The 57,671-nt window shown below is 43.9% G+C and carries 57 protein-coding genes (2 of these 57 cut by a window edge); 19 read left to right on the top strand and 38 right to left on the bottom strand.

All coding sequences use genetic code 11. The features are described 5' to 3' along the window. The 4 genes from AACV20_RS11700 to AACV20_RS11715 all read right to left on the bottom strand — a co-directional run. A protein-coding gene (locus tag AACV20_RS11700) for a chemotaxis protein CheA (protein WP_170907329.1) crosses the window boundary here: on the bottom strand, window positions 1-771 show its beginning. Its footprint begins 1,401 nt before the window's first position; 771 of the gene's 2,172 nt are visible here — the first part of the coding sequence; its start codon is at window positions 769-771; its stop codon lies beyond the left edge, outside the window. Window positions 772-830: 59 nt separating this feature from the next. Next, entirely contained in the window at window positions 831-1,190 is a 360-nt protein-coding gene (locus AACV20_RS11705) for a response regulator (protein ID WP_026027193.1), read from the bottom strand. A 23-nt stretch (window positions 1,191-1,213) separates the two neighbouring features. Then, a complete protein-coding gene (locus AACV20_RS11710; RefSeq protein ID WP_017044940.1) occupies window positions 1,214-1,477 on the bottom strand; it encodes an STAS domain-containing protein in 264 nt (87 codons plus the stop codon). Window positions 1,478-1,784: 307 nt separating this feature from the next. Beyond that, the gene (locus AACV20_RS11715) at window positions 1,785-3,848 is read right to left on the bottom strand and encodes a tRNA(Met) cytidine acetyltransferase TmcA (RefSeq protein ID WP_170907330.1); all 2,064 of its coding nucleotides are present in this window, start codon (window positions 3,846-3,848) and stop codon (window positions 1,785-1,787) included. 173 nt (window positions 3,849-4,021) lie between these two features. On the opposite strand from AACV20_RS11715, the gene AACV20_RS11720 reads away from it, so the two are divergent. Beyond that, on the top strand, window positions 4,022-5,056 hold the full coding sequence (locus AACV20_RS11720; RefSeq protein WP_094124552.1) for an ABC transporter substrate-binding protein: 1,035 nt from the start codon (window positions 4,022-4,024) through the stop codon (window positions 5,054-5,056). Between the two features lie 71 nt (window positions 5,057-5,127). On the opposite strand, the gene AACV20_RS11725 is transcribed toward AACV20_RS11720, so the two are convergent. Together AACV20_RS11725 and AACV20_RS11730 are read right to left on the bottom strand one after the other, a co-directional pair. After that, a complete protein-coding gene (locus AACV20_RS11725) occupies window positions 5,128-6,099 on the bottom strand; it encodes a ParB/RepB/Spo0J family partition protein (protein WP_170907331.1) in 972 nt (323 codons plus the stop codon). A 7-nt stretch (window positions 6,100-6,106) separates the two neighbouring features. Continuing rightward, window positions 6,107-7,324: a ParA family protein gene (locus AACV20_RS11730; RefSeq protein WP_170907332.1), complete on the bottom strand. Its 1,218-nt coding sequence runs from the start codon at window positions 7,322-7,324 to the stop codon at window positions 6,107-6,109. Between the two features lie 1,229 nt (window positions 7,325-8,553). Here AACV20_RS11730 and AACV20_RS11735 point away from each other — a divergent pair. Then, window positions 8,554-10,530, top strand: coding sequence for a replication initiator protein RctB domain-containing protein (locus AACV20_RS11735; RefSeq protein ID WP_170907333.1), 1,977 nt, complete (start codon window positions 8,554-8,556; stop codon window positions 10,528-10,530). Window positions 10,531-10,708: 178 nt separating this feature from the next. Here the strand turns inward: AACV20_RS11735 and AACV20_RS11740 are convergent, their stop codons facing one another. Beyond that, a complete protein-coding gene (locus tag AACV20_RS11740) occupies window positions 10,709-11,164 on the bottom strand; it encodes a transcriptional regulator (protein ID WP_170907334.1) in 456 nt (151 codons plus the stop codon). A gap of 355 nt (window positions 11,165-11,519) precedes the next feature. Between AACV20_RS11740 and AACV20_RS11745 the strand changes: the two genes are divergently transcribed. The 5 genes from AACV20_RS11745 to AACV20_RS11765 all read left to right on the top strand — a co-directional run bounded on the left by AACV20_RS11745 (window position 11,520) and on the right by AACV20_RS11765 (window position 15,621). Then, window positions 11,520-11,717 carry a PA3496 family putative envelope integrity protein gene (locus AACV20_RS11745; protein ID WP_017043498.1) on the top strand — a complete coding sequence of 66 codons (198 nt, stop codon included), beginning with the start codon at window positions 11,520-11,522 and terminating at the stop codon, window positions 11,715-11,717. A 159-nt stretch (window positions 11,718-11,876) separates the two neighbouring features. Next, window positions 11,877-12,086 carry a DUF3283 family protein gene (locus AACV20_RS11750; protein WP_017046863.1) on the top strand — a complete coding sequence of 70 codons (210 nt, stop codon included), beginning with the start codon at window positions 11,877-11,879 and terminating at the stop codon, window positions 12,084-12,086. Between the two features lie 89 nt (window positions 12,087-12,175). Beyond that, on the top strand, window positions 12,176-12,892 hold the full coding sequence (locus AACV20_RS11755) for a YebC/PmpR family DNA-binding transcriptional regulator (RefSeq protein ID WP_017044945.1): 717 nt from the start codon (window positions 12,176-12,178) through the stop codon (window positions 12,890-12,892). A gap of 167 nt (window positions 12,893-13,059) precedes the next feature. Then, window positions 13,060-13,923 (top strand): NAD(P)-dependent oxidoreductase, encoded by an 864-nt coding sequence (locus AACV20_RS11760; protein ID WP_094128625.1) that lies wholly within the window; start codon window positions 13,060-13,062, stop codon window positions 13,921-13,923. Between the two features lie 462 nt (window positions 13,924-14,385). Then, window positions 14,386-15,621: an aromatic amino acid transport family protein gene (locus AACV20_RS11765; RefSeq protein WP_212752596.1), complete on the top strand. Its 1,236-nt coding sequence runs from the start codon at window positions 14,386-14,388 to the stop codon at window positions 15,619-15,621. Between the two features lie 35 nt (window positions 15,622-15,656). Here AACV20_RS11765 and makE read toward each other — a convergent pair whose 3' ends face one another. The 6 genes from makE to AACV20_RS11795 form a co-directional block, all read right to left on the bottom strand. Further along, complete coding sequence (gene makE, locus AACV20_RS11770; RefSeq protein ID WP_094145044.1) at window positions 15,657-16,718, bottom strand: alpha-pore-forming cytotoxin subunit MakE; 1,062 nt, start codon at window positions 16,716-16,718, stop codon at window positions 15,657-15,659. Window positions 16,719-16,768: 50 nt separating this feature from the next. After that, on the bottom strand, window positions 16,769-17,878 hold the full coding sequence (gene makA / locus AACV20_RS11775; protein ID WP_000082912.1) for a cytotoxin MakA: 1,110 nt from the start codon (window positions 17,876-17,878) through the stop codon (window positions 16,769-16,771). A 12-nt stretch (window positions 17,879-17,890) separates the two neighbouring features. Further along, window positions 17,891-18,955 (bottom strand): alpha-pore-forming cytotoxin subunit MakB, encoded by a 1,065-nt coding sequence (gene makB / locus AACV20_RS11780; protein WP_013868235.1) that lies wholly within the window; start codon window positions 18,953-18,955, stop codon window positions 17,891-17,893. A gap of 11 nt (window positions 18,956-18,966) precedes the next feature. Continuing rightward, a complete protein-coding gene (makC, locus tag AACV20_RS11785) occupies window positions 18,967-19,362 on the bottom strand; it encodes an alpha-pore-forming tripartite toxin MakABE regulator MakC (RefSeq protein ID WP_013868236.1) in 396 nt (131 codons plus the stop codon). Window positions 19,363-19,386: 24 nt separating this feature from the next. Beyond that, window positions 19,387-19,767, bottom strand: coding sequence for an alpha-pore-forming tripartite toxin MakABE regulator MakD (gene makD, locus AACV20_RS11790; RefSeq protein ID WP_013868237.1), 381 nt, complete (start codon window positions 19,765-19,767; stop codon window positions 19,387-19,389). Between the two features lie 624 nt (window positions 19,768-20,391). Beyond that, window positions 20,392-21,279 (bottom strand): LysR family transcriptional regulator, encoded by an 888-nt coding sequence (locus AACV20_RS11795; RefSeq protein ID WP_170907336.1) that lies wholly within the window; start codon window positions 21,277-21,279, stop codon window positions 20,392-20,394. A 125-nt stretch (window positions 21,280-21,404) separates the two neighbouring features. On the opposite strand from AACV20_RS11795, the gene AACV20_RS11800 reads away from it, so the two are divergent. The 3 genes from AACV20_RS11800 (at window position 21,405) to AACV20_RS11810 (ending at window position 23,386) form a co-directional block, all read left to right on the top strand. Continuing rightward, window positions 21,405-22,043, top strand: coding sequence for an NAD(P)-dependent oxidoreductase (locus AACV20_RS11800; protein WP_017043238.1), 639 nt, complete (start codon window positions 21,405-21,407; stop codon window positions 22,041-22,043). 115 nt (window positions 22,044-22,158) lie between these two features. Beyond that, the gene (locus AACV20_RS11805; protein WP_013868241.1) at window positions 22,159-22,881 is read left to right on the top strand and encodes a sulfite exporter TauE/SafE family protein; all 723 of its coding nucleotides are present in this window, start codon (window positions 22,159-22,161) and stop codon (window positions 22,879-22,881) included. 73 nt (window positions 22,882-22,954) lie between these two features. After that, window positions 22,955-23,386, top strand: coding sequence for a YccF domain-containing protein (locus AACV20_RS11810; RefSeq protein WP_026027764.1), 432 nt, complete (start codon window positions 22,955-22,957; stop codon window positions 23,384-23,386). A gap of 79 nt (window positions 23,387-23,465) precedes the next feature. Here AACV20_RS11810 and AACV20_RS11815 read toward each other — a convergent pair whose 3' ends face one another. From AACV20_RS11815 to AACV20_RS11835, 5 genes are all read right to left on the bottom strand, one after another. Continuing rightward, complete coding sequence (locus AACV20_RS11815) at window positions 23,466-24,332, bottom strand: glycerol kinase (protein ID WP_170907413.1); 867 nt, start codon at window positions 24,330-24,332, stop codon at window positions 23,466-23,468. 184 nt (window positions 24,333-24,516) lie between these two features. Beyond that, window positions 24,517-24,924, bottom strand: a complete 408-nt coding sequence (locus AACV20_RS11820; protein WP_013868244.1) for a hypothetical protein — start codon at window positions 24,922-24,924, stop codon at window positions 24,517-24,519. Continuing rightward, window positions 24,921-25,412, bottom strand: coding sequence for a methylated-DNA--[protein]-cysteine S-methyltransferase (locus tag AACV20_RS11825; RefSeq protein WP_019283044.1), 492 nt, complete (start codon window positions 25,410-25,412; stop codon window positions 24,921-24,923). The genes AACV20_RS11820 and AACV20_RS11825 overlap by 4 nt, the downstream gene beginning before the upstream one ends. A gap of 1 nt (window position 25,413) precedes the next feature. Continuing rightward, window positions 25,414-26,766, bottom strand: a complete 1,353-nt coding sequence (locus tag AACV20_RS11830) for a DNA-3-methyladenine glycosylase 2 family protein (RefSeq protein ID WP_170907414.1) — start codon at window positions 26,764-26,766, stop codon at window positions 25,414-25,416. Window positions 26,767-26,943: 177 nt separating this feature from the next. Further along, on the bottom strand, window positions 26,944-27,834 hold the full coding sequence (locus tag AACV20_RS11835) for a LysR family transcriptional regulator (protein ID WP_013868248.1): 891 nt from the start codon (window positions 27,832-27,834) through the stop codon (window positions 26,944-26,946). Between the two features lie 148 nt (window positions 27,835-27,982). Here AACV20_RS11835 and AACV20_RS11840 point away from each other — a divergent pair, with 148 nt between their 5' ends. Further along, window positions 27,983-28,342, top strand: coding sequence for a DUF413 domain-containing protein (locus AACV20_RS11840; RefSeq protein ID WP_013868249.1), 360 nt, complete (start codon window positions 27,983-27,985; stop codon window positions 28,340-28,342). 266 nt (window positions 28,343-28,608) lie between these two features. On the opposite strand, the gene AACV20_RS11845 is transcribed toward AACV20_RS11840, so the two are convergent. Beyond that, window positions 28,609-28,860 carry a DUF3081 domain-containing protein gene (locus AACV20_RS11845; protein ID WP_017044957.1) on the bottom strand — a complete coding sequence of 84 codons (252 nt, stop codon included), beginning with the start codon at window positions 28,858-28,860 and terminating at the stop codon, window positions 28,609-28,611. A 311-nt stretch (window positions 28,861-29,171) separates the two neighbouring features. On the opposite strand from AACV20_RS11845, the gene nagB reads away from it, so the two are divergent. Then, window positions 29,172-29,972: a glucosamine-6-phosphate deaminase gene (gene nagB, locus AACV20_RS11850; RefSeq protein WP_013868251.1), complete on the top strand. Its 801-nt coding sequence runs from the start codon at window positions 29,172-29,174 to the stop codon at window positions 29,970-29,972. A 127-nt stretch (window positions 29,973-30,099) separates the two neighbouring features. Here the strand turns inward: nagB and AACV20_RS11855 are convergent, their stop codons facing one another. Together AACV20_RS11855 and AACV20_RS11860 are read right to left on the bottom strand one after the other, a co-directional pair. After that, the gene (locus AACV20_RS11855) at window positions 30,100-30,396 is read right to left on the bottom strand and encodes a bactofilin family protein (protein ID WP_305951630.1); all 297 of its coding nucleotides are present in this window, start codon (window positions 30,394-30,396) and stop codon (window positions 30,100-30,102) included. Between the two features lie 8 nt (window positions 30,397-30,404). Beyond that, window positions 30,405-31,352 (bottom strand): M23 family metallopeptidase, encoded by a 948-nt coding sequence (locus AACV20_RS11860; protein WP_017044959.1) that lies wholly within the window; start codon window positions 31,350-31,352, stop codon window positions 30,405-30,407. A gap of 638 nt (window positions 31,353-31,990) precedes the next feature. Between AACV20_RS11860 and AACV20_RS11865 the strand changes: the two genes are divergently transcribed. The 4 genes from AACV20_RS11865 (at window position 31,991) to AACV20_RS11880 (ending at window position 36,831) form a co-directional block, all read left to right on the top strand. Then, the gene (locus AACV20_RS11865) at window positions 31,991-33,940 is read left to right on the top strand and encodes a PTS mannitol transporter subunit IICBA (protein WP_017046853.1); all 1,950 of its coding nucleotides are present in this window, start codon (window positions 31,991-31,993) and stop codon (window positions 33,938-33,940) included. A 116-nt stretch (window positions 33,941-34,056) separates the two neighbouring features. Continuing rightward, window positions 34,057-35,205 carry a mannitol-1-phosphate 5-dehydrogenase gene (locus tag AACV20_RS11870; protein ID WP_170907337.1) on the top strand — a complete coding sequence of 383 codons (1,149 nt, stop codon included), beginning with the start codon at window positions 34,057-34,059 and terminating at the stop codon, window positions 35,203-35,205. 61 nt (window positions 35,206-35,266) lie between these two features. After that, on the top strand, window positions 35,267-35,797 hold the full coding sequence (locus AACV20_RS11875; RefSeq protein ID WP_170907338.1) for an MltR family transcriptional regulator: 531 nt from the start codon (window positions 35,267-35,269) through the stop codon (window positions 35,795-35,797). Between the two features lie 104 nt (window positions 35,798-35,901). Beyond that, window positions 35,902-36,831: a Gfo/Idh/MocA family protein gene (locus tag AACV20_RS11880; RefSeq protein WP_170907415.1), complete on the top strand. Its 930-nt coding sequence runs from the start codon at window positions 35,902-35,904 to the stop codon at window positions 36,829-36,831. Here AACV20_RS11880 and nhaD read toward each other — a convergent pair. The 3 genes from nhaD to AACV20_RS11895 form a co-directional block, all read right to left on the bottom strand. Next, window positions 36,828-38,276, bottom strand: coding sequence for a sodium:proton antiporter NhaD (gene nhaD, locus AACV20_RS11885; RefSeq protein WP_088733080.1), 1,449 nt, complete (start codon window positions 38,274-38,276; stop codon window positions 36,828-36,830). The genes AACV20_RS11880 and nhaD overlap by 4 nt on opposite strands. Window positions 38,277-38,445: 169 nt before the next feature. Further along, on the bottom strand, window positions 38,446-39,750 hold the full coding sequence (locus AACV20_RS11890) for a dicarboxylate/amino acid:cation symporter (RefSeq protein WP_029189696.1): 1,305 nt from the start codon (window positions 39,748-39,750) through the stop codon (window positions 38,446-38,448). A 482-nt stretch (window positions 39,751-40,232) separates the two neighbouring features. Beyond that, window positions 40,233-40,676 carry a DoxX family protein gene (locus AACV20_RS11895; protein ID WP_013868258.1) on the bottom strand — a complete coding sequence of 148 codons (444 nt, stop codon included), beginning with the start codon at window positions 40,674-40,676 and terminating at the stop codon, window positions 40,233-40,235. Between the two features lie 1,178 nt (window positions 40,677-41,854). On the opposite strand from AACV20_RS11895, the gene AACV20_RS11900 reads away from it, so the two are divergent. After that, window positions 41,855-42,511 (top strand): hypothetical protein, encoded by a 657-nt coding sequence (locus tag AACV20_RS11900; RefSeq protein WP_170907339.1) that lies wholly within the window; start codon window positions 41,855-41,857, stop codon window positions 42,509-42,511. A 55-nt stretch (window positions 42,512-42,566) separates the two neighbouring features. After that, a complete protein-coding gene (locus AACV20_RS11905; RefSeq protein ID WP_170907340.1) occupies window positions 42,567-43,802 on the top strand; it encodes a zinc-dependent metalloprotease family protein in 1,236 nt (411 codons plus the stop codon). Window positions 43,803-43,848: 46 nt separating this feature from the next. On the opposite strand, the gene AACV20_RS11910 is transcribed toward AACV20_RS11905, so the two are convergent. The 3 genes from AACV20_RS11910 to slyA are packed head-to-tail and all read right to left on the bottom strand — an operon-like array spanning window position 43,849 to window position 46,440. After that, a complete protein-coding gene (locus AACV20_RS11910; RefSeq protein ID WP_094147398.1) occupies window positions 43,849-44,883 on the bottom strand; it encodes a DUF2955 domain-containing protein in 1,035 nt (344 codons plus the stop codon). A gap of 12 nt (window positions 44,884-44,895) precedes the next feature. Then, window positions 44,896-45,951: an HlyD family secretion protein gene (locus AACV20_RS11915; RefSeq protein ID WP_170907341.1), complete on the bottom strand. Its 1,056-nt coding sequence runs from the start codon at window positions 45,949-45,951 to the stop codon at window positions 44,896-44,898. Window positions 45,952-45,957: 6 nt separating this feature from the next. Then, the gene (gene slyA / locus AACV20_RS11920) at window positions 45,958-46,440 is read right to left on the bottom strand and encodes a transcriptional regulator SlyA (RefSeq protein WP_019283056.1); all 483 of its coding nucleotides are present in this window, start codon (window positions 46,438-46,440) and stop codon (window positions 45,958-45,960) included. Between the two features lie 113 nt (window positions 46,441-46,553). On the opposite strand from slyA, the gene AACV20_RS11925 reads away from it, so the two are divergent. Then, window positions 46,554-47,582 carry a VirK/YbjX family protein gene (locus tag AACV20_RS11925; protein WP_170907342.1) on the top strand — a complete coding sequence of 343 codons (1,029 nt, stop codon included), beginning with the start codon at window positions 46,554-46,556 and terminating at the stop codon, window positions 47,580-47,582. 33 nt (window positions 47,583-47,615) lie between these two features. On the opposite strand, the gene AACV20_RS11930 is transcribed toward AACV20_RS11925, so the two are convergent. The 11 genes from AACV20_RS11930 to AACV20_RS11980 form a co-directional block, all read right to left on the bottom strand. Then, the gene (locus AACV20_RS11930; protein WP_026028439.1) at window positions 47,616-48,374 is read right to left on the bottom strand and encodes an EAL domain-containing protein; all 759 of its coding nucleotides are present in this window, start codon (window positions 48,372-48,374) and stop codon (window positions 47,616-47,618) included. Window positions 48,375-48,472: 98 nt separating this feature from the next. After that, complete coding sequence (locus AACV20_RS11935; RefSeq protein ID WP_170907343.1) at window positions 48,473-50,026, bottom strand: cryptochrome/photolyase family protein; 1,554 nt, start codon at window positions 50,024-50,026, stop codon at window positions 48,473-48,475. A gap of 154 nt (window positions 50,027-50,180) precedes the next feature. After that, window positions 50,181-50,555: a rhodanese-like domain-containing protein gene (locus AACV20_RS11940; protein ID WP_017049317.1), complete on the bottom strand. Its 375-nt coding sequence runs from the start codon at window positions 50,553-50,555 to the stop codon at window positions 50,181-50,183. Between the two features lie 50 nt (window positions 50,556-50,605). Further along, window positions 50,606-51,703 (bottom strand): ABC transporter permease, encoded by a 1,098-nt coding sequence (locus AACV20_RS11945; protein ID WP_013868268.1) that lies wholly within the window; start codon window positions 51,701-51,703, stop codon window positions 50,606-50,608. After that, window positions 51,700-52,626, bottom strand: coding sequence for an ABC transporter ATP-binding protein (locus AACV20_RS11950; RefSeq protein WP_017044975.1), 927 nt, complete (start codon window positions 52,624-52,626; stop codon window positions 51,700-51,702). Before AACV20_RS11950 ends, AACV20_RS11945 begins: the two co-directional genes overlap by 4 nt. After that, window positions 52,626-53,588 carry an HlyD family secretion protein gene (locus AACV20_RS11955; protein WP_013868270.1) on the bottom strand — a complete coding sequence of 321 codons (963 nt, stop codon included), beginning with the start codon at window positions 53,586-53,588 and terminating at the stop codon, window positions 52,626-52,628. The genes AACV20_RS11950 and AACV20_RS11955 overlap by 1 nt, the downstream gene beginning before the upstream one ends. Before the next feature lie 91 nt (window positions 53,589-53,679). Then, window positions 53,680-54,339: an HAD family hydrolase gene (locus AACV20_RS11960; protein ID WP_019280796.1), complete on the bottom strand. Its 660-nt coding sequence runs from the start codon at window positions 54,337-54,339 to the stop codon at window positions 53,680-53,682. Between the two features lie 4 nt (window positions 54,340-54,343). After that, window positions 54,344-55,393, bottom strand: coding sequence for an ABC transporter ATP-binding protein (locus AACV20_RS11965; protein ID WP_017046834.1), 1,050 nt, complete (start codon window positions 55,391-55,393; stop codon window positions 54,344-54,346). Continuing rightward, window positions 55,390-56,193, bottom strand: a complete 804-nt coding sequence (locus AACV20_RS11970; RefSeq protein WP_010318639.1) for an ABC transporter permease — start codon at window positions 56,191-56,193, stop codon at window positions 55,390-55,392. Before AACV20_RS11970 ends, AACV20_RS11965 begins: the two co-directional genes overlap by 4 nt. After that, a complete protein-coding gene (locus AACV20_RS11975) occupies window positions 56,180-57,079 on the bottom strand; it encodes an ABC transporter permease (RefSeq protein WP_170907416.1) in 900 nt (299 codons plus the stop codon). The genes AACV20_RS11970 and AACV20_RS11975 overlap by 14 nt, the downstream gene beginning before the upstream one ends. Continuing rightward, window positions 57,079-57,671 carry the 3' portion of an alkaline phosphatase family protein gene (locus tag AACV20_RS11980; RefSeq protein WP_170907344.1) on the bottom strand. 211 nt of this gene lie beyond the right edge of the window, so only the last 593 of its 804 coding nucleotides appear in the window; the start codon falls outside the window, past its right edge — the gene reads right to left on this strand; the stop codon is at window positions 57,079-57,081. The genes AACV20_RS11975 and AACV20_RS11980 overlap by 1 nt, the downstream gene beginning before the upstream one ends.

Genomic DNA, 57,671 nt, shown 5'->3' on the forward strand with positions numbered 1-57,671 from the left:
TACTAAAGGTTCAACTACTAAAGGTTCAACAATTAAGTCACATTCATCTTCAACCCATTCAAAAATTTCGCGAATATCACTCTCTTGCACTTGGCTACTGAGAAAAATAGTCCAGCTTAAATAACAAAGCTCAGCCTCTATTTCCACCAATTCGGGAAGGTGCTCAAGCTGAGCTTCCGCCCTGCACTGATCATCCAGTTCATAAAGCTCTCGCAGCAACCGAAGTGGATCATTACCACTGAAATAAAGTTCTCTATGCGGAGTAAAAACGACTTTCCAACCTAAGTTGTTCTCGTTGTCAGAAGCCTTTAAGAGCGATGACGTCTGTTCATCTCCGGCGTCAAGCGGGTGATGGTCTGCTAGCTCATGATCAACCGTTGAATTGTCAGCAAGTAAAGCATGCAGTGACTGGCTGACTCTCTGCTGAAGCTCACTATCAACCTCACCGTGGCTCTCATGCCCCGCGAGCATATTGCGAATGCAATCACCGCTTTTCAGTAAAATGTCCACACTTTGAGCGGTGAGAGTTGATTTTTCGTTACGGACGAGGTCAAGATACGCTTCGACAGAGTGGGTAAATTCACTGATATCCAGTAAACTAAAGGTCGCAGCGCCACCTTTAATCGAATGGGCAGCCCGAAAAATGGTATTAATAGTCTCTTTCTCAACCTGATTAGGGTCAAGATTAAGCAGTACATTTTCAAGCACTTCAAGATTTTCACGACACTCTTCGTAAAACATCTTGCGCAACAATTCCATGTCTAAAGCCATAGCTCTTCCTGCCAGTTAACGTCGTTTAACGAATGAAGCTTTTAATAAAATACGGTGTTCTATATGACCCGTTTTAGTGTTTTCAATAGCGTCTCAGGGTTGAACGGTTTGACCAACCATCCTGTAGCTCCCGCGAGTTTTCCTTCTTGTTTCTTTTCCATACTCGTTTCAGTGGTTAACATCAAAATAGGTATAAACTTATATTGAGCATTACCACGTATTGCTTTAACTAACTCAAAACCCCCCATCACTGGCATGTTGACGTCCGAAATAACAACATCAAATTTGGTTTGTTGTGCCTTACGTAATGCATCACTTCCATCAGTAGCGGTTTCAACGTCATAGCCTGCATCTTTCAATGTATGGCTTAGCATTTGACGAATTGAAACCGAATCATCAACCGCGAGGATCTTTGTCATAGCCCCTTCCTTGCAAAATCTCATTACTCTGCGAACAAGCTTTCTAAAGCCAGTAGCGCAATACCTTCATTGAGCGTGTTTGTTGCGTTAACTAAAGTGATCTCAATTCCAGCTCGCTCTGCTGTCATAAACAAAGAAGCAAGCAGTTGCAGACCGGCAGCATCCACGCTATTAACTCGTGATGCATCTATCGTTAAAGGAGGAGTTAGGCTTAGCCATTGAAGATAATTTGCTTTGGAATCTAGTACCGTTGAAATTTCCAAAGACTCCGCCAACAAAAAATCCATATCTCATCCTTACGTACTATTTATATTCTATTTTTTAGGAGAACACCTGACTTTGAGTGTAGGAGGGAATACTCATTAAGCAAATGATTGAACATGTTAGGAACAAAAATAAAAACCTCACAATAAGGGGACCGTATGGTTAACTCATTAATATAATTTGGATTTTTTATTCTGTGACTAGAACAAAAAAATCCTACTCTTAAGACGTAAGTAGTAGGACTTTTTTGTCATATGACAAGCACAGTACACCTGGAGAAAGTGTCTGCTCTTACATTATTCACGCTTTACAGTGTAAATTGGCTGCAGTTCATTGCGTTGAATGATCAACTTTACAGTGTAAATCATCTAATAGTCGATTAAGGTCATGACGGAGGGTAGCCTCAATCATTTTCCGTCCAGTGAGGTTTAATTGACTGGCACACTCTTGCCAGCTTTTCCTTTGCAATACTTTGACAATAAGTACATCAGATAACAGTGATAGAGCAGCTTTATCCAATGAAGTAATTAGCCGATGAATCCATACACTCACACTCTCATAATCCGCACCGCCTTGTGCGTAACAACGTAGCAATGAATAAGGTAGGAAATTAACTTCATTTGAATCCGCGCATGCGACACGATCTCGGACTAATGACAAGATGGTCCGAACCAAAGCCGGCTCTAAATTTTGCAAAGAATCAGATAGCGAGAAAATGAAATGCTGCTCGAAAATTTGTTCAGCCCGAGTTAACCAATCCAATTTTTTCTCTTGGAGCATGATTAAGGAAAAACAGCCACTTGCGCTGTCTCTGTGGCTCCCTAGTTTTATCGGAACAAATTGGTTCTTAGCCCAAAAAGCCATTAAATCGCTCGTTACGCCAAAACTCGTCGCTAAATAGTCGGCATCATTTTCCAACATGCACGCTTCAATCAAGCGGCTGCCTAACCCTTGATTTTGTAATTCGGGATGAACTGCAATACGCATGATGCGCTGACAAACACTCTGCGCTGCCTGCGTAATACCGACTTGATTAGCTAAGCAAACAGGAACTAGATGACCTTTAGGACGTCGCTTTCCTCGTTGGATCTCTTCCACTAAAGCGTTACAAAGCCCACCTTCACGTACTGTCAGCAAACAACCGACACAAACCTCATCTACCATTGCAGCAACTAGCTGAACTTTATCGTCCGCTAAAAAATGAAATAGATCGTTCGGTGATGTCTGGTAATGAGCATTCACTAATAACGAAAAAATAGCGGCTAAGCGTGTCGGGTTGGCAATGAGTTGAGCCTTATCCAGATGCTCAATGTTAAGTGTCGCTAACTGTTCTGATGTCATCGTCGGCAATGTAGCTAAATCATAACGAAGGAGGAAAGTATCGTAATGCCACGCTTCTAACGGATCACCCTGACGCCAACGGATCGGCTGATCTAAATGGAGAGTTCGAGTCCCAGCTCGATGGTGTGCTAACCAAGTTTGAAACTTAAGCGTGAACCCTCTCCCACACCCTTCGTAGCCATGAATGGTGGTAGAGAAGACCGCACGATGATAGTGTTCAACCCAGTTTTTTAACATTGATAAAGGCAGCGCGGCCGCTTCATCTACCAATAGGAGATCACATTGTGGCCGATGCAAAATCAGCTCATCCGGTGCCACAAACGTCAATGACGAGTTTTGCCAAGTAAGGGATTGTCTGGTGACGTGAGCGCCTGCTAAACCTTTAGCCGCATGTTCAAATATCGGCGCTACGGCATGGATTGAGGGTGCCGTGACCACAATATCTAATGAACGAGACGCCATCAATTTAGCCGCAGCAATACCAAGCGCACTGCTTTTCCCTCGTCCCCGATCGGCAGTGAGAACCAATGGTCGCTTGCGATGCCCATCCATAACACGAAGAATTGCTGAAACCGCATCAACTTGCTGTTCATAAATCGGTGATTGAGAACTGACTCGTGGATAAACGGGTAAAGGAGGGCAAGGTTGATTCTGTTCTATAACAACAAGCTGTTCCAACGCTCGCGTTAACCAGCGCTCAGCAAAAGAGTCATTACGCTGAGGGGCTTCAATGATCAACAGTAACCCACCACCGACCAGTGAACCCAGCGCAGCACTGAAACTGTTCGCATCAAAACCATGGTGATTATCACAAATAAGTAAATGGCATTCTTGACCAAGAAACTGCTGCCCTTTGTTGAAGGGGGCATAACGAACGCATGGTAACGGTTCTCCGCCTAACTGAAATATGGCTTGCCCCTCATTTTTTGCGAGAAAATGCATAAGCACGTGTTGTTGCCATTGAGGCTCACCACGGATTAAGAGCCCCATACGCCATAGGCTATTCTCAGCCTGCACCATCAAATCATCTAAATAAGCCGCTATCATGTTCATATTTACGCCACCTCGCTGAAACGCAATGGTAGCACAGCCGCTATAATCACTGTGCGTCGTTAAAAATATTTTTCTTTACGACAAATTATATTTGCTTTAATCGTGACCATTTTTAACTAATTATTCACCTACACCCCAGTACACTTCTGGGCTATTTAAGGAATTCAAATGCAATGAAAACTTTCATCAAAGGATTGGTTTTGGCAGCAGCTCTAACTTCTTCACACGTAAGCGCAGACAACAAAACACTCAACGTTTATGCATGGGGAGGATATCTTCCAGAAAAATCCCTCAAGCAGTTTGAGCAGCAGGAAGGGGTAACGATTAACTATTCGACCTTTGAAAATAACGAGTCAATGTATACCAAGCTCAAGTTGCTCAAAGGTGGCGGTTATGATGTGGTTTTTGCCTCAGCGTATTTCATTGAAAAAATGGGACGTGAAGGGTTACTAACCGAGCTGGATCATGCACAAATCCCGAACATGAAAGATGCCATGCCTTCACTACTCGGCCAAGCACACGATCCCAAAAATAGTTATTCCCTGCCCTATATTTGGGGGATCACTGGCCTCAGCTATAACGAAGCATTAGTACCAGAAGGTGTCTCTCGCTGGGCTGATTTGTGGGATAAGAAATATAACCAACAAGTGATGTTGATTGACGATATTCGCGATGTCTTTGGTATGGCGCTGATCTTAAATGGCTTCAGTATTAATACAAAAAATGAAAAAGAGATTGAAAAAGCCTACCAATCATTGGTCGCGTTAAAAGATAATGTACTGTTGTATAACTCTGATGCGCCACATGTGCCTTATGTCTCAGGTGAAGCAGCGTTAGGGATGCAATGGAACGGGAATGCCTACCAAGGCCAAGTTGAGATGCCAGAGCTAAAATTTGTAATGCCGGAAGAAGGCGCAGTCTTGTGGATGGATAACTTTACTATTCCATCAGGAAGCAACAACAAAGCGTTGGCGCATAAATTCATCAACTTCATGTATCAAGCAGAGAACCAAGCTGAGATTGTGAATAGCTTAGGTTATGCATCGGCAACAAAAAGTGGCCGAGCGTTGCTTCCAGCAGAACTTCGCGACAATCCAACGATTTTTCCAGCCGATGAAGATATGGCTAAAGGGGAATTCATTAATGATGTTGGGCCTGAAGCGCTCGCTATCTACGAAAAATACTGGCAGCGTTTAAGAAATCAATAGATTCGAACTGAATAGACTTAGTTACTAAAAAACCCGCCGTGGCGGGTTTTTATTCTTTACATGATGGATGCTTAATCAAGCTTAGATTGGATAAAATCTAATATTTCTTGCACCTTAGCATCATCCACCTTTTTCAAATTAAGCGCTAAATTACTGCCTTTACGACTGTAACTTACGCGGCCTTTGATCAGATCAATTTTTACATGCTCAGTGCGCTTAGGTGGCAACAACTCTTGTATCCAAGACTCAATTGTCTCTGTGACTTCTTTCGTCAATCGGGCAACACCTTGTACGCTACTACGCTGCCAAACAAATCCATCTTCAGATTGACACTTTTCCAACAAATTTGCTTGTTGCTTTGCATCGAGTTCATTAAATTGTTTATGCAATTTAACTATGGTTGGACGACCTAATTCAACCACATTTGGATAAGCTTGCAATAGCTCAAGTGGCAAAGCCGCTGCTTTTAGAGCACCACTTACTAGGGCCTCACTGCATTGAAATATCTTGGCTAAAGCTTTTTGGTCTTCCGCTTCACCGTTATCCAGCTTCGCTTGCATCTCTTTACCCTTCTCATAAAGAGAAAGCGGCTTGTGCGCGTTTGCCACATCCGAAAGAAACTTCGCATGTTCCGAGTTTATGTCTTCAGCAACATAAACCAAAAATTCTTTACCCGCCAAGATACAAGACATTCGACGACGGCTGCCATCAAGGACTTCAATTTTGCCCCCAGCGGTTTTACGACCAACCGCAGGATATTGCTGACCACGCTCGCGTAATGTACTCAATACATCAGATAGAGCATGCTCATTCAGAAAAGCTTGTTCACGCGCATTCTGCGTAAAAACAATCGTCTTTTCCGCTACTTGATCTGCGGGAATCCTGACCAGTTCGAAAGTGACTAACTCTTCTCCCGCAACCGCCAATTCGATGATTTGCGCTTGTTCTTTCGCTGCCGTTTGGGCTTCTTGCGGGGTGGTTGCACGTCGCTTATTCGCTTTACCAAACAGTTTCGCATTTAGTTCAGACGTTTTAATTGCCATGTTTTACTTACCCCTGATTTAGTGATGACCAATGACTGTGAAGCACTCGCTCAAGCTCCAGTGCACTTTTTTGCACAGCGTCTTGCGCAGTCGCTAGCGTCTTTTTACCACCTTCAAAATCGCTGGTGGTGAGATCAAAAACGGTGCTGTAGGTGTCAGCACAGGTTTCAAATGCTCGGCTACGCGGAATCGTCGCCATCATGACTTGATCACCCAACAGGTAATTCATTTCCGTTAATACCGAGACTTGCTTTTTATTATCATCTTCAAACATCGTCGGCATCAAACGTACAAATTCTAACCCTTTCCAATCTTCTGGAAACATTTCATAAACCGTAGGAAGGTGTTGAAAGAAATTGACGGTTGACGCCCAATCTAATCGCTTAGCCGCGCACGGGATCAGTAATGCATTGGAAGCATACATTGCATTCCATACCAATGGATCAACGTGTGGGCCAGTATCAATCATAATGATGTCAAAATCATCGCCAATCTTATCGATAAGTTTCTCTTTCAGCAGTCGAACAATATCAAGCGATTGGTTTTGCGAAAGATACTGCCACGCTTCTGCGTTAAACATTGCATCTTCAGGAAATGCAGAGATGGTTTTTAAATTGGGATATTGGGTTGACAACATCACGTTCTTATGTAAGAACGCCTTGTCCACTTCAGTGTCTTCAGGCACGTTGTCTAACATAATATCAACGGCAGAATAGATATTACTGTGCTCTGATAAACTTATTTGCGGGTTGAGAAATAACCGTAATGAACCTTGCGGATCTAAGTCAATCAAGCAGATACGGTAACGCTGATCCAAATTCAGGGCGAGGCACGCGGCTAGATGGACAGCCGTCATTGATTTACCTGTCCCCCCCTTTTGGTTCTGAACATTGATGACCCAAGGCTTATGATCACCATGCTTTTTCCTTTGGTGGAACTTAGGCACACCAGCGGCATCCATGAGCATGTGGGCTTCCGCTAAAGAAATTGAATAGTGATTAGCATTGTTTTTAGTAAATTGATGGCCAGCTTGTTCCATTTTGGAAATGGCATCATCTAGCTTACGGCGTGTTAAGCCTGAACGAGTTTCCATTAGCGCTTTTGACATCGCTGGGAAATGGTCATCACTACGTTCTTCTAAAACAATTTCAATTCGGTCAGCTTGCACCTGTTGAGTTTGCTCGGCGAGCTGGTAGAGATTCGCTATGGTTTGTTCTCTTTTCATTGCCAAATTCCATAATAAGTACCTAACGCAGATTGTACAGCAAACAATTTAATACTCAACAAAAAGGTGAACATTCACTTTTAGATTAATATCACAATAAATAGAAAAATATATCGGAATTTAATGAATTGACCTCATTATGGTCATCATTTTTCCTTAAATAATGGGTAACTTAGTCCATTATTTATTTGAACATTAAAAATATTACAACGTAACTTATTTACATTGTAAATGAGCTTAAAATACCCGGAACGATTAGAGAAGCAGCATAATTTACGGTATGTGTCATTTGGAATGATGTTCCCCCGGCAGATCAATTAAATAATCGTAGAACATGAATAATAATAACTAGAGCGACAGGGCAGGGGAAACTTATCCTTTTCGTCAGGGGAACAGGACGCATGATCAAGGCTAACATGATGATCATGCGTCCGAAGAGATCCCTCGCCACAGGAACAATGATCAAGAGGAATTAGCGCCTTCCTTATCAGCAAATAATCAGAAAACAAATGGATCTTCATCGGATCAATGATCAAGTGTGATTTAAGCTCGGAAGCATGTAAAAATAGCGCATAATTACGGGTGATTGCAGATGGAGTAGGGGCTGAGCAAGATACCTAGTACATAACAAGTAAAATTTAAAACACACCAAATAACAAAACCTTCTTCAATACGCTCTTGATCATGCTTTCGACACACTCTCACTCCTTATAATAGAAGCCGTTAAAAGAGTTATTTGTCATTTCAATTCGTGTTTATGCCAAAATCGACTTTGAAAGAACATTTAATGCACTTCCTTGATCATCTTTCCAAAGAAAAACCAAGCCCATATTCTTCATCTAGCTCAAATAAAATAATCACTTCAACTCATCATGTGGATAAGTTGTGCATGAGCCATGATCATGCTTTAAGAAAGTGTTTGATCATTGATTCAGTCGTCTGATGATCATCGTTCGGAATGTGATTGATCATGCTTTCTTCTCTACAATGATCATGTTTTCAGTTTTCTATGATCATGCTTCTGAAGGGGATTTTTTTTTATCCATATAAAACAATCAATTAGGCTGCTCATTAAGGCCTGATCATTAGATCATATAAGCAATATAGATCAGAATAATCAAAAAGATCAGTTATTTAAAAGCAATAAGTTTTTCTTTATTTATGATCTCTTTTTCTTTATTCTATTGGAACTATAGCGATATTACGGCTAGTGTGATACGGATCTAATAATGAACGCAGACGAAAAAATATTGATCAAAGCACCAAGGAGCCACAAAGATGGGCATCTTTTTGAAGTTTCAGAAACTGCTGTTGATTGGGTTGATCAATACCAACATTTTAAAGGTGTTACCAAAAGTATCGTTGAACTTCTTAACCTGATCTCATTAAGAGGTTTCCGCAGCCAAGATGGGTTAGTCTCAACAACAGAGTTAATTGAAGCAACCGATGGCCAATTGACCAGAGCGGCTATTCAGCAACGGCTGCGTGCTGCAGTAAGTATTGGTTTATTTAAACAGATCCCGGTGAGATTTGAAGAAGGTTTAGCTGGCAAGACAATGCTGCATAAATTTGTTAACCCAAATAAGCTCATCTCTGTGCTTGGTTCAACCAGTCTGGTAACTGAATCAGTAAAACAGACAGAAAAACGCAAGCGTTCAAAAGCGCTGGCTCAAACTCAGGTCAATAAGCGTTTGTTGACAGAGCATGGGCTAAATATTCCACCAGCGATGAAAGACGAAGCGGATCAGTTTGTGGTTTCACCCACCAATTGGGCTGGGATCATTGATCAAGCATTAGCTCCACCGAGAACTCGTAAAAGCTACCAGAAATCAATGGTGTCGATTTCTGGTACCCGTGCGATCATTGAAACTCGTTCTTCCAAAAATATCATGACAGTGGATGATCTAATGACACTGTTTGCACTGTTCACCTTAACGGTGCAGTACCACGATCACCACCAAGAAGATTACCAACTTAATACCAAACACACACCGAATAAAACCCCATTGTACATTACTGATATTTTGTCGCTTCGCGGTAAAAAAGATAGTGGCCCAGCAAGAGATTCTATTCGCGATAGTATTGATCGGATTGAATTTACAGACTTCCAACTGCATGAGTTAACCGGCCGTTGGCTGAGTGAAAACATGCCAGAAGGATTTAAGAGTGATCGTTTTCGGTTCCTAGCAAGAACGATCACCGCTTCTGAAGAAGCGCCAACGGAAGGGGCTGATGGTGAAATTAGGATCAAACCTAATTTGTACATTTTGGTGTGGGAGCCTTCATTCTACGAAGAGTTACTCACTCGCGATTACTTTTTCTTGTTTCCACCAGAGATCCTAAAGCAACATACGTTGGTCTTCCAACTCTACTCCTATTTTCGCAGTCGCATGTCGCGTCGCCATACCGACAGCATGCTACTGAGTGAATTGAACCAAAAGTTGGCCCGTAATATCGAATGGCGTCGTTTTTCGATGGATCTTGTCCGTGAGCTAAAACGATTATCGGAAGGAAAGGGCAGCGATTTGTTATTTGTCGTGAATCTTTGGGGCTATCATTTGACGGTCACCACACTGGTGGATAAAGAAAAAGTGATGGATTACCAAGTCGATATTAAGTGCGATGTGGAAGAAGTCCTGCGCTACTCGCGCGCTCGTACCACCAATGCAGGCAAACGCAACATGGCTCCAACGTTGCCTAACCCACTGCGCAATGAGATGGTTTCTAAGCAAAAACTAGAAGAGCTTTCTGAGATCATTGATGGTGAATTTGAACCGATTCAACGTAAAGCACCGTCTCCAAAGGGTAAGCTAGGACGAAGAGTCAAGCAGCGCAAACACCTAGTAGAGATCAATGCCGATGAAATTACGATTACCTTATCTAAATATACCTCTCCAGAGGCCCTAGAACGCAGTATAACGGCGTTATCAGCAATGACTGGGCATCCACCATCCTCCATCAAGGAAGAGTGTACAGAGCTGATTGATAAGCTGGATTGGCTAAGGGTTGGAAATGAGGCGATCTCTTATGAGACGTTAAGTAAATTGATCGAGCTCTATAACACGAAAAACGAGAATAAACATTTATCGATCGAACGTTTGATCTCGGGTCTCGCGGTACGCCGCAAAGTGTGCAAGCAAGTGTACGAGGGGCATTTAGATGAATCCGTATTCCGGGCACTTGATGAAGTCGCTATTGGTATTTAAAACCAATTTACAACACAACCTTGACATGTAGCTGACATTTTGTTTTAGAAGGTTCGTTAGTATAGAAAACGAATAGACAACCTTTTGTCCTATCTGATGAATTAATAGATTGGCTCATATATGTTTTTAGCGAGTTATATAACTCGCTATTTTTTTATCTGTTGATCCCTGCAATCAATTAATACCCTCGCTTTATACCTTGATCATCGTTCCACGCGTAATATGCAAGAAATCGAACATGAGCATCAATTAAACTTCGGGATAAGGCCTCATCAACGTGCTGTTGGTTGAGATGCTCCAAACTCAGTACCATCAACTGCTGCATCTGTTTTATACACCAAGATTTTAACTCAAGTTCACTACTCGGCTCCGAGACACAACGCTGAAAACGAGCGTAAGCAAGCTGCAGATATTGGAAGGCAAGCTCACCGTCAATGAGCTTGTAGTACTCATATTGGCGCAGGCAAGCATCAAGCCAACAAGCAATTGCTTTACTTTGATCATCACTCAGATCCGGCCCCCAGATCTCCTGTGGAGCATTAAGGATCAGAGGTTGTAATTGAGCCACCTGATCATAGCGCTTGTTCAGATGCCATTGATGGATCTCGGTTAACCAGTCGTGAAGCTTACACATCGCGTCTTACCTACAACTTTAAATGTATTAACTACAGTCTGGTGCATTTCAAGCTTATTTGCCAAACAGAAATGGGGAACCATGTGCTAAAAATCAGCACATTGAAAGAGCGTGGGGTAGAGGGGACTGCGATAGTATGCAACAGAATAAAATGAGCGCTAAAACGCTTGAATTCATGTATGCAATATTTAAATTTAGCCTCGTCTAGCAAGGTTGGCAAAGTAATATTAATAGTTTTAAAAATAAGGTTTCTAAACCATCGCCAAAATCACAATATGGACGAAATATGCTTAACAAATCAAATGTCGTTTGCTACAGATTACATGTCCCTTACGTGGTTTGTTCGGAGGTAACAATGTCCATAAATTCTATTGACCATGACGAAATGACTGATATTGCAAATAAGTGGGACTTCACGGAAGAAGTAGAAACTCAAAAACCAGTTAAAAACCTTAAATCAGCCGAAGCTCGCCGTCGTATTGAAGCATTAAGAGAGATTCGAGAAAGTGGTTTAACCATTGAAGAAGCGAAGGAGCTAGGCATACTTCACTGACGAGTTCTCACCATTAATCCCCTAAGGGTGGCGCATAGCCACCCTTTATATTTTCCAATTTTCTTGATTTCATACCGATAAATTGCACATTTATGCTCTTAATTTTCCTATGTCCTATGCTATATTTCGTGCCACGTATTTACCGATCTAGGCTAACTCATGTCCTTCAACCTATCTTTACTTGCCGCTGAAGAAAAAAACAAAGTAGAGCTCGATAAACAAGCTTCCTTTCTTGTTTGGAAACTCAAGCAAGGAAAAGCAGGGCCTGAAGCGATCACTCAGCAGCAGTCTAAAATTGCCAGTGAGGCCGAAAAAGAGTGGTTTTTACAATCGGTGAACAAATACAAAAGAGTGATGGGTGTTGCGTAGCATTCATGTCTTTGCTAAGTGGAAAATTGAAATGATCCCACTTTTTGCTAAAATCCCTCGCGTTAAATTGAATTAGAGAGATCATCCCTATGGGAAGAAGTTTTGAAGTGCGCAAAGCCTCAATGGCGAAAACTCAAGGCGCAAAAATTAAAGTCTATTCCAAATACGGTAAAGAAATTTACATGTGTGCGAAAAATGGTGGTTCGGACCCAGACATGAACTTGTCTTTGCGCCACCTGATCACAAAAGCGAAGAAAGACCAAGTTCCAGGCCACGTTATTGATAAAGCGCTAGATAAAGCCAGTGGTGGTGGTGGTGAAGACTACCAACCTGCTCGTTACGAAGGTTTTGGCCCTGGCGGCGCAAGTGTTATCGTTGACTGCTTAACAGATAACGGCAACCGTACGTTCCAAGATGTGCGTCAATGCTTTGTTAAAACGGGTGCGAAAATTGGTACTCCAGGTACCGTATCACACATGTTTGATCACCAAGCGGTATTTCAGTTCAAAGGGGATGATGAAGATTCTATCCTTGAAGCACTGATGATGGATGATGTCGATGTGACGGATGTTGAACTGGAAGATGGTGTGATCACTGTATTTGCACCTAACACTGAATTCTTCAAAGTGAAAACATCGCTAAATAATCAGTTCCCTGATTTGACTATCGATGTGGAAGAAATCACGTTCGTTCCACAAACACACACACCGGTCACGGGCGAAGAGGCGGAGAAATTCCAGAAATTCCTCGACATGCTAGATGACTGTGATGATGTTCAGCAGGTTTACCATAACGCTGAGCTGTAATAGAGCGAATTAATGAGAAGCCGAGTGATTGACTCGGCTTTTTTTTATCTGTGCATTGCTAACCGTGGTCTTATTCATAGAGAATGACGCAAGGATACATACAGCCCACACTCAGTTTCGTGTGTTCGTCCGTTTGGGCTGCTGGGTAATAATAAAAGGAGAAGTTAATGAAAGTCAGTTTTATTGGATTAGGGGTTATGGGATACCCTATGGCTGGGCATCTAAAAAATGCAGGATTTGATGTTAGCGTCTACAACCGCACTCAAGCTAAAGCGCAGCAGTGGGCGCAGCAGTATCATGGGCATGCAGCGCAAACAGTCGCAGAGTGCGTGCAAGATGCCGATGTGGTTTTAACCTGCGTTGGCAATGATGATGATGTCCGTAGCATGACGACCAGTGACGGCGGCGCGATAGGGGCGATGAAACGCGGCGCAATTTTGGTTGATCACACCACCACATCGGCACTGTTAGCCGAAGAGCTGGCGTCTGCGGCTCATAAAGCGGGCATTCGCTTTATGGATGCTCCTGTTTCTGGTGGCCAAGCAGGGGCTGAAAATGGTGTGCTAACCATTATGTGTGGTGGAGATGCCGAACTGTTTGAGCAGCTGCAACCCGTATTTCATGCTTATGGCAAGTCATCGGTGCTGATGGGGAAAGCAGGGCAAGGACAACGCGCAAAAATGGTCAATCAAATTTGCATTGCTGGCGTATTAAATGGCCTGTCGGAAGGATTGATCTTAGCGGAAAAGTCAGGGTTAGATATTGGCGTTTTGGTTGATTGTTTGAAAAATGGAGCCGCAGGTTCATGGCAGATGGAAAACCGCGCTGTGAACATGTCAATAGGTAAATTTGATTACGGCTTTGCCATTGATTGGATGATCAAAGACTTGGGCTTTTGTTTGGATGAAGCGCAACGAAACGATCTAAAATTGCCGATGACAGAAAAAACTTATCATGCTTACCAAGCCTTGTCTGAGCAAGGTGAGGGAAGAATGGATACTTCTATCCTTATCAAAGCCGTTAATTCATAAATATCACAGCTCAGAGATAGACTCAATTGGCCCTATTTAGGGCCATTTACACTGTAAACCTATAAATCGATTCCTATTTATCTTCTGGCCCCGCATACCTACAGTGTCTATCTGTGTGCCTCTTTTCGAAAAACGATTGTATAAAACCATGATCGCCTACCGATTAGGGAGGACAAATGTCCTTCATTTTTGTTTGCTGTGCGTGACTGTGCTGGATAAATCGTCAACTAATTACATTTACTGAAAAATCTTAAAATTTGGTTTTTAGTTTCAATAAAGTCACATAAAACCAGTTTAATATGCTGTTAATTTGGTGTTTTCATGGTTTTCAATCCAAGCCAAGCCCCTTGATTATAGTGATTATGACCAAGGTCTCAAAATGATCATAATGATTAATAGGAGTAGGATTCGCGATATTATTATTTTTATACAAGTGAAAAAGCAGTGAAAGACACTAAGGAAATGGCTCATTTTAGTCATGTTCAGATTTCCAATTGGACTAAACACGACACCTATTGGCTACTCAGTTTATTTGGTACGGCCGTTGGGGCTGGCATTCTATTTTTGCCAATCAACATTGGGTTAGGTGGTTTCTGGCCATTAGTGTTAATGGTCTTACTCGCTTTTCCGATGACTTATCTCTCTCATCGTGGTCTTGCTCGTTTTGTTCTCTCATCGCGCCGTCCTAATGCCGATTTTACCGACGTTGTTGAAGAACACTTTGGCCAAAGGGCTGGTCGCTTGATCTCTTTGCTGTATTTCCTCTCTATTTTCCCAATCTTACTGATTTACGGTGTCGGTCTAACTAACACGGTTGATAGCTTTTTGGTTAATCAAGCGCAGATGGTCGCTCCCCCTCGGGTGCTACTTTCTGGTGGCTTAGTCTTTGCGTTAATTGCCATTATGCTGGGTGGTGAGAAGATCATGTTGCGCGCTTTTGCTGTTATGGTTTATCCATTGGCGGCTATTTTATTATTTCTCTCGCTCTATTTGATCCCGTATTGGTCAGTGCCGTCATTAGTATTGCCGCAAATGAGTGATTTCTTACACACAGTGTGGTTAGCCATTCCTGTCGTGGTGTTTTCTTTTAGCCACGCAGCGGCGATCTCAAGTTTTGCCAATGTTCAACGTCGTCATTATGGCGTGCTAGCGGATAAAAAATCAGAGCAGATTCTGCGTTACACCAGTCTTGTATTAATTCTGTTTGTCTTGCTGTTCGTGTTTTCTTGCGTATTGGCTTTATCACCAGAGGCATTGCAAGAAGCAAAAGTGCAAAATATTTCAGTGCTGACTTACCTTGCCAATGTCACAGATAATCCCTTTATCGCCACTCTAGGCCCTTTAGTGGCGTTTATTGCCATTACCTCTTCCTTTTTAGGGCATTTCCTTGGTGCGCGAGAAAGCCTGACTGGGTTGCTGTGTAAAAACTTTGGCCTGTCAGTGCGTCTTGCTGGGCGACTCACCATTGCGATTTTGTTTGTCACGATTTGGATTGTCGCGATACTCAACCCCAGCATTCTGGGAATGATGGAAGCGTTTTCAGGCCCCGTGATCGCTATGATTTTGTTTATTATGCCGATGATTGCTGTATTCAAAGTGCCATCGCTGGCGAAGTATCAACAGCAGGTGAGTACACCCTTTGTCATGGCAATAGGGTTATTGGCGGTATCGGCATTGCTTTATAACTTGCTCAATTAAATCAGCCATTGGCTCCAGTGACGGAGCCAAATCAATTACTTGATTTGAGCTTTTGTTATTTGAGGTTGTGCATTATTGAGCGTTGATGCTACCTCCAGAATATCTTGCCACTCATTGTAAGCTGATTGGTACCAAACTTGCTCCAGAATGACCGCTTGTGAATCTTGTGCTTTGGTAAGGTTAGAAACGACGTTGTTGGTTTCATTGTATAAACTGAGCACCGTGGTTTGTAGTGTATCCAAGGATCGGCTGATCGCCGCACAATCGTTGTTAACTTGATCGACACTTAGCAATAGTGCATTGAGAGACGCGATTTGTTGTTGATCTTGAGAGAGCGTTTGTTGATCGTGGTTGATGGTATTTAAAGATGATTGGATATCGCTTTGCAGGCTAGATATTTCACTTTGTGCTTCTACAATAGAGCTAACACCAAACCCTGCCAATATCAAAGAACCTCCCAGTGTAAACGGAGCAAGCACCACGCCAAAAATCGTTTCAAATATCCCTTTCTTACGCTGCGATTGAGCATTCGCAATGGCGGTTTTAAATGCTGCTATCTGTTGTTTCATTAGATCAATTTGGGCGTTGGTGGCGATAATTTCTGCTTGGATGGATACTTCTTCTTGCTGGATCTGTGCAATAGTTTGTTGCAATGTGTTATGAGCATCTTCCACTTGGCGAGCCCAAGCATTCAATCCCTCATCATAACGTTTTATATTTGATGTAAGACTTTGAATCGGATTTTGTAATGTTAAGATTAATGAAGTTAGCTGTTTTAGTTGAGCGGTGTCAAAACGGGTTTCTAGTGCTTTGAATAACGTTAAAATTTGAATATTAGAATCTTTGAATGTATTCGCAATGGAAAGAACACTGTCCATAATGTCATTTGAAAAATATAAATTACCACTCAAACGCCATTGCCGTACCAGTTTTTGCACCGCATTTAAATTTTGTTCTACCTGAGCATACCAATGTTCTGCATTGCCTTGATCAATATAAGTTTCAACAACGCCTTGGCATGCAGAATTTAGTAACACCATAGCGCTAATAGATGCAGGAATGTCGGTTTGAAGTTGCTCGCTGGCTGATTGATTCATGATGGTCCTCGAAAAAGAATAAAAGGGGGCGTAACCCCCCTTAGTAATGTTTAAGCTGCTTGTTTTACTGCAGGTGCTAACTCTTTCGTTTCGATAGCTATTTTTGCGCTAGCTAGCTGTTTAGCAAGTTCAACCGCATCATCCCATTCGTTTTTCGCTGCGTCAGACATCACTTTTTCCATAATAATGCTCTGCATGGATGCACCATTATTAAGCTTGGTTACTACATCATCTAACTCGTTACCAAAGACAGTCCACGTCGTTTCAAAATCAGATAATACTGATGTCGATGTTTCAATCGCTGAAACGACTGCGCTACTGGCATTGGAAAGCCCCTGTAAAGCGATAATCTGTTGTTGATCTTCAGCTTTTTGCTTTTGTTCTTGCGCGATGCTGTCGTAGTCATCATCAATTTGATTTTGTAATACGCCCCACGTAACACCACCAGCAATAATCGATGCCGCGCCAACGGCTGCGATACCGCCGGAGACTACAGCTGCGGTGCCGGCGGTTGCGACGGTAAGCGCAACGCCTGCGACGAGCATAAAGATGCCAACACCAACCGCAACTTGTGCATAGACTAGATCTTTATTCAGTTTCTCAATGGCTGCACGATTGTTGTCTATTGCGTTATTCATGCTTTCAATATCTGTTTGTAAATCGATAATTGTTTTTTGAATATTGGTCGCACCATTGACTAAGTCATCATGTGCTGCTTGCATTTTCACCCCCCAATCAGAGAGTTCCTTATTCATCCCTTTGACTGTGGCTTCGATACCGCTGACTTGAGAAGATAGGGCGGTCATAATCTGTGAAGCTTGCTGAACCGTTGTATTGTCTTTGCCACTTGCTGTTGGATCCGCTTTATATAACTCATGAATGGCATCGATTGATGCTTGGAAAGTGGCGTCAAAATTAATTACGCTAGAGGGAATCGATGCTGATACTTGTGGTCCCAAATCGTCAATCCATTGCTTAGCAACCAATTTTGCTGAGTCTAACTTTTTACTCAGGTCATCAAACCAATCTGGTTTTACCGTAGGTGGCGTAAATTGTGTGTTTAAAATGGCATGGCACTGCGCTGTGATGACTGTGGTTGCCAAAAATGCAGATTGAGTGGTTTGCTGTGTTGGGTTCAACTGAGTAACTTGTTGTGACATTGTGTATCTCCTTTACTGTTCTTGAATGGTGTTATTTAGTGTGTTGACTAAAACGGGTTTTCCAACGTTTGGCGGTAAACTAATGAGTTGCACAAATTCTGAAATGGTTTTCCATGAGGCTGAAGCAATCTTGATGGTTTGCAAATCAGTCAATAGGGCAGGGTCTGAACCGCTTTGTAAGGCGTTGATCAGTTCGTTTACCTTGTCTAATTCGTCTTGCCATAACAATGAAAGTGCTGGCAAGCTATCATCAATCTTTAGGAATTCTTCGCTCATGTTGCTGAGGGTTTGAATAATGGCTTTAGTAATGGCAGCCGCTTGTGCTTCTTCACTGGCTAGTGTTTGTAATTGAGTGAGTTTGTCTAAATCTTGTTGTACCTCTTTCGCGCTCGATATTGTGCTGTATGCACTGTAACCAACCGTGAATAGCGCACCAGCAAAGGAAAGGAATGGTACAGACGTCGTTGCTCCCATTACGACACCGTAGGAAATAGTGACCATACTTTGTATGTAAGCTTTTCCTGCTCTTAATTGGGCCGCCGTGACATTGGCTCCTAAACTGGCAATGGATTGCGATAGAGAGCCTATCTCTGTTGCAATGCGTACCATTGCTTGTTCTTCGCTCGCAAGTTCATTCCAGCCATCTTGAATGCTGGATGCGAGCAGCTCCTCTGCATTTTTCGCTTGGCTGTAAGATTTCGTGAAAACTTGCTGAGCTTCATTTGTTAACGTGATATTTTGCTTTAACGTTTTTTGCAATAATTGTAAGCATTCAATCCATTGCTTCGTACTTGTTATCGCCTTACTGTTTTGTGCGCAGGCATCGAACGTGGTCTGATAATTAATAAACGATGTAATAATTTGCGCAAAAATTTTAGGCTTTTGCTGCATAAACTCATTCATTACCGCTCTTAAAATCTCAGTTCTGCTTCGAACTTCTACGAGCCAGTTTGGATCTTTTGCTACATGGCCAATAAAGAGAGAGTTGCACGTTGCATCGTAGTTACTAATACCTAAAAAATCAGTATATACGTCGGTCAGCATATTTAATGCGGTATCAACATTTGGGCTTAACATGAGTTCGCCCTCTACAGTGAAATAACGAGGAAAGGATCAAACGTTAATCTTGCACCATCAATAGACAAGGTCGCATTGTATTGTTGTGTGCTGGCTTGTCCTTGCGCTTCAACTCGGCCTTCCCAGAATTCATCACCGCTTAGTCCTTGCTTAGTGGGTATACAAACTCTGTCATTTATCATTTGCCCATTAAACTCGACAATATCAACTTCATTGTCTGGTGAAATAGCGACAACTCGCCAGCATAATAATTGGCCGTCTTTACAGGCTGTTTTTAACTCAGCTTGGCCTTCATTACCCGAGCCCATATATTTATTTGTATCAATGAGATAAATGTTACTTTGCAGATCTCGACTTGCAAGCGCTGCTGCTGCATCTACGACCATGAGTATTTCTACTTTTTTCATACAATGTTCCTTATTTAGATGGAGTTATTGAACTTCGAGATAAGGTGAAAAATTCATTGTTATTCCGTTTATTGAAAGAGAAATGGTATATAGGTAACGCCCAGTATCCCCGCGAGTCTGAACTCTGCCTTCCCACGCGTCATTAACAGGGCTTGGTAAGCAAGCTTTTTGATCAATCATGTCACCAGAGAATCCCGTTATATTGACTTCGTCATCTGGCGAAATGGCGCAGCTACGCCAGCAAATAAACTGACCATCTTGAGATACCGTGTGGAGTTGGCACGTTCCTTCATCCCAAGAGCCAAGCCATTGGTTACTATCAATTAAGTAAACGTTATCCATTAAGCTCGTGGTTGCTAATGCTCCGGCACAATCAACCACGATAAGTATTTCTATTTTTTTCATTCAATACCTACTGACGTTTATTTATGGATCCACAGAATATCACTGTACTGATTTAACCATTTCGAATGGTTTTTTGGTTATATTTATTAAATCTTATTGATATTAGTGTTGATATTTACATGTTTATAATCTTTATGTGGCTAAATATAGTTAGTGATTTCAGTTAATCAAGGTTGCATAACTAATATGTACATATCAGTATGTAAATAAAATGATTTTATAATGATATTCATAGATAGATCTTAAGTTTAATTTCATTTTTGTTATTTATTAAGCACTTAATTTGCTAGCTTAATCATGTTTTTGTGTGAGATATTGAAAGGGATAATAAACGCTCATTTACTTGATGAAATTTTTATTTCAGGGTTAAATGATGATTTCAACAATACTGGTTATTTTTACTAATAGTATTAAGTAACTTATCAACATTTATTGTTGATTGTTTTAGTGTAAGTAAAAATATATTTTTATTTTCACTTAACTTTTTAATAGGTAGATAGTATGTCTGTGAGATAAATGAGGTCATCTACAATATTAATTATAGATAATTTCATTTTTGGCATTAACACTATGTTTAATCTAGCTAATAATATTGATTAAATTATTATCTAGAATGACTTAACGCTAAGCGATGAGATCGTTTTTCCAGCTTTGAGCGATGAAATCAATGAATTGGCGAACCAATGGGGTTTGATAGCTACGAGAAATATACACAGCCCATAGTGCGCTGCTTGGGCTGTGAAACTCTGGCAAAACGCGTACTAGTGTTCCTGAGGCGATAAAGACATTTGCAAGATCGCATGGTAGCCGTACGATGCCTTTGTGATGTAGGGCAGCACGGCATAAAATTTCCATATCATTAGCGCGGATGTTGCCATTCACGGTGACAGAGAGCTGTTCATTGTCTTTAACCACATCCCACTTGTTATTACTCATGTGCACAAAGCAGTTGTGCTGGGTTAAGTCATTGGGTGTATTGATAGGAGGGTGTTGGTTGAGATAGCTAGGGGAAGCGCATATGACGGTGCCGACGCTCATTAAACGGCGAGCGATGAGCGTATCATCCGGCTGTTGGGTAAAACGCAGGGCAATATCCACGCGTTCATCGACCAGTTGTGAAAGGCGATCTGAAGCGACAATGTCAATTAACACATTGGGGTGTCGTTGCGTGAAGTCTTCAACAACGGCCAATAACATGTTTTGAGCAAGGCCTATCGGCGCGGCAATGCGAATGGTACCGTTTAAGAGTTGTGACTGTTCCAACGCCCGTGTTTCAAGTTCGGCAGTTTGGTGCAAAATTTGTTCGCAACGGATTAAAGCCTCTTCACCGGCGGTGGTTAGGCTGACTTTGCGTGTCGTGCGGTGCAGTAACCTCTGCTTTAACCAATCCTCAACTTCTTGGACATGACGTGACACTTGTAATCGACTTAAGCTCAAGTTGTCTGCGGCTTTGGTAAAACTGGCAGTATTTGCCACTTCGATAAAACTGCGCATGGCGGTTAGTCTGTCCATGGTAGGCCTTTATTAGATACGAATATTGATACAATCTACATCATTTTTGGGTGTTTTTCCTCCTTCGTTTAACTACTAGACTACAATTGTTGTCGAGAAACAGAAACCGAATGAGGAAATAAATTATGAAAATTGCAGTATTAGGCGCATCAGGTTGGATTGGTAGTCACATTGTCAATGAAGCAAAAGCACGGGGCCACGAGGTGATCGCGTTAGTGCGTGATTCAAGTAAAGTTGATGCTGAAGGTGTTAGCGTTCAACTATTTGACTTACAACAGCCTTTGTCAAAAATTAGCGCTGCGTTAGCTGGTGTTGATGTCGTGATCGCTTCTATCGGCGGACGTGCAGCTGGCAACCACGATATTGTTGCAGCTACAGCGCAAAAACTGCTGTCAGATCTACCGCAAGTGGGTGTGGATCGTCTACTGTGGGTTGGTGGTGCGGGTTCATTGGAAGTCGCTCCCGGTATCAAATTGGTGACCGTAGAAGGTTTCCCTGAAGAGTACAAAGGGGAAGCATTAGCGCAAGGCGAAGCGTTGGATCTCTTCCGTGCGAGTACAAGCAAGGTTAATTGGACATTTGTTAGCCCGGCCGCTGAGATTTTTCCGGGTGAGAAACAAGGTGCTTACCGTGTGGGCGGTGACGCTCTATTGTCTGATGCTGAAGGTAACAGCAAAATCTCAGTCAGTGATTATGCCCTCGCGATGATCGATGAGTTAGAAAGTGCCGCTCACCCTCGTCAACGTATTGGTGTTGCTTACTGATACCAGTCCGATAGATCCATTTGGCTATTCTCTTGATCGAAAATTGCTGATAACGTGAACGAAGTAATGCTCTCTATGGGCATTACTTTTCTTTGTTTCGCTTATAGGCATTTTAATGGAAATGTTCAGTAGTACGGCGCTTATCGCCATGTTTCTTATTTTCTTGGGTTCATTTGTGCAAACGGCGATTGGTTTTGGTTTAGCGATCGTCGCAGCGCCCTTGCTGTTCTTGATCTCCGCCGATTACGTTCCTGCCCCCATTTGTATCGTGGCGCTGTTTATTTCTATCTTGAACGCCTTAAAGCATCGCTCGAACATTGAGCTCGGCGGTTTAAAAATGGCGCTGATTGGTCGCGTTCCCGGTTCAATTGCGGGCGGTATCCTTCTGGTTTTAGTCTCGACGGATGTACTGGCGTTATGGCTTGGTTTATTGGTGTTATTTGCCGTGGCTGTTAGTTTATTGCCGTATCGCATCGAACCTACCCCGATAAAAATGGGTATTGCGGGTTTTTTTTCCGGTTTCTTTGGAACTAGTTCCGCGATTGGTGGGCCGCCGATGGCGTTGATCTTACAGCATCAAGAAGCGAATCAGTTGCGTGGCAATCTTTCGGCATTTTTTGTGTTTAGCTCGATCATCTCTTTGATTATTCAAATACCGGCAGGTTTTCTGACGTTACATCATTTATGGATAACGATTCCGCTTATCCCCTCAGCTTGGTTGGGTTATAAGTTGGCGATGATGACCACGCAATCACTGCCCAAAGATAACATCCGTTTCGCTGCGTTGCTGCTTTGTACGATAAGCGGCGTTACGGCGGTATGGCATGGTTTAGCCTAGCGTTAATCTTCCGTTCAGGTCATGCAATGATACTGAAAGGGTTTATGGGTCTATTTTATACGGAGTAGCAGTGATGAGAACAATCGGCAATATTATTTGGTTTTTACTGGGCGGAGTGTTTATGGGGCTCGCTTGGTGGTTTTTTGGTCTCCTTGCCTTTATCAGCATTATTGGCATTCCATGGGGGCGTGCTTGCTTTGTTATCGGTAACTTTTCGTTTTTTCCTTTTGGGCAAGAGGCGATTTCCCGTGATGAATTGACCAATCAGCAAGATATTGGTACCAGCCCATTTGGCTTAATCGGCAATGTGATTTGGTTTGTTTTCGCTGGTTTTTGGTTAGCCGTTGGTCATATTTTATCGGCGGTGGCGTGTTTTATTACCATCATTGGCATCCCTTTCGCACTACAGCATTTGAAACTCGCGGTTATTTCTTTGGCTCCGATTGGTAAAACCATCGTCCCGAAAGAAGAGGCGGCTAGAGCTCGCTATTCTTCTTATCGTTAATATAGGTTTTGTTTTTTGCTCCTTTTCTCTCGTGTTGCTCTCTCAGTGACGAGGGGAAGGGGGCATCTTGCCAACGCGATTAATACGCTTTAATCCCAAACTCTCGCAGTTTTCTAGGCAGAATGTCATCTAAATGCGCAATGTCTTGCGGATGAATATTAATCAGAGCAAAGCCGTGATCGTGGTAAATCGCTTGAGTTTGTAAGCGCGTTTTTTCGTCGGTTGCGCCATTATCTGAACCCCAATATTGTAAATAGACTTTCCCTGTTGGCAGATAAAAATCGCACATCACATCAGCTTCTATCGGCAACTGACGCTCATAAGCGTGGACGACGCCCGCCAAATAGAGCCAATTATCGATCAATAATTCGCCGGTTGAGCGAACATAGTGGCCGTCTAAGGTGCGATGTTTTGCCTCAAATTTTTGGCGAAAGTGGGACAATGATTTATCGGTCGATTGGCTGTGAGCCTCTTGCCCTAAAAATTCGACAATGGATTGTTTCAGACGTTTATGGCGAGTCACCGTATCATGCCAAACAACAAATAATTGCTCAGAAACTTTGTCTTCACGTTGCTGGGCGCCAGCTCTGAGCCCAGCCTCCGTTACTTGCCAGCCTTTTTCTGTTTTAGATATCCAGCCTAACTCACTCAATAGTTGATTTATTTTTTTGGGGTTGAGCCTGAAATGATCGCCAAGTTGAGTGGCACTTAACGTTTTCCCGCTGGTGGCTTGTGTGTCGACGAGCAAGTTTTCCGGCCAGACAATAAATTGGCCATATTGCGTGTGCTGGGCGTATTCGCCGCCAAATTTTGCTCCCAGTTCTGTTAATACCCACTTGTTGTCGAAGCGGTTAATGTATCCTGCTTTTTGGAGGTTACTGAATAGTTGTTTAGCGTCTGTATTACGCAATTTAGCCAGTGCCGAGGTTGACAGTTTTTCTGCCATCATTATCTCCTTATTTCACGAGATCCATTCAATTCAACAGTCTGATATCTCTACCTTACTTGAATTTTGGGTAAATGACAGAGCGAGTGTGTGCGATGGTTTTTAAAATAGATAAAAGCTTAATTTTTGAGCTTAGGCGCGGGTAAACATGAGTGAGTAGAACTGGTCATTGCGTTAACGCGAGTTATTGGCTCGCGTTTTCTACTCCAGACGGTTTGGCTTCAACATTGCCTGTTTTTACCCATACGTTACTCAATTTATACATGGCGCAGACACTGCATGTGAGCACTTCTCCTTTGCCATGGATCACAAGCACGATATCTTCGCGTTTTTCTTTCGAGTTATTGCGTAGCTGGATCGTCAGTTGATTACCATCCACGCTGTAAGCGCGAGACCAGTGCTGAGTTTCAGATTCAGCACGTACAACACCCTCTTCGAAAATCAATAAGTCATCATTGAACTGGTTGTCATAAGTCCCTTTGAACTCATAAGTTTCACGGTTTAACCAACGTTCAAGGTCATCTTGAAAACAGCCTTGCAAAGTGGCTGTAAGGACGAGAATACTGATTGATTTTGCCGTAGATCTTATCATGTTGCTGCAACCTCTGTTGTTGTTCGCTCAAGTTCTAATAAGCTCGCTTTACGGTTTAAGCCCCCCGCATAGCCAGTGAGTTTACCACTTTTTCCGATCACTCTATGGCAAGGAACGATGATCGAAATTGGATTTCTACCATTGGCCAAGCCGACAGCCCTTACGGCTTTGGGGTTACCGATCGCCTCTGCAATCTGTTGGTAGTTCCAAGTTTCGCCATAAGGTATCTTGCATAATGCTTGCCACACAGATTGTTGGAACTCGGTGCCTTTTGCCGCTAAAGGTAAAGTAAATATAGTCCGTTTCCCGGAAAAGTACTCATCTAACTGTTTGATAGTATTGATGAGTATAGTGCAGTGTTCGGATTTTACCCCTAACTCTGTTGGCATGGTGGTTTCGGTTTCAAACCAAGCCCCCAATAAACCTTGCTCGCAGGCTTGCAATGTCATGATTCCTAAGGGGCTGTGATAGTGGGTGAAGCTATTCATATTAGTAATTCCAACAGTGAAAGGTGGCGTAACTTCCCCAAGGTGAAACCTTGTCTGCGTTCAGCTCAGGAAAATGGCTTAAGGCCTTCTTAACCACCAAATCAGTGTCTAGAAAGCAATCTGAATCGGACTGACCTCTTAACCTAGCGTAGTTTACGGTCCACGGCCCAATACCTTTTAGTGAAAGCCAAGCATCCATATCGGCTTCAGGGTGTTGGCACATGAATTGAGCAAAGCGTGTTAAGGTCTCTTTTCGGCTGTGTGGCATCTTTAAAAAGTGCAAATCAAGCTGTGCGATTTGTTCCGGGCTAGGAAAGTAACTGCTCGTATTTTGAGCTGGGTTCACCGCATCGACTAACAGGTTGAGCTGGCCAATGGCTGCTTTTATCGAAACTTGTTGGCCTAAAATAGCTCTGACTCCCGCCTCCCAACAATTCCAAACGCCGGGAATGCGGATTCCTGAACGAGTGACTAAACCCGGAGCGCAGTCTTCCAAATAGGCCTCGATGTGGCTGATGTCGGCTTCGAGGTCAAATAGGCGGCGTAGTTTTGCCACCAAGTAACGCAGTTTGGTGATGTCTTGCAACTCGAATTCAACCTCTAAATGGGTCGCAGAGGTTAAGCTGGCACTAAACCAGCCGGTCGTATTGTGTATGTTGAAGGTGCGTTGATAATGATTGTTACTGACCTGTTCAATGGCGTTTACTGCACGTAATCGATAGAAATCTAGCATATGTTGCCAATCGAAAGGGCCGCGAAAAGAGAGTGTTAATAGGTTTTTTGTCATCAATGCAGTTTTAGATTGCCGCACTTGGCTGGGGGTCAGTTGCAACGTTTTGATAAACGCATCGTTAAAGCGGCGGGTACTGTTGAACCCACAAGCGAATCCTATATCGGTAATGGACAGAGCACTGGAATGCAACAACTGTTTAGCAAACATCAACTGATGGTACTGAGCATATTGTTTCGGTGACACTCCTAAATGGGTTTGAAACAGTTGTCGTAGGTAGCGGTCACTGATCCCCAAACGTTCGGCAAATTGAGCCAGATTGCTCGATTGTAATTCACCTTGCTCAATAAGCTTGATTGCACGCAAGAAGGTGGTTTCAACTCCTTTCCATGCCCAAGAATGAGGTGCACTGTCTGGGCGGCAACGCAGGCATGGCCGATAACCCGCTTGTAGAGCTAGTGCGGAGTTGGCGAAGTATTCAACATTCTTTTCTTTTGGCAGGGTTGCCGGACATATTGGGCGACAAAAGATGTTGGTTGTTTTGACGGCAACGAAAAATCGTCCATCAAATCGCGGATCACGGCTAGTGCGAGCTTGTTGGCATTGTTCTTTATCGAGTTCCATCCATGGTGCCATTTGGTATAACGAGCCTTATGCAGTTTTTATAAGCTAAGTGTATGCATGAATTCTGTCGATACTAGCCATTTTCGGAACTGGATGGCTTTTTCTGCGGTTTCTCTTGAAAAAGGATATTCATAACGCTGTATTCAATACCCGCTACAACGTTATGAATTTGTTGGGTTAGTCGAGAATGACCTCGCCCGCTTGTTGTAATGAGTAAGCACTACTAGGGTTGATGTTTTTGACTAACTTTTCCACTTGCATAATGGCTTCTATCGATGAGCTGTTTTTTCGGTAGCTGAGGAAGATGGGACGCTGCCAATCTTCCACATTGTCAATTCGATACAATTGGCCAGAGTGGATAAAAGGTTCAACAAGTGAGGTAGGAAGGTAAGCGCTTCCCCCTTTTTCTAAAATGAAATCAAGTGCGATACGAGCGGTCGAGGTGCGCAAATAGGGGGTTGGCGTCTTCGGATGTCGCTCAGCATGCTCGGAGGCGAAACGGCTTCCCCAATCGACGTACACGTATTTATTATCAAAGGCGGTTTCCAGTGTGTCAGGACGCGTCGAAACCAACACCAGTACTAAATCTGCGACTTTTTTGCAGTTTAGCTCTTCGGCTTTAATTGGGTCAAAGGCAAACGCCATATCTAAGGTACGCTCCAGTAGGCTGCGGTTGAGCTGCTCGCGCCCCATGACTTCCGCCATAAACCCATAACCACTAAAAGCATCAGTCACAACGCTTAAACAGTTTTGTAGATGAGCATCCCAAACGTTGGGCGTTCCCCCTAATGTCAGCTGCAAAGCTCGGCCATTTTCCAAAGAGAGCTCAAACTTGGCTTGTTGCAAAGTAGCCACCATCACTTCGGCATAGCCAACGAGTCGTTCTCCTGCCGATGTGAGCTTTATGTTGTTGCGATCACGCGTAAACAGTTGAGCATCAAAATAATTTTCTAATTGCTTGATGCGTGCACTGACGGCGGCTTGGGTCAAATAAAGGTTTTCAGCTGCTCGCCCAAAATGACGTACTTTGGCGAGTTCGAGAAAAGTGCGAAAAACTTTTACATCCATATTAAATCCTCTGAAATTACCCCGTCAGATTAACAAGGAAGTGCAATTATGACGATAAAAAAATTTTGTTTTTCTTTTCGGAGATTTACGCCTAATTTTCGCGTGATCTATCGCTACATGGTAGTAGCGCCATTCACATGAGGTTGATATGTCTGAGACTGAATTCCGTCACGGAAAAAAACGTTTTTACGACAATACAAAGTTTCCACGAGGCTTTGCTAAGTCTGGTGATTTTACGCTTGCAGAAGAAGAACTTCTCGCCATTTATGGTGGTACCATGCTTGGTCTTGAATCTGGTGAACTCACGCCAGAGAATGCCGAAGAAGCTCATTTTGTTAAGGCGATTGAAAACCCAGGTAAAGCGAAATCTAAGTTAGAGCGTGTCTGGTTAAAATACACTCAACTTGCTCGCGGTCGTAAGCGTTTCCATACGTTGAACGGTCGCAATAAACCGGAAAGTGGTGACGACTATAATGATGAAGAAGTTAGCTTAACGGAAGAAGATTAATCTGTATCTCTAATGCAGGATCTTAAGCCGTAATTTGGTCAGCTTTCTCATTTATCTCTTCAGCCTTATTGTCTCAATAGGGCTGACAAACTCGCTCGCATCGCCTTTCATATAAAAGATCTCTGTGCAAAAGAGTGTGACTCAATCAAGATGAGAAAAGTGCTTTCGCTCAAAGCCCTAGTATTGATGATTCACTCGGGCTTTGCATTATCGCCACTCTGCTCATTTGGTCGCGCTTAGCCAATCCATGAGCTGGGTCAACACCGCTACTTAGCCAAAATGGCTACTTTTTTCAAAAAGCTGTCGCGTAGATGCTCTTGGTCATAATCGAGATGGTAGGTATTGTGGAAGCCAACTTTTAGCTCCACACCATTTCCTCGCATGTAAATGTTATAGCCGTCATAGTCTGAAAAAGCTTCGATACCTTCATAGATTTTCCCGAATTCAGTCGGTGTACCATGCGCCATTACTGTTTCATAAGCATGGAGAATTTTCGCGGGTTCAAGTTCGTTTTTCATGGCATTTGCTCCTTTCTTGCTTGTTACTCCAAGTATGGGTAATGAATGCACGCTTCGCCAGATAGTGGATTGATAGCGACTCAAACTTTACTTAATTTTATAGATGAATTTTTATCTCATTTGGTTATAGCATGTGCCGTATTAGTTAAGCTTACCTGTAGAAATTGCTACAAATTTAAGCGCATTTCTGGTTGAGATTTGAAGAAAGAGCGAAAATTTGACCTAAAACAATGGCAGTTACCCAATACTTATTTTATAATGCGAATTAATGTTCTATTACACCATAATATTCCAATAACTAGGGGCCAATCATGAGACTTATTCCGTTAAAACAGGCTGCACAAGTCGGCAAGTGGGCAGCAGCACACATCGTAAAACGTATCAACGCATTCAACCCAACGGCAGACCGTCCTTTCGTATTGGGTTTACCTACTGGTGGTACACCATTGACGACTTATAATGCACTGATTGAAATGCATAAAGCGGGCGAGGTGAGCTTTAAACATGTCGTGACATTTAATATGGATGAATACATTGGTATTCCTGAAAATCATCCGGAGTCATACCGCTCATTTATGTATAACAATTTCTTCAATCATGTTGATATTCAAGAAGAAAATATCAACTTACTGAATGGCAACGCACCAGATGTTGATGCAGAATGTAAGCGCTATGAAGACAAAATTAAATCATACGGCCGCATTAATCTATTTATGGGCGGTGTGGGTAATGATGGGCACATCGCGTTTAACGAGCCTGCTTCTTCACTTTCGTCGCGCACTCGCATTAAGACACTGACAGAAGATACGCGCATTGCAAACTCTCGTTTCTTTGATGGTGATATCAACCAAGTTCCTAAATACGCGCTAACGATTGGTGTAGGCACACTGCTAGATTCAGAAGAGATCATGATTTTGGTGACAGGCCACAATAAGGCGCTGGCTTTGCAAGCGGCCGTGGAAGGAAGCGTCAACCATTTGTGGACAGTCTCCGCACTACAACTTCACGCGAAATCAGTGATTGTATGTGATGAACCATCGACTCAAGAACTAAAAGTGAAAACCGTAAAATACTTTGCGGAATTAGAAGCAAAAAATATCGAAGGTTTCTAAGCCTCTCCCTGTTGGGAAAGGGCATTCATAAACAAAAGGCCTGCTAACATCAGCAGGCCTTTTTACACTTTGTAGCAAATGGGACTTTCTACCAAATGGGGAAGTGCGAACGAAATCGGTAGTTGAATTAACCTTCAGCAGCGATTTTCGCTTCTTTTAATTCAACTACTTGTTTCTCCGGGGCAGGGTAGGTTACTCCATTAAAGCGCCCACCTTGTTCAATGCTCAAGTCGTCGCTATAAATAGACCCTGTGACGCTCCCTTTGCTTAAAATTTCAATTTTAGTCGCGTGACATGTGCCTTGGAACTCGCCATTAATGATGATGTGGCCTGCGTACAGTTCACCATTAACCGTGCCTGTTTCACTAATGACGATGGTTTTATCAACGTGCAATTGACCTTCTACCGACCCGTCAATTTGAATGTCGCTTTCTAACCTGAGTTCCCCACTAATGGAACAGCCTTTTGCGATGAGAGTTGTAGCTGAGTGCTGACTCTTAGCTCGACTTTGTTTACTAAAGATTCCCATCGGATACCTCTTACCTTACTAAATATCGTTTCAAAATCATTCACGCCCCAATCAACAAAAGGTCTTGGATCTAATGAACGGCCGACAAATCGAATTTCATAGTGCAAATGTGGGCCAGAAGATAACCCACTGTTTCCAGAATAAGCAATTAAGTCGCCCTTCTGTACAAAATCGCCCCCTTTCACGGCAAATTTTTGCAAATGAGAATAGGAGCTGGTAAATCCATAAGAGTGCTGTAAGCGTAAAAAATTGCCTGACCCTTTATCACTGGCGCGAGTGACTTCGGCAACGCCATCGGCTGGTGCATAAATTGGCGTGCCTATGTTAACCGCAAAATCTTGCCCGCGGTGAATTTTGACGTTGCCGGTCACAGGATGAATACGCTCACCGTATCCTGACGAAATTCTCGCATTATGCACAGGTGCACCGCTGGGTATTTGGGTCAGCATCACCATTCTAACTGAAGAAGTGATAGCGGCGGTGTCTAAACGTGATTCTAATTCCGCTCCGCTTTCATCCATACCCAATACTTTTTCAAGATCGCCGAGCCTGTCTGAAACAACCTGCATCTTTTCTTCTCGTTCGAGCAGGTCATTCTCTAAGCTGTTTTTTAGCTCCTTTAAAGAGGTGACTTCTTCAGTCAGTGACATCGACTGGCTCTCTAACTCTTGTTGCTTGAGTTTAGCAAAATCAACTTCATCAAGAAGGTAATAGATAACGCCGCCAGTGGCGAGAATGCTGGCAACCAGCACATAGCCAAAACCTTTTAAAAAATGTCGGAACCATTTACCGAGATGAAAGTGCTTCGTCCCATGGATGGATGAAACGGAAACAACCACTCTTTCTTTCATGAATTCGTTCACAGCGTCTATGGTTAACAGTACAGCCGATTCTAACAGGGAATGCTCAGGGTCAAAACATTTTGCGTTGTAAGGCTATACTCGTCCCACCTCTTATTGTTCGGTTTGTGAATTGGAGCGTATCCTTGGCCTGCTTTTAGAAGAAGATCCGATGTTGTTAGTAAAAAAGCCATATTAATGTATGAGCTAATATTAATATGGTTTTGTGTATATAAGTTACAAAATAGACAATATGGAAGTGGTGGCTTTATTTCGATTAGTGAAATAAAGATGTAATTGTGATGTTTATCACTTTCCGTTCTTTAATTTTTAATAATTAGAGTGAAATTGTGATTTGAATCTCCTTTTTATCAGAAGTTAAAATTCAAAAAGTATGATATTGATCGATTCAATCTTATTGACAAGCTGTATTTTTGTTTTTTGTTGTAAATTTACATGTCAATTTAATGACCATGATCACGAAGAAATGATTTGTAAGCTAGGATTTATGAGGGGCTGATCACGAAAAACCCGTCGTCAGTTCCAGAATGAAATTGTGTGGTAAATTGATTGTGTACTAAGCAATCAACGGTTTTTCGCAGAACCGTTACAACAACAATATTCATCAGAACATCGAACGGGGAATCCACATGATATCACCAGATGCAAAGATCAAGATACAAAATTTTGGTCGCTTCTTATCTAACATGGTTATGCCAAACATTGGCGCGTTTATCGCGTGGGGCTTTATAACCGCACTATTTATCCCAACAGGTTGGCTACCGAATGAAACGTTAGCATCTATGGTTGGGCCGATGATTACTTACTTATTACCACTGCTGATTGGTTACACGGGTGGTAAATTGGTTGGTGGAGAACGTGGCGCTGTTGTCGGTGCCATCACCACAATGGGTGTGATTGTCGGAACAGATATCCCCATGTTCATGGGAGCCATGATGGTTGGCCCTATGGGTGGTTGGGCGATCAAAACCTTTGACCAACGTGTTGAAGGTAAAGTAAAAAGCGGTTTTGAGATGTTGGTAAACAACTTCTCGGCAGGCATTATTGGTATGCTTGGCGCAATCTTGGCGTTTTACCTTATTGGGCCATTTGTCAAAGTGCTCTCTGGTGGTTTAGCGGCAGGCGTAAACTTCCTAGTTTCAGCACACCTTTTACCACTCACCTCTATTTTTGTTGAACCCGCGAAGATCTTGTTCCTTAACAACGCGATTAACCACGGTATTTTCTCACCGTTAGGTATTCAACAAGCCAGTGAAATGGGGCAGTCAATCTTCTTCTTAATTGAAGCAAACCCTGGCCCTGGTCTCGGTATTTTGTTGGCTTACATGGTGTTTGGTAAAGGTACAGCACGTCAAACAGCTGGTGGCGCTTCCATCATTCACTTCTTCGGCGGCATCCATGAGATTTATTTCCCATACATACTGATGAATCCACGTCTGATTCTTGCAGCGATTGCTGGTGGTATGACAGGGGTGTTCATTTTGACTCTCTTCAATGCAGGTATTGTTTCTCCAGCGTCTCCTGGCTCTATCTTTGCAGTACTACTGATGACACAGAAAGGATCGATTGTTGGCGTATTATGCTCAATATTTGGTGCGGCAGGTGTGTCCTTTACCGTTGCGTCATTATTGATGAAAGCACAGAGCAGCACCGAGGAAGAAGGTGATGAAGCGGCGTTAGAAAAAGCCACATCACAAATGAAAGAGATGAAATCGAGCGCAAAGGGCAATGTGACGACGGCTTCTCAAAAAAGCAATATTGATTTAGCCAACGTGAAAAGCATTATTGTTGCTTGCGATGCGGGTATGGGTTCAAGCGCAATGGGCGCAAGCATGCTGCGTAAAAAAATCAAAGATGCGGGCTTAGCGATTCACGTCACTAACCTTGCCATCAATAGTTTGCCGGAGAACGCAGAAATCGTGATTACTCATAAAGACCTGACTGGCCGCGCACGCACACATGCACCCAGTGCACAGCATATTTCACTGAGCAACTTTTTAGACAGTGAAATGTACAACCAGCTTGTGACTAAGCTTTTGGCAGCTCAACGCCCTAAGGCGGCGAATGATAGCGATGTGGTTAAAGTATCCATCCTCGCTGCGAATGACGACAGCTTTGAAATTCAAAAAACGTCCGTTTTTCAAATCCAAAAAGAAAACATTCACTTAGGTTTGAATGCCGCTAATAAAGAAGAAGCCATTCGTTTCGCTGGCAATAAGTTAGTTGAGCTTGGCTATGCGGAGCCTGAGTATGTTGATGCCATGTTTGAACGTGAGAAAATGGTCTCCACTTATCTTGGAGAATCGATTGCCGTTCCTCATGGCACCGTCGCCGCCAAAGACCGTGTGATTAAAACGGGTATTGTGATTTGCCAATATCCTGCTGGTGTGCAGTTTACGGACGACCAAGATGGCGTAGCGAAACTGGTTATCGGTATTGCCGCCAAAAATGATGAACATATTCAAGTTATTACCACCATTACCAACGCACTCGATGAGCCTGATGCTATCGAGAAGCTCACCTCAACCAGAGACGTGAGCGATATCTTGGCCATCCTATCGGGTAACCAAGCAGCGTAACGCTTTTGCTCCTGAGGCAAAACGAGGTCGGCTGTTCCCCTATACTGCTGACCTCACCTCAATTGAAGTATTAAGCGCTCTTTTCTCTTTTAGATAAGTTTTTGGTAGGTAAGATTATGAAAAATGCAGTACATTTTGGCGCGGGTAACATTGGTCGTGGTTTTATTGGTAAATTATTGGCCGATGCAGACATTGAAGTGACTTTTGCCGATGTCAATGAACCTTTGGTCGATCAATTGAGTCATCGTCAAGAATACAAAGTAAAGGTAGTGGGTTCTGAGTGCAAAATTGATACTGTCACTCATGTCACTGCGGTGAATTCAGCCAGTGATGATGTGATTGATCGCATTGTAAAAACGGATTTAGTTACTACAGCTGTCGGCCCTGCAGTGCTTGATATCATTGCGAAAACGATCGCCAAAGGCATCACCAAAAGATTTGAAGCGGGCAATGAACAGCCACTCAATGTGATCGCTTGTGAAAACATGGTGCGCGGTACAACACACCTGAAAGGCGAAGTGTATAAATATCTAGACCCATCGCTGCATGCTAAAACCGATGAGTTAATTGGTTTTGTCGATTCCGCGGTGGATCGCATTGTGCCACCTGTCGAAGCCGCGAACGATGACCCGTTGGCCGTGACGGTTGAAAGTTTCAGCGAATGGATTGTTGATGAACAGCAATTTAAAGGTGAGATCCCCAACATTGAAGGGATGGAAAAAACCAAGAATCTGATGGCTTTTGTTGAGCGTAAACTCTTCACCTTAAATACTGGGCACTGCATTACCGCCTATTTGGGTTGTTTGAGTGGTCATAAGACGATTCGTGAAGCCATTGAAGATCCTGCAATTCGTCAGCAAGTGAAGCAAGCCATGCATGAAAGCGGTGAAGTACTCATTCGTCGTTACGGTTTTGACCCTAAATTGCACGCCGCTTATATCGAAAAAATATTGAGCCGCTTTGCCAACCCATATTTGGTGGATGAAGTGGATCGCGTTGGTCGTCAGCCAATACGAAAATTAGGCCCCAATGATAGATTAATCAAGCCATTACTCGGTACAATCGAGTACGGTGTTGAAAACAAAACGCTATTGAAAGGGATTGCGGCGGCCCTTAAGTATACCAACGACAGCGATCCTCAAGCAGTCGAGCTTCAAACATCATTGAACCAATATGGCGTATGTAAAACACTGGCCCATTACACAGGGTTAGATGAGCAGAGCGAGCAGGTTAAGCAAATTGAAGCGATCTACAAACAGCTTTAATCACATAAATACTTTGGAGGGCGCTAATGCCCTCCCTTTATAACAACAATTAGTACAGCGTATGGCAGATAGAATTAACGAAAGCGATATAATTGAACGACTGAATAGTGCCCATTCGGTGCGCGGATTCTTTATTACGACGGTTGAAGTGTTCAATGAGGCGATTGATGCATTAATGCAACGCATTTTTCGCAAAGATAACTTCGCTGTCCAATCAGTAGTTGGCCCTCTATTGCAAGATTCTGGACCACTCGGCAACTTGTCTGTCAGGCTAAAACTGCTGTTTGGTCTTGGGGTATTACCTGATGATGTTTACCACGATATTGAAGATATCATCAAACTGCGTAATCAACTCAATAGTGATGGTGCTGAATACGAGTTCACCAACCCGAAAATTTTGGTACCGATAAAAAAGCTCCATTTGGTGGCCAAAATGGGCATGGTGCAGTTGGAAGTATTGGAACCGGATGGCGACATTGAACTGGATTTTTACCAGCTTCAACTTCAGCGTCAGCAACAAATCATCAAATCCGGGCTCTCATTGGCGATTGTCGAAATTTGCAATGAACTGAACAAAGAGAGCCCATTTTAGCCTCATCCCAGACAGGCAAGGATTGCCTTTTCACTGATTTCTGCACCTCCTTTTTTATCTTCTTGTGTTAGCCTAACCTTCATCTAACGAAAAGAGATTTGATGATGAAAATTGGCATTATTGGTCTAGGAGATATCGCGCAAAAGGCGTATCTTCCGGTCATCACACAGCGCCCAGATTTAGAATTGGTATTTTGTACTCGTAATCCAGCTCTTGTTACGCAGCTAGCGCAGCGTTACCGCATTTCAGAGAATTGCACGGATTATCGAGAGCTACTTGGCTATAACGTTGATGCGGTTATGATCCATGCGGCGACCTCGGCTCACCCTCAAATCGCCCAATTTTTCCTTGAACACGGAATTCCAACCTTTGTTGATAAGCCGCTAGCCGACAGCGCAAGCGCCTGTGAAATGTTGTATGAGCTTGCAGAAAAGCATCGTCAACCTTTGTATGTGGGGTTTAATCGCCGTCATATTCCGCTCTATAACCAACACCTAAATGCAGTGCAAACTGGTAATAGAAACGAGTTACGTTCGCTTCGTTGGGAAAAGCACCGCTATGATCTGCCCGGTGATGTGCGCACCTTTATCTTTGATGATTTTATCCATCCGCTAGACAGCGTAAACGTGAATGCTAAAGCCACATTGGATGATGCTTATATTACCTACCAGCAGCATCAAGGTCAGTTATCCCGCTTGGATGTTCAATGGCAACACGGCGAAAGTTTGCTGCATGCCTCAATGAATCGCCAGTTCGGCATAACCGCTGAGCGAGTCAGCGCGAGCTTTGTGAATGAAGGTTTTGAGTTTGATTCGTTTACACAAGGAAAACGTTGGCATCAAGGGCAAGAGCAAGCCCTTAGTTTAAAAGATTGGACGCCAATGCTTGCCAGTAAAGGCTTTAGCGCCATGATTGACGATTGGATTGGCGTGATAAATAGTGGAAAGCTGGCTTCAGAAGTGGTGGCACGCAACTTGGCCTCGCACCAGCTGGCAGAGGCGCTGTGTCATTATATTGCGAAGCAAATTCGTTAAAACAAAGCGTGATTGAGTAGTAAGTGGACACCAATACTTGCGGCGTAGCCTGTTGCAATAATCGGTGTCCATTTTAGATGGCCTACAAAGGTGTATTTGCCGTGTGCAGCGCCCATCAGAGCCACTCCAGCGGCTGAGCCAATCGAGAGTAAACTGCCGCCGACGCCCGCTGTTAATGTGACGAGTAACCAGTTTCCTGTGGACATATCGGGTTCCATCGTCAGTACTGCAAACATGACGGGAATGTTATCGACAATCGCCGAAAGAAACCCAATCATCACGTTTGCCCATATGGGGTTCCATTGGCTATACATCACTTCCGAGATCAAGCCTAAATAACCCAGTAAGCTTAGCCCTCCTACGCACATGACCACCCCGTAGAAAAACAGTAGCGTATCCCATTCGGCGTGTGAAACTCGCTTAAAGACATCGAATGGCACCACAGAGCCAATACGTTTTAGGGCGGCCTCGTCATTATTTGCAATCGCAATTACGGTTTTTTTGGCCAGCGAAGTAGGTAAGGTTTTCCTGAGGAAGTAGCCAAAAAATTGTAAGTAAGCGAGCCCCATCATCATGCCTATAACGGGTGGAAAGCGCACCACAGCATGGAATGCTACGGCGGTAGCAATGGTTAACATGAAAAGTACGACAATACGGCGGGCTCCGCGTTTAAGCTCGACATGTTCATGCAGGGTGGTTGGCTTTTCCTTGGGCAGAAAAAATGACATCAGCAATGCAGGAACAAGGTAGTTGATCACAGAAGGGAGAAACAGAGAAAGGAACTGTGAAAATGGCACATGGCCCGCTTGCCAAACCATTAAGGTGGTGATGTCTCCAAAAGGGCTAAAAGCGCCTCCGGCGTTAGCCGCTACGACGATATTAATACAAGCAATGTTGATAAAACGGGGGTTGTTTCCTGCCACTTTTAGTACGACAGCGCACATCAACAGTGCGGTGGTTAGGTTATCGGCAATTGGCGAGATGAAAAATGCAAGTAGCCCCGTGATCCAAAAAAGAGCACGAAAATCAAAACCTTTTCCCACCATCCACGCTTGTAATGCATCAAATAATCGCCGCTCTTCCATTGCACTGATGTAGGTCATCGCGACTAACAGAAACAGCAATAATTCGGCGTATTCCAGCAAATTATGCTCTAGCGCATTTTTGGCAATCTCGGTTAATTCATACTGCTGATAAACATAACCAATCATGGCCCAAATTAAACCAGCTGCAAGTAACACAGGTTTAGACTTTCGTAGCTTAAGGTACTCCTCCATCATGACCAAAGTGTATGCCAGAGTAAAAATGACTAAAGAGGCATAACCAATCGTTGAGTGTGTTAGATCTAACGAATCGATATCGTTAGAGGAAGCGAGAGCGACTGAAGGAAAGAGTAAAGTGCAGAACAAAAGAAGCCATGTGCGTCGAGGTATCATTGTGTTCACTCCTAGAAAGTTAGGCTGATAAAATTCTAGATCTATTGAAGATAGTTCGGTGTGAGATAGCTCTGATCTGCTTGATTTTTAATCTTATTCTTGACCTGTAAAGCGAATAAAGAAAAACCCTGTAGCAATGGCGACAGGGTTTGATTTTGATGAGTGGAAGTGAAGAAAGTTAGGCTTGAGCTTTTGCTAAATGGACTTCTTCTTCTTTCACGCCAGCTTGTGGATCATTAAAGCGAGCTTCATCTAACGCGCCTTCTGTTTTCGCCACAATAAGAGTCACACAGCTATCACCAGTAATATTGACTGCGGTGCGGATCATATCTAATAAGCGGTCAACACCCATAATCAAAGCAATACCTTCTAGTGGCAAGCCGACTTGGTTTAGCACCATCGCTAGCATGACAAGACCAACACCCGGAACGCCTGCTGTACCAACAGAGGCTAGTGTTGCCGTGAGGATGACCATCACGTAGTCACCCATGGTTAGGTCGATATTGAACGCTTGGGCAATAAATGCTGTCGCAACGCCTTGCATGATCGCTGTGCCATCCATGTTAACGGTCGCACCTAGCGGAATGGTGAAAGAAGCTATCTTGTTATCAACCCCTAAGCGGTTTTTAGCCGTTTCCATGGTGACGGGTATAGTCGCATTGGAAGAGGCTGTAGAGAAAGCGAACATAATGGCATCTTCCATTTTACGGAAGAAGGTGATTGGACTTAAACCAGTAAAGCCTTTCAACATCAAACTATAGGTGACAAAACCGTGTAGCAGTAGGGTAACCGTCAGTACTACGAAGTATTCTGCGAGGTTCAAAATGGCACTTAAACCAAGGCTGGTGAACAATTTCGCCATCAGGAAAAATACGCCGTATGGAGCAAGGTTCATCAGCAGTGCAACCAGTTTCATTATAACTTCGTTCAAGTCATTAAAAACGCCCGCAATACGCTCGCCCGGTTTACCCGCGGCACTGATGGCTATGCCAAATAGTACTGCAAAGACGATGACCTGCAGTGTTTTACCTTCTGCCATCGCGCTGATTGGGTTGGTCGGGAACATATCAATAAACACTTGGCCCAAAGAAGGGGCTTGCGCAGATTGGAATGAGCTTGCTGCGGTTAAATCGGCTCCGGACCCCGGTTGAAACACAGTGCCCATTGTCAGTGCCAGTGTGATGGCAATCGCAGTGGTTGCGATGTAAAAGGCTAGGGTTTTACCGCCCATGCGGCCAAGTGTGGTGAGATCTTTCAGTGAGCTCGTACCACAAACGAGAGAAACAAACACGAGGGGTACAACTAACATTTTTAAGCTGGCGATAAAGATTTTTCCGCCAACATCGAATAAGCCGTTAACGATATACGCGTCAACAAATCCGTTTTCAGCAAATAGGGCTCGAATGGCAAAGCCAGTCAAAATACCCGCTACCATACCTAAAATAACACGGCCGGTAAGCGACATCGGTTTTTTGGTATTCATTGTGAACACTCCTTTATTTTATGCACTTCGACATCATTTCAAAGCGTGCCGCAGGTTAGCAGGGCTGAGTGCAAATCAAAAAGTAAAATAATGTTAACGGTTAATTGCTGTGATCTTTATCACTTAAAACTGCCCATCTTTTACGTTTTAATAACCTATTTTTGGGTTTAAATTTTTATTTTTTATCATTTTGCAACACATGAGTCTTTTGTGTTAACAAATGTCACTATTCTCATCTAATGGTAATTCGCTAGTTTTCATTCAATTTTAAGCTCGTTTGGTTGCATATTTACCCATTAAGGTTGCTTTATATGAATAGGGTCTCAACGGCACTTTTATGTAGCATAAAAAGAAGGGCATGCAACACAAGTAGAGAAAGGAAGGAAAGTGATACTAAGTTGAATGTTATCGACTGAAAATCTTAACGTTTGAAGGAGGCTTGGCCTCCTTCAATGAAACGGTATGCTGGCCTTAGGCATAGATTATGCGAGCTTTTTATTTAACCAGTTATCAAGTGCCAATTTGCCAGCACCAGAGAAAACCAACGATACACTGGCTGCAAGCAGCGCAAGGCCAAACTCATAACCGTTATTAGCCATGAATAAGCCGTTACCTAAGTGTACAGAAGCGATTGCGACGATCATCGTAATAGAAAGAAGCAAGGCGGCAGGGCGAGTTAGTAAGCCAAGCAAAATGAATAGGCCCCCAAAGAATTCACCACTACCCGCTAAAAATGCCATCAGCACACCTGGGTTTAAGCCAATTGAAGCCATCCATTGACCTGTGCCTTCTAATCCATATCCTCCAAACCAGCCAAAGAGTTTCTGCGCACCGTGCGCCATAAAAATGATGCCAATTGGGAAACGAAGCGCAAGCGCAGAAAATCCAGAAGTTGATGTGGTTAGTTGTTTCAATAGTGCTTTCATTAAAGTGTCCTCAGATTCATTAAAAGGTAGTAGGTGCTCAGCGGCTTCCTAGCTGTTGGAGCCAGTGTAGAGTGATTCGTAACCTGAGATAACTCACTCCGTTTGATGATTAAGTTCGAAAAAATTGAACAAGATTTACCTAGTACTTTTCTTAGCGCGGGGAATGTTGTGACCTTCTATCTATGATGAATCATGCCGATTGATCGTCTGATATCCCCTTCCTACTTGAAGCTGCAGCGGTGTTGGTTACGTTCGCTCACTTCATCAAATCGTTTATCTATGCTCATGGGGGAAACTTACTTTCCAACCTACCTGCAACTTCAAGTTGTGTAGTTATACACAATATTATCATTTATACGGACACTAATAGCATTCGGATTGACCTGTATTTCATAGTAGTGTCTTTTCAAAGGAGCAGATAATGAATTAAAAAACGAAGAAGGTTACTAAAATAAACGGGCTACCTTTGGGTCGTTAGCTATATCTTTCTTTACAATGTCATCCATCATATGTTTTCTCTTTCCCATGGTTTATAAAAAGTGCAAATATTAAAATAATGGAATAAGTGTCAAGAAATAATCAGATTTATGTCCGAGTAGATAAATATCTTATTGTTTGGTCATTAGGGTAAATAGTGAATTACGTTTTGATAAAATACCAAATTAGTTGGTTTACAGTTCCAGAAAAGTGCTCAGCCATAGATTAAAGAGCTTCGAGAATGAAGGCTTTTTCCTTCCCATTGAAAGCTGTAGCGATGTTGGCTACATTTTTAGCTATTGCTATGGGGTGCTCACTTACCATATCGACCTGCAACTTCAAGTTGTTTAGTCATAGACAGCCTAAACTGTATTTTTGCGCTTTTAAGTGCCTTTTTCATAAGACTCGTCGTTATCAAGAGTACCATCTTCTTTAATTTTCTCTGTTTATTGCCATCAAACAATAATAACTAATTTATTAATTACGGATTATTGTTTTTCTTTTGGCTTGATATTTTATTTAGCGCATTGCATTCATTTTTTTGAAAATTAGATCATCATTCAAATCTATAAAGTTTGATTATATTTAACCTTAACTTTATTGACTTAAGATCACGTTATTTAATTGTATTCATACATCTTATGTATCTATATATATGCCACGTCTAATTGTCGGAGATATAAAGTTTGAAAGTTAAGATAATGACCATTTTGTTATTAGTAATATTCGGTCTCATTGTTGGTAAATATTACATTAGCCATAGTTCATTAACATTAGTGCCTGCTCCAAAAGCACCGAATAATAACGAGGATACTGATTTTAAAGCCGCAACAGTTGCTGATGAGCGTCAGCTGATGAAGCCACCACGAGAAGATGCATCGAGCGCTGGAGATGCTCGTTCTGCTCTGAATTCAGAGTCTATCACTGAAGAGCGCATGCTTGCGGCACAAACCGTTGATGAAGTATGGAACGACATCAACCCAAGCCCAGCGTTGCAAGCCATTAGGCCAAAAAGTGATGCAGTGACGGAAATCAAAGCGATCGAAATCGAAAATATTGAACAATTCCGAGTTCTGGCAACGGGCGATGCTGTCACGGTCACTATGCCTGATAACCAGCCAGTCAATATCCAAGTCACTTCATCAGAAATTCAGAATGAAGGCGTCCGGACTTGGTCTGGGCAGTTTGAACTCGATGGGGAAGTTTACCCGGCCACATTTACATTCGGTAAAACGGCAATGCTCGGTTTTATTGGCCACCCTAGTGGTCAAGTCAAGCTTGAAGGCATCGGCAGTGAAGCGTGGGTTTACCGAGTGCCACCCAATCATGGCTATGACGAAACCTCGACCAGCCATTGATACCTAAAACGCACGGCTTTGTGTGTTAATAAAATAAATAATGTAGGAGTTTTCTATGAAAATAGCGTCATTGGCATTAGCCGTGGTGTTAGCAACACATACGTTACCGAGTAGTGCAACCACTGAAATTGATATTCTAGGTGTTTATACACCCGGCACGGCTGAGTGGTTTCAGCAAGATCACGTGGCTCAAATCCAGCACCGATTTAACGTGGGAAATGAAATTCTGCGTCAAAGTGGTCTGGACATCAAAGTCAACTTAATTGGCACGAAAGAAGTAAAATACGATACGCAAAGAGGGCTGAAAAAATCGCAAGAGCAGGCGCTTGATGCGATTACTCCCGGCAATAAACAAGATCCGGCGTTTGCCGATATTGAGCAATATCGTAAGCAGGTTGGCGCGGATATGGTGGCGCTGTTTCGTAATCTAGATATTAAAAATTCTCCTGATTATGAAGATAAAGGCAATGGTACTTACATGCTGAGCTGTGGTCTAGCATGGATAATCCCTGCCGCGTATTGGAACAATAGTGCGCGTTATGCGCAATCTAGAATGTACAGTCATAGCTATTTGAATGAGTGTGGCGATGATACGTTTATTCACGAATTAGGCCACAATTTGGGCTTGAACCATGCTCATGAACAGTACAATGGCGAACCCCATCTTTCAAATGGTACAGAGCAAGATGCGTATGGTTATGGGGTTCAAGGCCAATTTGCGACGACCATGGCCTATGGTTTCTTATTTGGTATTCATAGCCGTTCTTACACATTCTCTAACCCAAGCAAAGTGTGTAAAGGTCAAGCATGTGGTGTCACTGACTACGCGAACTCGGTGCGAGCGATTGGCCTGAGCGCGCCACACATTGCGGCGATTTATGCACGTCCAGATGGGAGTAATGACGGAGGAACGTCACCCACCGAACCGACTTCGCCCCAACAAGCCATCTATGATTTACAAGGGCCTTTTGCCATTCCCGATCATGCACAAGGAGAGTTAGCACTTCCGATTAATGTGACTTATCAAGGAAATGCGGAAACGGCCACTATTCAACTTGATATTGAACACCCATTTGTGGGTGATGTTTCAGTCAAGTTGTATGCACCTGATGGTGGCTATTGGAACTTAAAATCGTATAACCAGTATGATCGCAACACGGCTTATCGTGTTCGCTTTACACTCAGCGGAATGCAACAAATGAACGTGCAAGGCCAGTGGCGTTTAGTCGTGGCGGATCACTATCAAGGTTTAACGGGTGTATTAAATTCGGTACGCTTATCCTTTGAATAAAGGTTTGCTGTGATGTTGACCCGGCACCTATGTGCAGGGTTTTTAATTACTGGCCAAATTGGGTGGCTTTGAATTGATTCAGCAATCGATGGATCACATAGGTTGTAAGTAATGTGGCGACAATAGCAAACAAAATACTGCCGACTCGGTACAGGGCACTGAAAATTAAATCATTGCCCGGCGTCAAATATTGACCAAACAAGATCCCCAAGGTAGTCAATGAGCCAAAGCCGACCCCTGAACCGCTGGATTCTTTTACATGCCAGTAGCTAAAGAGCATCGCACCTATCCACAGCAGCGGAGTAACAAATAAAAGCTGACCTGACCAATCGTAGAGCAGCAGTTGGACCGCAATACCGAAAGTGACACCAAGCAGAGTACCCATCGCGCGTTTGCGTGCGTAGCCTAGCGCTCCGTTCCAATGCATCGGGAAAAGTAGCAACAAGGTTGTGGCTTGCGCGGACATTGAATCTTGCAGATCGAATATTTGAAACACAACGAAAGAGAGTGTGGCAATGGTTGCGCCCATGAGCGCTTCATGGCGCATACGATGTGACTCTTTGGCCACGCTTGCATGAGCGGGAGGTTGCCTTTTCTGTGCGTCGGGAATACAGAATGTCACCAGATAAGCGACCATTACCGAAAGCAAATTCGCGATAAAGTTGCTGGTAATCAGATCGTTAAGATCAGTTGTGGGGTAGCTTGCAAAGTGCAGCATGATGCTCAGGCTCAATACGCTGTTCGCTCCAAATAAGAATAAGCTGCCTTTCGACATACAAGCAAATTTGTAGAGAAACAATACGAAAGCCATCATCGTCATCAGTGCCGGATGAGCGCCAAACAGCCCCCCGAGAATGGCTACTTCTAAGCCACAAACGACGGCGGAAGCGAGCAGTTGCTTTGCGGCGTGCGCATTCATGACGGGCACCATGCCCAGTAACAGCATCGGTGTTACGGTAAAAAATACCCCGTAGTTCCAACCCAGTAGTTTACAAAAGGTAAAACCAAGCGTCGCACCTGTTGCTATTCTGACGCATTGGCGAAAGTCATTTTCAGATAATGGATGATCCCAAAGTCGCATTTTTTACTCCGCTTAATAGACGTAGTGCAGAGTGCTCAGAAACTGAATTTGCATTTTTGCCAGCCAAGCAAACGGGCCACTTTCTGGTAGCAACTGTACCGTCGCACGAGCACCGGAAGGCAATGTTGACATCGTTTCATCGAGCGAAAGGTGCACACGCATGCGTTGTGCATCACGCACCCAGCGATTAGATTCTGTTGGAGTGGCTAAACGCCCATTCGCATCAAACTGACCAGTGCTTACCCCAGCATCAAGGCTACGAATACGCGCGGTAAAGACTTCGCCGGGTTTGCTGTCAAAAGCAACTAGGGCGCGGCTATTGTCTGGGAAATGGCGTAAGCTTTTTTCTCTAAAATCAGCAATCACGTCTACATCCGTCGCCACCAATGCAACTAACGGCATACCTGCTGCGGCGTAGGTGCCCGTTTCAAGCTGTAAGTTGGTAATGACACCATCTTGCTCTGCTAGCGTTTGTGTGTAGGCAAGGTTTAGCTTGGCCTGCGCCAATTGGTTCAAAGCGGCGCGGATGCTGACGTTACTCTCGTCACTATTACCTCGACTGACGTGCAATTCTTGCAGGTGAGCTTGCGCTGCAACCAAATTGGCTTTCGCGGCGGTAGCGCCACTTTGTGCATCGTCTTTAAGTTGCTGAGAAGTCCCATTGCGTGCAAACAGAGTGTTTAATCGGTTAGCTTCGCGCAACTTTTGATCGGCAACGATACGGCTTGCCGTGACATTAGCTTCTGCGGCTGCAATCGATGCATCCAATTGAGCATTACCTTGTACCGCACGTTCATAATTGAGTTGGGCCTGCTCTACCGCCAGTTGATAGGGTTGTGTGTCGATGGTGAAAAGTACTTCACCCTTGTGTACGGTTTGATTATTAGTGACAAAAACATCACTGATTTGACCATTAACTCGGGGAGATATTTTGGTTACAGTCCGCGTTGCCATGGCTTGCGGTGTTAAAGGCATAGCTAAATCGGCCACCAAAAAATAGGCAAAGAGCGCCACAAAAGCGACGATGGAATATTTGATCCAAAGTGCAAATTTTTGATCAGGTGTCATAAGTAATTATTGTTCCTTTGAAGGTGTTGCTATCGGTTTGCTGAGCGTATCTAGAGCGTTGTGTGAGATTTGTTCGAGCGTAAGAGTCAGTTGGTGCAATTGTTGATCGTCAATATTACCCAGTAAGTTTTGGCGAACTTGCAAAATACGGGTTTCCATCTGCTTGATAAGAGCACGCCCGTTACTCGTCAAACTGACGATTCGAGCGCGCTTATCGTTGTGACAGCAGTGACGTTCGATCAGCGATTGTTCTTCGAGCTGCTTTAAAGTTCGCATCAAAGAAGCCAGTTCTATTTCTAACGCTTCGGCTAAGGTTTTTTGACTGACGTTGTCACCGAGACGCTGTAATTTCCACAATGCGGTCCAACGAGGATGGGTAAGGCCCAAGGGTGAGAGTTCTCGGTCCGCCACCATTTTCCATAAGCGAGAGAGACGAGCAAACTGCTCAGCGAGTGATAATTCTTTCAGGGTGTGCGTATTTTCAATCATAACGAGTCATATATTACTTAGCGTGCTAAGTAATATAATTTAGTTAGCGCGCTAAGTAAATAGCTAATGACGAAGGCTGACATTTTCATACAAACTCAGGACAGTACCCCTCAATGAAACACTGTACATTATTTTCAATGAGCGACTCCCCAATGTTTGAGGCTGTCCTAGCTGCTGAAATTCTGGTCCATACTATGATAATTGAAAATAAACTCGACTACCTGTTTAGCCTGTCTGAACTCTCCGAAACGATTTACCCCAATACCAAAGGCTGGTCTAAAATCAGGAAGAATATCCGTTTTTGTTTATGGGGCGTGACCAATGCCTATGCTCTAAAAAGTATGCTGAGGCTGTTTTCGTGCTCCGAGTTAGCGGAGGTATTGAAGCAATGCCCACAGTTTTTGGAAAAACCATTAAAACCTTATCTCTGCGTCAATTGGTCTGCCAAAGAGCGTACATGGCACATTAATCAACATTTTATCTACTTAGTTGAACAGTTTGGCTTTAATGCTGCGAAGTTTTTCTCAGAATCAGGCTTCTCTATTTTTGATTTTTACGACAAAAATGGGGCAAGTTATTCATTAAGCCTGTGCAGTGGAGAGATAAGAGAAGGCTCGTTGGGGCTGCAACTGACGGATGAAAAAGGGCAGAAAATTTACTCGGTCAGTTTCAATGTTTCTGATCAAGGGCGCAGTATTTACATTGGTTCACTACAAGGTCCAAGCAGTGGTGTGACCGATCGTAATCAAATCATTAAAGATTTGACGCGCACGACTCACGGTTTAAGAACCAAAGCACTGATGGTTGAAATGATCATGACGCTAGCGCGTATTTTAGGGGTTGAAAACCTGTATGCGATTTCTAACCGCGGCCATATGTATCAAGCGTTGCGTTATATTGGCTCAAAGCGCAAATCAGTAAGCTTTGATTACGATGAACTGTGGACAGAGTACGAAGCAGAGAAAATGAGCAAATATTTGTACCGTTTGCCAACCACGCCAAACCGTAAAGGTGTTGAGACGCTAAATCGCAATAAACGCCGTCTATATACTAAACGTTATGAGTGGTTAGCCGAGGTGGAAACAGCCATGTCGGGCCGTATTGAACAGTTGAAACTTATGCCCAAGCATTTCGTGGTTTGATGGATCCACAAAATTAGAGGCTGATGTTATGGTTCAAAACGTCACTGTAGGCAACGCTTCAAACTCAGGTTTCGCAAAATAGTAGCCTTGCATGAGTTCAATGCCGAGTCGTTTTAGCCATAACATTTCTTGTTGAGTTTCAATACCTTCAGCGAGTGGACAAATCCCTAGCTCAATGAGCATTGCGACAGTATGACGGACGATTGCTTGCTTCGTGATGTCTTGATCGATATTACGCAGCAGTGACATATCTAATTTTACTATTTTAGTTTGGAAGTTAACCAATAGCCCAAGCCCGGCGTAGCCTGCACCGAAATCATCAATCGCGGTAGTAAATCCTAGGTTGGAGTAATAAGCGACGATCCGTTTTATGTGCGCTGTGTCTACGATTTTTTCCACCTCAGTAAATTCAAACATGATCCGTTCTGTCGGGAAACCGAACTGCTTTGCTGCCTCTAATGTGGTGCGGATACAGCGCTCTGGTTGGTAAACGGCATTAGGTAAAAAATTAATGCTCAAAATACCTGACAGTTTTAGTTTAGCCGCGAGTTTAATCGCTTTGATTCGACAAAGTTGGTCAAAGCGGTATCGGTTGTCATCACTGACTTGTTCAATGATGGAGTAAGCCGATTCATTATTCAGACCTCGTACAAGTGCTTCGTAGCCAAAGATGGTGTTATCTGCAACGTTCACTATGGGTTGGAAAGCCATGGTGAAGTCAAAAGGCAAGTTTTGTTTTTCTGAGCATTGCTGGCAAATACGTTGGTCCATATGGACTTGCTGTTGTTGCATAATCACTCACTGATATTTAATCGAATAGCATGATTATAGTTACTTGCAGCGTGCTCACCAAATTGCATAAATAAAAACGTGACCAGTAAGCCGACGAGCTACAGCTCTTCAATATGGTGTAGATAGTATTGAGCTTGATCTAAGATTGCTTGTTGAGTGGCGTTTTCAGTGTTATCCCAATTTTTATAAATCATGCCTATCCTTGGATTTTTGGCTAACCGTTCACGATGAGTGAGCATGAACTGCCAATATAAACTATTGAATGGACATGAATTTAGACCACTACGGCTCTTTACTTGGTAGTGACAATCTTTGCAGTAATCACTCATTTTATTGATGTAAGAGCCGCTTGCGGCATAAGGCTTGGTGGCAACAATTCCCCCATCAGCAAACAGAGCCATACCTCGGGTATTGGGCATTTCTACCCATTGCAATGCATCAATATAAATACCTAAGTACCAGTCATCCACCTCATCCGGCTCGCAACCTGATAGGAGTGCAAAATTACCCGTGATCATCAAACGTTGGATATGATGTGCGTAGGAAAACTCCAATGATTGAGTTACGGCTTGTTTAACACAATGCATACGAGTATCCCCTGTCCAATAGTAGTGAGGAAGAGGTCGTTGAGCATCAAGGGCGTTGTGCTTGGCGTATTGGGGCATGTTCGCCCAATAAATGCCTCGAATGTACTCACGCCAGCCCAAAATTTGCCTAATGAATCCTTCGATTTGTGCTAAATCCATCGTATTGTCATTCTCAAATCGCATGAGTGCACTTTGAATGACTTCTGCAGGCGATAGTAGTTTGCAGTTGAGTGCAAAAGAGAGCCGGCTATGGTAAAGGCTCCAACGATGTGGGCTCTTTGCCGTCATTGCATCTTGAAAGCGACCAAACAGCGGCAAGCCGTACTGACAAAAGTGGGCCAATAATGACAGTGCTTGTGAGCGGTTAATCGGCCATAACAATGAAGGAGTATACAGGCCGAAAACGTGAATATTATGATGCTGTAAACGGTTATAAATTGCACTGACATCGTTTTGAAAGCTAAGTGGTTTGGGTAGGTTTTCTATGTCTTGCACGCTGAGCTTATTGCGATTTTGGTGATCAAAATTCCAACGTCCACCCAAAGGCATTTGATGATCATCTTGCAGAAGAATACCGAATCGCTTACGCATTTTGCGATAAAACGGCTCCATAATAGTGGTTTTGTTGGTATTAAAATGCTGAGTGATCTCGTCAAAAGGCAATAAAAAGTGTTCAGTATCAAAACAAGTCACTTGTGCATGAGAGAGGTTTAGCTCCTGCAACTGTTGCCAAACTCGGTATTCATCAGGTCGCTGATAGTGAAAGTATTCTGCGTTGATCTGATGACACAGATCGCTAATCAATGGTGGTAGCTGCAAATAATCGGCAGTTTCATCAAGGGTCAAGTAGAGAACCTGGTGTCCCTCACTTTGCAATAATTCGGCAAAAGCTTCCATCGCGGCAAAAAAGGCGCAGATTTTTTGAATGTGATGTTTTACATAGCTTGTTTCTTGTTTAAGTTCAGCTACCACGTACAGTATGGAATCATCCGTTTTGTTAAACCAAGAGTGCTTGATATTGAGCTGATCGCCTAGGATCAAGCGTAAGGTTTTGTACGTTTGCATGCTGTATACCGTTGAGATTGGTTACCGAACATCTTCTACGTTCCAATCAAAAAATCGATCATTGTTGCCGAATAACAAGCTGTGTCTTTCTGTTGCGCTTTGAGAGCCAATTAAAAACAAACAGAGCGATAACGTGAATGTGAGTAGGCTAACATCAATTGAGCGGCTTTATTGCCGAAGGATGAATGATCATTTCCTCTAAACCGCCGCCGTTATGTACTTGAGTAAACCCTTGCTCGAGTAAATAGGCCATGGCTTGGCCCGATCGATTGCCGCTGCGGCAGTAAACCACAATCGGTTGTTGTTTATCGATGTGAGAAAAAGCACTGCTAACAGTATCAAGTGGGTAGTTTAGCGCACCTTCAATATGGCCAGCTGCAAATTCTGCTGCGGTTCGAACATCGACTAAAAGCGCGCCATTTTCAATCCATTGCCATGCTATCGTTGAGCGCTCTGATGCCAATGCATCTGAGGTATTGGAGATCAGGCCTACACACAATAACGCTTTGGTCATCAGTGACTTTAACATGTTAGTTTCCTTCTTTTGGCTTAAAAATTAGTCTTCAAATGTGAATGGCGTTAATCAAGGGATTTCTTAAATCTCAACGACGCGACGATAATCCCACCGACGGTAAAGCTTAACATCCATAATGCATCTCGCCATAGATCCATGAGGTTAGCACCGCGCAACACAATCCCACGGATCATGCGCATAAAGTGAGTCGCAGGCAACGCTTCAGAAATCCACTGCGCTGCGACTGGCATGCCTTCGTAGGGAAACATAAATCCAGAAAGTAAAATCGAAGGCAGTAAAATAAAAACAGTCATTTGCATGGCTTGCAGTTGAGTGGAAGCAATGGTTGAAATCACCAAACCTAAGGTCAAACTGGCGGCGATAAACAGCAGCGTACCGAAGAGAATTTGGCTGATCGCACCATTAATGGGCACGTCAAAAATAAAATGCCCTAAGCCCAAGATGATGAAGACCTGAATTAATCCGACAAAAATATAGGGCACAATTTTGGCGACCATAAGCTCAATAGAGTGAATTGGCGTTGTGATCAGCAGTTCTAAATTGCCGCGCTCTTTTTCTCGCACAATCGCGGCACTGGTGAAGAGGATCATCGTCATGGTTAAAATGACCCCCAGTAAACCGGGTACGATATTAACCGCAGAGCGGCGAGTGGGGTTATAAAACAGCGTGACTTCAAAGGTTTTGACGGTAGCTGGACGAATGTCAAAGTCAAAATCGGTCAGCGGCATGGATTGCAGACCTAAAATGGAGGCACTGATCATCGTATCGGAGCCATCAACAATCCACTGACCTAACACGCGTTTTTGCACCGCGCGCTGGGTGAGATCTTTTGGCAGGATCAGCGCTGCTCTCACGTTACCTTGTTCAATCGCATGTTCAGCTTGCTCTGCTGTGGCAAAAGTGTGTTTGACGCTCACAACCTGTGTGGCTTTGACTGACTCTACAATTAACCGTCCGAGGGTACTTTCACTTTGATCAACGATGGCGATCGGAATATTGCGTACGTCAGTATTGATGGCAAAGCCAAATAGCAACAGCTGGATCAGTGGGATCATCACTACCATGCCGAACGTAATTCTGTCTCGCGAGAGTTGGCGTATCTCTTTCACCATCACCGCTTTCATTCGAAACAGTGCTTTCATTGACGCCCCTTGCCAGTCACAGTGACAAAGACATCTTCCAAACTTGGGCGAGCTAGATTCATCTCAGCTTCAGCCAGTTCAGGGAAGGTTGTTTTTAGCCACGCGATAGGTTGTGTGACTTGTTGATGAATAAGGATCCGCAAGCGGATGCCAAGTTGCGCAGCAGAGCGAACCTCCGCCCGAGCCATGACTTTTTCTTTTAATTGGCGCAAATTATGGGCTCGGACTTCGACAATGTTGACGCCCATCGTGTTCATTAAGGTTTCTGGCTCACCATCTGCACGAATTAAACCCGATTCCATGATGGCTAAACGGTGGCAGCGTTCCGCTTCATCCATGTAGTGAGTGGTGATCAAAATGGTGGTGCCTTGGTCTGAAAGATCGAACAATTGTTCCCAAAATTCCCGTCTATTTTCAGGATCGACCGCTGACGTTGGTTCATCCAAAAACAGCAGTTCAGGTTTATGCATCGTGGCGGCTGCTAGTGACAAGCGCTGCTTTTGGCCGCCACTCATCCCACTTACGCGTTGTTTTCGGCGCTGATCAAGCCCATAAGTGCACAACTGTTCATTGAGCCGTTGTGCCAATGCTTTGCGCGGCATACCAAAAATTTGCCCAATAAATTGTAGGTTTTCCTCTACGGTCAAATCATCGTATAACGAAAATTTTTGCGTCATATAACCAATTTTTAGGCGCAATTGCTCGGATTGTTTTGGGATCGCTAACCCCAGCACATCAACACTGCCGGAGGTAGGGCTTAATAAACCCGTGAGCACGCGAATTGTGGTCGATTTGCCACAACCATTTGGGCCGAGAAAACCGTAAATGGTTCCTTTGGGGACACTCAGATTGATGCCTTCAATCGCAGTGAAATCACCAAATTTTTTGACCACATTACGGGCGTGAATGGCGAGTTCAGTCACTATTTTTGCCTCGCTAAATCGACTTGCGCCGGAATGCCAGAAGGGAGCGATTGCGCGGATTCGGGCAGATCCACTTCGGCTAGATACATTAAGCGGGCGCGTTCATTTTCGGTCAGTGCGTAGTAAGGCGTGAAAGAGGGTTCCGTTGCCACCCAACGCACTGTGCCTTGCAGCGGCTCTTTTATACCGTCGATATGCACTGGAAACTGTGCGCCCGGCACGACAGCTAAACGGTGTGGTGCGGGAACGTAGACGCGAGCATAAGGGATGCGGCTGGCTTGGATGATAGCGACAATGCCGTTGTTTGGGACGCGCTCACCCAAGTTGTATGGGAGGTTATCCAAAATTCCATCGCGGGTTGCGACAATGGTTAACTCGTCGAGCTTTTGCTGTTGCAGTGAGACGTCGGCTTTGGCGGCGGTCAGCGCCGCTTGCGCTTGTTCAATATCTTCAGGGCGAGTGCCAGCGGTGAGTTTAGCAAACTCTTCTTTTGCAGAATCGAGTTCGGCGCGAGCGGCATCACGCGTGGCGGTGGCGCTGTCTTTTTCTGATTGGCTGAGGAGCTTTTTACCAACCAGTTCTTCCACACGTTTGAAGTTTTGCAACGCCTCTGTCAGTTTGGCTTGCGCGCGATTGACTTTGGCTTGTGCGGCCGCCGTGTCTTCTTGGCGTTCACCATTGCTCAGTTTGAGCAAATACGCTTGCGCTTTGGCCGCCTCTGCGAGTGCATGGGCCAGCACCGCCTGCTGATTTCTGGTATCTAGTCGAACCAATACTTCGCCAGCATGCACTGCGCTGCCTTCCGCGACAGGAAGCGCGCGAATGATCTCATTGGCGGTGGCGGAAAAAGTGATGCGGTCTCGCTCTAAAGTGCCCAATGCTTGCGCGCTATTTTCCGGCGAGCAAGCATTGAGAGTTGACAGTAAAAGAGAGATAAAGGCAATGCGGTGTTTCATGCTCATGGCGAGAGGCTCGGTTAACTTATTGTCTTCATACTAGAAGTTTACCGCCAGCGCCTCAAGCTACATGGTTCATCAAAAGTAGAGGATGTGATTAGCCCCACTTTAATATCGGCCATTGTTGGGGCTGCGCGTATTGGATGAGGCGCGTGCATGGGTTGACCAAATAGGTGAAATCGGCGTGTAGACACAAAGGTAAATCATTGATCGAGTCAGTGAAAAAATGCACTTGACCCACGTATTGTGGGCGCTTAGCTAGCCATTCATTTAAGCGAGTGACTTTACCGTCTCGGTAGGTGGGTGTTCCCAAAATATGCGTGGTGTAATGGTTGTTCTCTATGACCATATCGATACCCATCGCCTCTGCAACGCCTATTTTACGGGCGACAGCTTTAACCAAAAAACTGACCGACGCCGAAATAATGAGCATTTGAATACGCTCGTCCGTTAACTGTTTAATGAGTGCTTTGGCTTGAGGAAATAGCCTAGGTACGATGCGTGTAGCGACACAATCGTCCGCCAAGCGCTGGACTTGCTCTGTGGGCAGGGTGAGCAAAGGTTGCATCGCAAAATCGAGGTAATCTTCCATGTCCATTTCACCGCTGGCATAGCGTGACATGATCAGCCTATCCTGCGCGACAAAATCAGGGTCGCTCGCTATGCCTTTATCGGCCAAATATTCGCTCCAAATCATTGCGCAGTCGCCGTCAATCAATGTGTCGTCCATATCAAAAACGTATAGAGGTGTCGGCATCTATTTAGGCTCTCACAGGTTGTATTTCGTTAAGGTTAAACAGTAATTCTAGCTGACTGCCAGTGGCAAATAATCGCTCTGATGAACGATTGAGTAAATCGACCGTGAGCTCGCAGCCTCGCACATCCACATGGTAGCGAATGACATTACCCAGTAATTGGTGATGCTTGATGGTGCCATGTTGCGGCGCAGAAACATGGGCACCATAGCTCCGCCCAGCTTCTTTGACGTAGATGGATTCGGGGCGAATAGCCACTTTCCAAGCCGTGTCTATGTTAAACAACTGCTTGGCGGTGGCCGCCTCTACTAAATTGTAATGGCCCATAAAACCAGCCACAAACTCATTGGCTGGCTGAGTATAAATGCTTTCTGGGGAGCCTTGCTGAACGATTTCACCTTGGTGCATTAAAAAAATACGATCAGAGAGAATCATCGCCTCTTCTTGATCATGGGTTACAAATACGGTGGTGAGATTGAGCTCTTTTTGAATATCACGGATCTGCTGGCGCAAGTGTTTGCGAATTTTGGCATCCAGTGCTGAAAGGGGCTCATCAAGTAGCAAAATACGCGGTTTGACCACTAAGGCGCGAGCTAAAGCGACGCGTTGGCGCTGTCCACCCGAGAGCTGGTTGGGATAGTGTTTTTCTTTCCCTATCAGTGAAACCAGTTCGACCACTTTTTGTACTTCGCGCGCGATGTAAGCTCTGTCTTGCCCTTGCATTTTGAGGCCAAAGGCGATGTTTTCAGCCACCGTCATATTCGGAAACAGAGCGTAGGATTGAAACACCATGCCAATGCCGCGTTGCTGTGGTGTTTGGTTAGTGATGTTTTCACCGTTGACCCAAATTTCGCCGTCATCGACGGGATTTAAGCCAGCCAAACTGCGCAATAAGGTCGATTTCCCGCAGCCGCTCGGACCAAGTAGCGTGACAAATTCCCCTTGCTCAATGGAAAATTCAATCCCTTCAAAAACGGTATTGTTGCCAAAACGTTTGGTGAGGTTGGCGACGTGGACGTAATCAGAGCGAGAGGTTGTGTGGGTCGTGGAATTCATTGAGTGGATCCTCGGCTAAAACGACTGGCGAGCCAAGTCAGTAAAAAGATAAATAGGAAGTAAGTCATCACTAACGCGGAGGTGAAGTGACCACTAGTCTGACGCATGTTGTAGAGATAAATCTGCAAGGTTTCATAGCGCGTGCCGACCAGAATGTTCGCAAATACAAACTCGCCAAGTAGAAAAGAGAAGGATAGAAACAGCGAAGCCATCAACCCTTTTCTAATGTTTGGCAGTACGATCAGTAAAAAAGCACGGCTGGTGCTTGCGCCGAGCAGGTGCGCGGCATCCATGAGATCGTGCAGATGGATCGCCTCAAAACTGTTGGCAATTGCACGGTACATAAACGGCAGCGCAATGGTGAAATAAGTGCCAATCAAAATCCAAGGTGTACCCACAATTGGAAATTGGCTATCGGCGTACAGTTGCAGTAATCCAACTGAAGAGACCACAGGCGGTACCGCAAAAGGGATTAAAATCAGCAGGTTCATCACTTTATCGAGACGAGGGAAATAGTAAAACACCACGAAGATCGCCGGAATAATCAAAACCGCGCTGAGTGTCAGAGAAGCGATGCCAATCAGCAATGAGCGGCCAAATGCATCGAGAAAGCGAGGGTCGGTCAGCAGTTTGAGATACCAGTCAAAGGTGAAGCCATCGGGTAAAATCGTTGCGCCCCAGCGTGAAGAAAAGGAATAAACCAAGGTGGCCAAAATGGGCAGCAACATCACTCCCACGATGGAATAGACCACACTTTTATGAAAGGTGATTTTATCAAGGGTAGGATTAGCGTTTTGCATGGGTGTTCCTTGCGCTATAGCTTTTCGCAATTAGCCACTGATTGATCACAGTAATGAAGGCTAAAATTAGCATCAATACTACGGAAATGGCGGCGGCCAAATTGGGCTCTAAGAACAGATCTCCCGCCACTAAACTGGCAATGCGTACCGTAATGACGTTGTAGTTGCCGGATGTGAGTGCGTAGACGCTGGCATACGCGCCCATCGCATTGGCGATTAGGATAATCAAGGTACCGAGTAGGGCTGGTGAAAGCACAGGCAAGGCGATTTTCTGCCAATATTGCCATCCGTTGGCGCCCAGAGTAGACGCCGCCGCTTGCCAGTCATCACTGAGCGCATCAAATGCAGGATAGAGCAGCAGCACGCCAAGAGGGATCTGAAAGTAGATATACATCGCCAGAAGCCCCCATTTGCCATACAGGTTGAACTCTTCAATCAAACCGTATTGCTTTAGCAGCAAAGTCAGTGCGCCGTTGACCCCAAGAATAATAATGAAAGCGAATGCCAAAGGGACGCCAGCAAAATTACTGCTCATATTGGTAAAGGCGATCACACCATCGCGCAGCTTGCCATCGACTCGGCGTAAGGAGGCGACCAACATTGCCGCAATCGCAAGGCCCGCGACGCTGGACCATATGGCGAGCCACAAACTGTTGCCCAGCCCTTGTAAAATAAAGGATGAGCTGAAGATTTCGCGATAATGGTCTAGTGACCATTGATCGTCAGAGATAAAGCTGTTGAACAAAACCCACAGCATGGGGGCGAGCTGAAATAAGTAGAAAAACAGCGCAAAAGGAGTAAGCCATAACGCAGGTTTGAGTTTGCGTGCCCAGTGCGTTGATTGGTTCAGCACGGCGCTAGGCTTGCTAATAACTTGGCTACTGATCATGCTAAGCACTCCGCAGAAAAGGGCTTATTGTGATCAAGATTAAGCAGTTGGCAGCACAGGCCGCAGAGCTCAGTTTGTTTGATCTCACAAGCTTGGTGCGAAAATTGATTGCCCAATACAAACAGCGGGACGTTGCGCTCTTCGGTTAATATTCCGCCGTGTGACTTGTCATTGTTCATACCGTGATCGCTGGTCACCATCACTTGGTAGCCATCGTTTAGCCAGCTTTCTAAAAAGTGAGATAACAGCGTATCGGCCATGCGTGCACTATTACGATACTGTCCTGAATCAAGGCCAAACTTATGCCCAGCATCATCGATATTCATTGGATGGATCAGTAAAAAATCAGGCTGATGAGTACGACGTAAGTGTTCGGCGTCTAAAAACAGTGCTTCATCGGGATAGTGATCCCAGTGATAAAAACAGCCATGCTGAATATTGAGTGTTTTATCACAGGTAAAACGATCGCGCGTTGCATCAAAAGGCGCGCGGTTATAGAGCTCGCTGACCCAATGATACGCCGCTGCGGCTGTTGTCAGCCCTTGCTCTTTTGCCAAACTGAAGATTGATTGATGATGTGAAAGGCGCA

Source organism: Vibrio sp. B4-6 (genome assembly GCF_963888245.1).
GTDB lineage: Bacteria > Pseudomonadota > Gammaproteobacteria > Enterobacterales > Vibrionaceae > Vibrio > Vibrio anguillarum.

Coding starts and splice junctions, on each gene's coding strand:
- makE (WP_094145044.1), bottom strand. CDS start 16,718: ATGAATCAATCAGCCAGCGAGCAACTTCAAACCGACATTCCTGCATCT.
- AACV20_RS11845 (WP_017044957.1), bottom strand. CDS start 28,860: ATGAAAAACGAACTTGAACCCGCGAAAATTCTCCATGCTTATGAAACA.
- makB (WP_013868235.1), bottom strand. CDS start 18,955: ATGTTAAGCCCAAATGTTGATACCGCATTAAATATGCTGACCGACGTA.
- AACV20_RS11760 (WP_094128625.1), top strand. CDS start 13,060: ATGAAAGTCAGTTTTATTGGATTAGGGGTTATGGGATACCCTATGGCT.
- AACV20_RS11900 (WP_170907339.1), top strand. CDS start 41,855: ATGACCATTTTGTTATTAGTAATATTCGGTCTCATTGTTGGTAAATAT.
- AACV20_RS11820 (WP_013868244.1), bottom strand. CDS start 24,924: ATGATAAGATCTACGGCAAAATCAATCAGTATTCTCGTCCTTACAGCC.
- AACV20_RS11865 (WP_017046853.1), top strand. CDS start 31,991: ATGATATCACCAGATGCAAAGATCAAGATACAAAATTTTGGTCGCTTC.
- AACV20_RS11935 (WP_170907343.1), bottom strand. CDS start 50,026: ATGCAAACGTACAAAACCTTACGCTTGATCCTAGGCGATCAGCTCAAT.
- AACV20_RS11910 (WP_094147398.1), bottom strand. CDS start 44,883: ATGCGACTTTGGGATCATCCATTATCTGAAAATGACTTTCGCCAATGC.
- makA (WP_000082912.1), bottom strand. CDS start 17,878: ATGTCACAACAAGTTACTCAGTTGAACCCAACACAGCAAACCACTCAA.
- AACV20_RS11825 (WP_019283044.1), bottom strand. CDS start 25,412: ATGAATAGCTTCACCCACTATCACAGCCCCTTAGGAATCATGACATTG.
- AACV20_RS11945 (WP_013868268.1), bottom strand. CDS start 51,703: ATGAAAGCACTGTTTCGAATGAAAGCGGTGATGGTGAAAGAGATACGC.
- AACV20_RS11830 (WP_170907414.1), bottom strand. CDS start 26,766: ATGGAACTCGATAAAGAACAATGCCAACAAGCTCGCACTAGCCGTGAT.
- AACV20_RS11860 (WP_017044959.1), bottom strand. CDS start 31,352: ATGAAAGAAAGAGTGGTTGTTTCCGTTTCATCCATCCATGGGACGAAG.
- AACV20_RS11740 (WP_170907334.1), bottom strand. CDS start 11,164: ATGTGTAAGCTTCACGACTGGTTAACCGAGATCCATCAATGGCATCTG.
- AACV20_RS11730 (WP_170907332.1), bottom strand. CDS start 7,324: ATGAAAAGAGAACAAACCATAGCGAATCTCTACCAGCTCGCCGAGCAA.
- AACV20_RS11880 (WP_170907415.1), top strand. CDS start 35,902: ATGAAAATTGGCATTATTGGTCTAGGAGATATCGCGCAAAAGGCGTAT.
- nagB (WP_013868251.1), top strand. CDS start 29,172: ATGAGACTTATTCCGTTAAAACAGGCTGCACAAGTCGGCAAGTGGGCA.
- AACV20_RS11915 (WP_170907341.1), bottom strand. CDS start 45,951: ATGACACCTGATCAAAAATTTGCACTTTGGATCAAATATTCCATCGTC.
- AACV20_RS11970 (WP_010318639.1), bottom strand. CDS start 56,193: ATGCAAAACGCTAATCCTACCCTTGATAAAATCACCTTTCATAAAAGT.
- AACV20_RS11800 (WP_017043238.1), top strand. CDS start 21,405: ATGAAAATTGCAGTATTAGGCGCATCAGGTTGGATTGGTAGTCACATT.
- AACV20_RS11755 (WP_017044945.1), top strand. CDS start 12,176: ATGGGAAGAAGTTTTGAAGTGCGCAAAGCCTCAATGGCGAAAACTCAA.
- AACV20_RS11840 (WP_013868249.1), top strand. CDS start 27,983: ATGTCTGAGACTGAATTCCGTCACGGAAAAAAACGTTTTTACGACAAT.
- AACV20_RS11705 (WP_026027193.1), bottom strand. CDS start 1,190: ATGACAAAGATCCTCGCGGTTGATGATTCGGTTTCAATTCGTCAAATG.
- AACV20_RS11725 (WP_170907331.1), bottom strand. CDS start 6,099: ATGGCAATTAAAACGTCTGAACTAAATGCGAAACTGTTTGGTAAAGCG.
- AACV20_RS11735 (WP_170907333.1), top strand. CDS start 8,554: ATGAACGCAGACGAAAAAATATTGATCAAAGCACCAAGGAGCCACAAA.
- AACV20_RS11895 (WP_013868258.1), bottom strand. CDS start 40,676: ATGAAAGCACTATTGAAACAACTAACCACATCAACTTCTGGATTTTCT.
- AACV20_RS11875 (WP_170907338.1), top strand. CDS start 35,267: ATGGCAGATAGAATTAACGAAAGCGATATAATTGAACGACTGAATAGT.
- AACV20_RS11835 (WP_013868248.1), bottom strand. CDS start 27,834: ATGGATGTAAAAGTTTTTCGCACTTTTCTCGAACTCGCCAAAGTACGT.
- AACV20_RS11930 (WP_026028439.1), bottom strand. CDS start 48,374: ATGCAACAACAGCAAGTCCATATGGACCAACGTATTTGCCAGCAATGC.
- AACV20_RS11905 (WP_170907340.1), top strand. CDS start 42,567: ATGAAAATAGCGTCATTGGCATTAGCCGTGGTGTTAGCAACACATACG.
- AACV20_RS11955 (WP_013868270.1), bottom strand. CDS start 53,588: ATGAGCATGAAACACCGCATTGCCTTTATCTCTCTTTTACTGTCAACT.
- slyA (WP_019283056.1), bottom strand. CDS start 46,440: ATGATTGAAAATACGCACACCCTGAAAGAATTATCACTCGCTGAGCAG.
- AACV20_RS11805 (WP_013868241.1), top strand. CDS start 22,159: ATGGAAATGTTCAGTAGTACGGCGCTTATCGCCATGTTTCTTATTTTC.
- AACV20_RS11940 (WP_017049317.1), bottom strand. CDS start 50,555: ATGTTAAAGTCACTGATGACCAAAGCGTTATTGTGTGTAGGCCTGATC.
- AACV20_RS11750 (WP_017046863.1), top strand. CDS start 11,877: ATGTCCTTCAACCTATCTTTACTTGCCGCTGAAGAAAAAAACAAAGTA.
- AACV20_RS11960 (WP_019280796.1), bottom strand. CDS start 54,339: ATGCCGACACCTCTATACGTTTTTGATATGGACGACACATTGATTGAC.
- AACV20_RS11890 (WP_029189696.1), bottom strand. CDS start 39,750: ATGAATACCAAAAAACCGATGTCGCTTACCGGCCGTGTTATTTTAGGT.
- AACV20_RS11870 (WP_170907337.1), top strand. CDS start 34,057: ATGAAAAATGCAGTACATTTTGGCGCGGGTAACATTGGTCGTGGTTTT.
- AACV20_RS11965 (WP_017046834.1), bottom strand. CDS start 55,393: ATGAATTCCACGACCCACACAACCTCTCGCTCTGATTACGTCCACGTC.
- AACV20_RS11745 (WP_017043498.1), top strand. CDS start 11,520: ATGTCCATAAATTCTATTGACCATGACGAAATGACTGATATTGCAAAT.
- AACV20_RS11810 (WP_026027764.1), top strand. CDS start 22,955: ATGAGAACAATCGGCAATATTATTTGGTTTTTACTGGGCGGAGTGTTT.
- AACV20_RS11715 (WP_170907330.1), bottom strand. CDS start 3,848: ATGAACATGATAGCGGCTTATTTAGATGATTTGATGGTGCAGGCTGAG.
- AACV20_RS11925 (WP_170907342.1), top strand. CDS start 46,554: ATGAAACACTGTACATTATTTTCAATGAGCGACTCCCCAATGTTTGAG.
- makC (WP_013868236.1), bottom strand. CDS start 19,362: ATGAAAAAAGTAGAAATACTCATGGTCGTAGATGCAGCAGCAGCGCTT.
- AACV20_RS11710 (WP_017044940.1), bottom strand. CDS start 1,477: ATGGATTTTTTGTTGGCGGAGTCTTTGGAAATTTCAACGGTACTAGAT.
- AACV20_RS11765 (WP_212752596.1), top strand. CDS start 14,386: ATGGCTCATTTTAGTCATGTTCAGATTTCCAATTGGACTAAACACGAC.
- AACV20_RS11720 (WP_094124552.1), top strand. CDS start 4,022: ATGAAAACTTTCATCAAAGGATTGGTTTTGGCAGCAGCTCTAACTTCT.
- AACV20_RS11795 (WP_170907336.1), bottom strand. CDS start 21,279: ATGGACAGACTAACCGCCATGCGCAGTTTTATCGAAGTGGCAAATACT.
- AACV20_RS11815 (WP_170907413.1), bottom strand. CDS start 24,332: ATGGCAGAAAAACTGTCAACCTCGGCACTGGCTAAATTGCGTAATACA.
- makD (WP_013868237.1), bottom strand. CDS start 19,767: ATGAAAAAAATAGAAATACTTATCGTGGTTGATTGTGCCGGAGCATTA.